The organism is Blastococcus sp. TF02-09 (assembly GCF_003319105.1).
Taxonomy (GTDB): domain Bacteria; phylum Actinomycetota; class Actinomycetes; order Mycobacteriales; family Geodermatophilaceae; genus Blastococcus.
Map to the genome: position 1 here is coordinate 1 of NZ_QOHH01000016.1, position 56,625 is coordinate 56,625.

The 56,625-nt window shown below is 71.5% G+C and carries 54 protein-coding genes and 1 tRNA gene (1 of these 55 only partly in view); 20 read left to right on the top strand and 35 right to left on the bottom strand.

Features of this window, described 5'->3' with window-relative positions; translation table 11 throughout:
* Window positions 1-131: 131 nt before the first annotated feature.
* From DQ239_RS18885 to DQ239_RS18905, 5 genes are all read right to left on the bottom strand, one after another.
* A complete protein-coding gene (locus DQ239_RS18885; protein WP_113835968.1) occupies window positions 132-1,604 on the bottom strand; it encodes an SLC13 family permease in 1,473 nt (490 codons plus the stop codon).
* On the bottom strand, window positions 1,601-2,167 hold the full coding sequence (locus DQ239_RS18890; RefSeq protein ID WP_113835969.1) for a gluconokinase: 567 nt from the start codon (window positions 2,165-2,167) through the stop codon (window positions 1,601-1,603). Before DQ239_RS18890 ends, DQ239_RS18885 begins: the two co-directional genes overlap by 4 nt.
* 39 nt (window positions 2,168-2,206) lie before the next feature.
* Complete coding sequence (locus tag DQ239_RS18895) at window positions 2,207-2,953, bottom strand: alpha/beta hydrolase (RefSeq protein WP_113835970.1); 747 nt, start codon at window positions 2,951-2,953, stop codon at window positions 2,207-2,209.
* Complete coding sequence (locus tag DQ239_RS18900) at window positions 2,950-3,621, bottom strand: enoyl-CoA hydratase-related protein (protein WP_113835971.1); 672 nt, start codon at window positions 3,619-3,621, stop codon at window positions 2,950-2,952. Before DQ239_RS18900 ends, DQ239_RS18895 begins: the two co-directional genes overlap by 4 nt.
* A 139-nt stretch (window positions 3,622-3,760) precedes the next feature.
* Window positions 3,761-4,492 (bottom strand): class I SAM-dependent methyltransferase, encoded by a 732-nt coding sequence (locus DQ239_RS18905; RefSeq protein WP_113835972.1) that lies wholly within the window; start codon window positions 4,490-4,492, stop codon window positions 3,761-3,763.
* 199 nt (window positions 4,493-4,691) lie between these two features.
* Here DQ239_RS18905 and DQ239_RS18910 point away from each other — a divergent pair, with 199 nt between their 5' ends.
* Complete coding sequence (locus DQ239_RS18910) at window positions 4,692-6,371, top strand: ABC transporter substrate-binding protein (RefSeq protein ID WP_113835973.1); 1,680 nt, start codon at window positions 4,692-4,694, stop codon at window positions 6,369-6,371.
* Window positions 6,372-6,462: 91 nt separating this feature from the next.
* On the opposite strand, the gene DQ239_RS18915 is transcribed toward DQ239_RS18910, so the two are convergent.
* The 7 genes from DQ239_RS18915 to DQ239_RS18940 all read right to left on the bottom strand — a co-directional run bounded on the left by DQ239_RS18915 (window position 6,463) and on the right by DQ239_RS18940 (window position 12,314).
* Window positions 6,463-7,011, bottom strand: coding sequence for a hypothetical protein (locus tag DQ239_RS18915; protein WP_113835974.1), 549 nt, complete (start codon window positions 7,009-7,011; stop codon window positions 6,463-6,465).
* 432 nt (window positions 7,012-7,443) lie between these two features.
* Window positions 7,444-8,349: a DNA adenine methylase gene (locus DQ239_RS18920; RefSeq protein ID WP_199583176.1), complete on the bottom strand. Its 906-nt coding sequence runs from the start codon at window positions 8,347-8,349 to the stop codon at window positions 7,444-7,446.
* The gene (locus DQ239_RS20185) at window positions 8,346-9,821 is read right to left on the bottom strand and encodes a hypothetical protein (protein ID WP_147252176.1); all 1,476 of its coding nucleotides are present in this window, start codon (window positions 9,819-9,821) and stop codon (window positions 8,346-8,348) included. The genes DQ239_RS18920 and DQ239_RS20185 overlap by 4 nt, the downstream gene beginning before the upstream one ends.
* A 640-nt stretch (window positions 9,822-10,461) precedes the next feature.
* Window positions 10,462-10,534, bottom strand: a tRNA-Ala gene (locus DQ239_RS18925).
* 115 nt (window positions 10,535-10,649) lie between these two features.
* Window positions 10,650-11,063, bottom strand: coding sequence for a VOC family protein (locus DQ239_RS18930; RefSeq protein WP_113835976.1), 414 nt, complete (start codon window positions 11,061-11,063; stop codon window positions 10,650-10,652).
* 20 nt (window positions 11,064-11,083) lie between these two features.
* Window positions 11,084-11,497, bottom strand: a complete 414-nt coding sequence (locus tag DQ239_RS18935; protein WP_113835977.1) for an AraC family transcriptional regulator — start codon at window positions 11,495-11,497, stop codon at window positions 11,084-11,086.
* A 22-nt stretch (window positions 11,498-11,519) separates the two neighbouring features.
* Window positions 11,520-12,314: a M23 family metallopeptidase gene (locus DQ239_RS18940; protein ID WP_113835978.1), complete on the bottom strand. Its 795-nt coding sequence runs from the start codon at window positions 12,312-12,314 to the stop codon at window positions 11,520-11,522.
* A gap of 425 nt (window positions 12,315-12,739) precedes the next feature.
* Between DQ239_RS18940 and DQ239_RS18945 the strand changes: the two genes are divergently transcribed.
* The 4 genes from DQ239_RS18945 (at window position 12,740) to DQ239_RS18960 (ending at window position 17,029) form a co-directional block, all read left to right on the top strand.
* Window positions 12,740-14,278: a mannitol dehydrogenase family protein gene (locus tag DQ239_RS18945; protein ID WP_113835979.1), complete on the top strand. Its 1,539-nt coding sequence runs from the start codon at window positions 12,740-12,742 to the stop codon at window positions 14,276-14,278.
* A gap of 63 nt (window positions 14,279-14,341) precedes the next feature.
* On the top strand, window positions 14,342-15,106 hold the full coding sequence (locus DQ239_RS18950; RefSeq protein WP_113835980.1) for an HAD family phosphatase: 765 nt from the start codon (window positions 14,342-14,344) through the stop codon (window positions 15,104-15,106).
* On the top strand, window positions 15,103-16,230 hold the full coding sequence (locus tag DQ239_RS18955) for a CDP-glycerol glycerophosphotransferase family protein (RefSeq protein ID WP_113835981.1): 1,128 nt from the start codon (window positions 15,103-15,105) through the stop codon (window positions 16,228-16,230). Before DQ239_RS18950 ends, DQ239_RS18955 begins: the two co-directional genes overlap by 4 nt.
* Before the next feature lie 67 nt (window positions 16,231-16,297).
* Entirely contained in the window at window positions 16,298-17,029 is a 732-nt protein-coding gene (locus DQ239_RS18960) for a phosphocholine cytidylyltransferase family protein (protein WP_233489492.1), read from the top strand.
* A 45-nt stretch (window positions 17,030-17,074) separates the two neighbouring features.
* Here the strand turns inward: DQ239_RS18960 and DQ239_RS18965 are convergent, their stop codons facing one another.
* Genes DQ239_RS18965 through DQ239_RS18980 form a run of 4 tightly spaced genes read right to left on the bottom strand, consistent with a single transcriptional unit; the run spans window position 17,075 to window position 20,965 of the window.
* The gene (locus DQ239_RS18965; RefSeq protein WP_113835983.1) at window positions 17,075-17,761 is read right to left on the bottom strand and encodes an SCO family protein; all 687 of its coding nucleotides are present in this window, start codon (window positions 17,759-17,761) and stop codon (window positions 17,075-17,077) included.
* On the bottom strand, window positions 17,758-18,489 hold the full coding sequence (locus DQ239_RS18970; RefSeq protein WP_113835984.1) for a YcnI family protein: 732 nt from the start codon (window positions 18,487-18,489) through the stop codon (window positions 17,758-17,760). Before DQ239_RS18970 ends, DQ239_RS18965 begins: the two co-directional genes overlap by 4 nt.
* Window positions 18,490-18,524: 35 nt before the next feature.
* Window positions 18,525-20,309: a copper resistance protein CopC gene (locus tag DQ239_RS18975; RefSeq protein WP_113835985.1), complete on the bottom strand. Its 1,785-nt coding sequence runs from the start codon at window positions 20,307-20,309 to the stop codon at window positions 18,525-18,527.
* Window positions 20,306-20,965, bottom strand: a complete 660-nt coding sequence (locus tag DQ239_RS18980; RefSeq protein ID WP_113835986.1) for a zf-HC2 domain-containing protein — start codon at window positions 20,963-20,965, stop codon at window positions 20,306-20,308. Before DQ239_RS18980 ends, DQ239_RS18975 begins: the two co-directional genes overlap by 4 nt.
* A 107-nt stretch (window positions 20,966-21,072) precedes the next feature.
* Between DQ239_RS18980 and DQ239_RS18985 the strand changes: the two genes are divergently transcribed.
* The 5 genes from DQ239_RS18985 (at window position 21,073) to DQ239_RS19005 (ending at window position 25,967) form a co-directional block, all read left to right on the top strand.
* On the top strand, window positions 21,073-21,633 hold the full coding sequence (locus DQ239_RS18985; RefSeq protein WP_113835987.1) for a sigma-70 family RNA polymerase sigma factor: 561 nt from the start codon (window positions 21,073-21,075) through the stop codon (window positions 21,631-21,633).
* Window positions 21,634-21,682: 49 nt separating this feature from the next.
* Window positions 21,683-22,300 (top strand): DUF47 family protein, encoded by a 618-nt coding sequence (locus DQ239_RS18990; RefSeq protein ID WP_113836011.1) that lies wholly within the window; start codon window positions 21,683-21,685, stop codon window positions 22,298-22,300.
* 5 nt (window positions 22,301-22,305) lie between these two features.
* On the top strand, window positions 22,306-23,307 hold the full coding sequence (locus DQ239_RS18995) for an inorganic phosphate transporter (RefSeq protein ID WP_113835988.1): 1,002 nt from the start codon (window positions 22,306-22,308) through the stop codon (window positions 23,305-23,307).
* Between the two features lie 10 nt (window positions 23,308-23,317).
* A complete protein-coding gene (locus DQ239_RS19000; protein ID WP_233489493.1) occupies window positions 23,318-24,742 on the top strand; it encodes an MFS transporter in 1,425 nt (474 codons plus the stop codon).
* 223 nt (window positions 24,743-24,965) lie between these two features.
* Entirely contained in the window at window positions 24,966-25,967 is a 1,002-nt protein-coding gene (locus DQ239_RS19005) for a sulfite exporter TauE/SafE family protein (RefSeq protein WP_113835989.1), read from the top strand.
* 81 nt (window positions 25,968-26,048) lie between these two features.
* On the opposite strand, the gene DQ239_RS19010 is transcribed toward DQ239_RS19005, so the two are convergent.
* The 6 genes from DQ239_RS19010 to DQ239_RS19035 form a co-directional block, all read right to left on the bottom strand.
* Complete coding sequence (locus DQ239_RS19010) at window positions 26,049-27,044, bottom strand: NAD-dependent epimerase/dehydratase family protein (protein WP_113835990.1); 996 nt, start codon at window positions 27,042-27,044, stop codon at window positions 26,049-26,051.
* 62 nt (window positions 27,045-27,106) lie between these two features.
* The gene (locus DQ239_RS19015; RefSeq protein WP_233489494.1) at window positions 27,107-27,604 is read right to left on the bottom strand and encodes a DUF5994 family protein; all 498 of its coding nucleotides are present in this window, start codon (window positions 27,602-27,604) and stop codon (window positions 27,107-27,109) included.
* 262 nt (window positions 27,605-27,866) lie between these two features.
* Window positions 27,867-29,759 (bottom strand): translational GTPase TypA, encoded by a 1,893-nt coding sequence (typA, locus tag DQ239_RS19020; RefSeq protein ID WP_113835992.1) that lies wholly within the window; start codon window positions 29,757-29,759, stop codon window positions 27,867-27,869.
* 98 nt (window positions 29,760-29,857) lie between these two features.
* Entirely contained in the window at window positions 29,858-30,205 is a 348-nt protein-coding gene (locus DQ239_RS19025) for a hypothetical protein (protein WP_113835993.1), read from the bottom strand.
* A 19-nt stretch (window positions 30,206-30,224) separates the two neighbouring features.
* Window positions 30,225-31,514, bottom strand: a complete 1,290-nt coding sequence (locus DQ239_RS19030; protein WP_158544903.1) for a DUF4232 domain-containing protein — start codon at window positions 31,512-31,514, stop codon at window positions 30,225-30,227.
* Window positions 31,515-31,634: 120 nt separating this feature from the next.
* Complete coding sequence (locus tag DQ239_RS19035) at window positions 31,635-32,192, bottom strand: YceI family protein (RefSeq protein ID WP_113835995.1); 558 nt, start codon at window positions 32,190-32,192, stop codon at window positions 31,635-31,637.
* Window positions 32,193-32,276: 84 nt separating this feature from the next.
* Here DQ239_RS19035 and DQ239_RS19040 point away from each other — a divergent pair, with 84 nt between their 5' ends.
* Window positions 32,277-32,795: a MarR family transcriptional regulator gene (locus tag DQ239_RS19040; protein WP_113835996.1), complete on the top strand. Its 519-nt coding sequence runs from the start codon at window positions 32,277-32,279 to the stop codon at window positions 32,793-32,795.
* A gap of 3 nt (window positions 32,796-32,798) precedes the next feature.
* Here DQ239_RS19040 and DQ239_RS19045 read toward each other — a convergent pair whose 3' ends face one another.
* Window positions 32,799-33,692: an enoyl-CoA hydratase-related protein gene (locus tag DQ239_RS19045; RefSeq protein WP_113835997.1), complete on the bottom strand. Its 894-nt coding sequence runs from the start codon at window positions 33,690-33,692 to the stop codon at window positions 32,799-32,801.
* A 77-nt stretch (window positions 33,693-33,769) separates the two neighbouring features.
* Between DQ239_RS19045 and DQ239_RS19050 the strand changes: the two genes are divergently transcribed.
* Complete coding sequence (locus DQ239_RS19050; RefSeq protein WP_233489495.1) at window positions 33,770-34,423, top strand: TetR/AcrR family transcriptional regulator; 654 nt, start codon at window positions 33,770-33,772, stop codon at window positions 34,421-34,423.
* 61 nt (window positions 34,424-34,484) lie between these two features.
* Complete coding sequence (locus tag DQ239_RS19055; RefSeq protein ID WP_199583178.1) at window positions 34,485-36,056, top strand: long-chain-fatty-acid--CoA ligase; 1,572 nt, start codon at window positions 34,485-34,487, stop codon at window positions 36,054-36,056.
* On the opposite strand, the gene DQ239_RS19060 is transcribed toward DQ239_RS19055, so the two are convergent.
* On the bottom strand, window positions 36,053-36,907 hold the full coding sequence (locus DQ239_RS19060; protein ID WP_113836015.1) for a patatin-like phospholipase family protein: 855 nt from the start codon (window positions 36,905-36,907) through the stop codon (window positions 36,053-36,055). The genes DQ239_RS19055 and DQ239_RS19060 overlap by 4 nt on opposite strands.
* 95 nt (window positions 36,908-37,002) lie before the next feature.
* On the opposite strand from DQ239_RS19060, the gene DQ239_RS19065 reads away from it, so the two are divergent.
* On the top strand, window positions 37,003-38,742 hold the full coding sequence (locus tag DQ239_RS19065; protein WP_113835998.1) for an AMP-binding protein: 1,740 nt from the start codon (window positions 37,003-37,005) through the stop codon (window positions 38,740-38,742).
* Between the two features lie 89 nt (window positions 38,743-38,831).
* Window positions 38,832-39,857 (top strand): potassium channel family protein, encoded by a 1,026-nt coding sequence (locus tag DQ239_RS19070; protein WP_113835999.1) that lies wholly within the window; start codon window positions 38,832-38,834, stop codon window positions 39,855-39,857.
* 161 nt (window positions 39,858-40,018) lie between these two features.
* On the opposite strand, the gene DQ239_RS19075 is transcribed toward DQ239_RS19070, so the two are convergent.
* On the bottom strand, window positions 40,019-41,539 hold the full coding sequence (locus DQ239_RS19075) for an adenylate/guanylate cyclase domain-containing protein (RefSeq protein ID WP_113836000.1): 1,521 nt from the start codon (window positions 41,537-41,539) through the stop codon (window positions 40,019-40,021).
* 107 nt (window positions 41,540-41,646) lie between these two features.
* Between DQ239_RS19075 and DQ239_RS19080 the strand changes: the two genes are divergently transcribed.
* Entirely contained in the window at window positions 41,647-43,140 is a 1,494-nt protein-coding gene (locus DQ239_RS19080; RefSeq protein ID WP_113836001.1) for an amidase, read from the top strand.
* A gap of 25 nt (window positions 43,141-43,165) precedes the next feature.
* Here DQ239_RS19080 and DQ239_RS19085 read toward each other — a convergent pair whose 3' ends face one another.
* On the bottom strand, window positions 43,166-44,050 hold the full coding sequence (locus DQ239_RS19085) for an alpha/beta hydrolase (protein ID WP_113836002.1): 885 nt from the start codon (window positions 44,048-44,050) through the stop codon (window positions 43,166-43,168).
* Between the two features lie 89 nt (window positions 44,051-44,139).
* On the opposite strand from DQ239_RS19085, the gene DQ239_RS19090 reads away from it, so the two are divergent.
* Window positions 44,140-44,622: a GNAT family N-acetyltransferase gene (locus DQ239_RS19090; RefSeq protein ID WP_113836016.1), complete on the top strand. Its 483-nt coding sequence runs from the start codon at window positions 44,140-44,142 to the stop codon at window positions 44,620-44,622.
* A gap of 4 nt (window positions 44,623-44,626) precedes the next feature.
* On the opposite strand, the gene DQ239_RS19095 is transcribed toward DQ239_RS19090, so the two are convergent.
* From DQ239_RS19095 to DQ239_RS19130, 9 genes are all read right to left on the bottom strand, one after another.
* On the bottom strand, window positions 44,627-45,292 hold the full coding sequence (locus DQ239_RS19095; RefSeq protein ID WP_113836003.1) for an NAD(P)-binding domain-containing protein: 666 nt from the start codon (window positions 45,290-45,292) through the stop codon (window positions 44,627-44,629).
* A gap of 76 nt (window positions 45,293-45,368) precedes the next feature.
* Window positions 45,369-46,721, bottom strand: a complete 1,353-nt coding sequence (locus DQ239_RS19100) for a ferric reductase-like transmembrane domain-containing protein (protein ID WP_199583180.1) — start codon at window positions 46,719-46,721, stop codon at window positions 45,369-45,371.
* Window positions 46,718-46,900: a hypothetical protein gene (locus DQ239_RS19105; protein ID WP_113836004.1), complete on the bottom strand. Its 183-nt coding sequence runs from the start codon at window positions 46,898-46,900 to the stop codon at window positions 46,718-46,720. Before DQ239_RS19105 ends, DQ239_RS19100 begins: the two co-directional genes overlap by 4 nt.
* 386 nt (window positions 46,901-47,286) lie before the next feature.
* Window positions 47,287-47,724, bottom strand: a complete 438-nt coding sequence (locus DQ239_RS19110) for a VanZ family protein (RefSeq protein WP_113836005.1) — start codon at window positions 47,722-47,724, stop codon at window positions 47,287-47,289.
* 179 nt (window positions 47,725-47,903) lie between these two features.
* On the bottom strand, window positions 47,904-48,587 hold the full coding sequence (locus DQ239_RS19115; protein WP_113836006.1) for a response regulator transcription factor: 684 nt from the start codon (window positions 48,585-48,587) through the stop codon (window positions 47,904-47,906).
* Window positions 48,584-49,786 carry a histidine kinase gene (locus DQ239_RS19120; RefSeq protein WP_199583182.1) on the bottom strand — a complete coding sequence of 401 codons (1,203 nt, stop codon included), beginning with the start codon at window positions 49,784-49,786 and terminating at the stop codon, window positions 48,584-48,586. The genes DQ239_RS19115 and DQ239_RS19120 overlap by 4 nt, the downstream gene beginning before the upstream one ends.
* Window positions 49,787-49,859: 73 nt before the next feature.
* Window positions 49,860-50,474: a hypothetical protein gene (locus DQ239_RS20730; protein WP_199583184.1), complete on the bottom strand. Its 615-nt coding sequence runs from the start codon at window positions 50,472-50,474 to the stop codon at window positions 49,860-49,862.
* A 629-nt stretch (window positions 50,475-51,103) separates the two neighbouring features.
* On the bottom strand, window positions 51,104-51,559 hold the full coding sequence (locus tag DQ239_RS20190) for a DUF6578 domain-containing protein (RefSeq protein ID WP_147252177.1): 456 nt from the start codon (window positions 51,557-51,559) through the stop codon (window positions 51,104-51,106).
* Between the two features lie 535 nt (window positions 51,560-52,094).
* On the bottom strand, window positions 52,095-53,705 hold the full coding sequence (locus DQ239_RS19130; protein WP_158544904.1) for an AAA family ATPase: 1,611 nt from the start codon (window positions 53,703-53,705) through the stop codon (window positions 52,095-52,097).
* Between the two features lie 555 nt (window positions 53,706-54,260).
* Here DQ239_RS19130 and DQ239_RS19135 point away from each other — a divergent pair.
* The 3 genes from DQ239_RS19135 to DQ239_RS19140 all read left to right on the top strand — a co-directional run.
* Window positions 54,261-54,869, top strand: a complete 609-nt coding sequence (locus DQ239_RS19135) for a putative immunity protein (protein WP_233489496.1) — start codon at window positions 54,261-54,263, stop codon at window positions 54,867-54,869.
* A gap of 198 nt (window positions 54,870-55,067) precedes the next feature.
* Entirely contained in the window at window positions 55,068-55,340 is a 273-nt protein-coding gene (locus DQ239_RS20195) for a hypothetical protein (RefSeq protein ID WP_147252178.1), read from the top strand.
* A gap of 331 nt (window positions 55,341-55,671) precedes the next feature.
* Window positions 55,672-56,625, top strand: the 5' portion of a protein-coding gene (locus tag DQ239_RS19140) for a hypothetical protein (RefSeq protein WP_113836010.1). The gene runs 771 nt beyond the window's last position; only the first 954 of its 1,725 coding nucleotides appear in the window; it begins with the start codon at window positions 55,672-55,674; its stop codon lies off the right edge, out of view.

Sequence of the window (56,625 nt, forward strand, 5' to 3'; positions counted from 1 at the left end):
ATCAACCGCCAGAACCTGCGCTCGATCTCCCTCGGCATCCGCGGACGCCCCATCGACACCACCCCGATCTGCTGGGGTGTTGCATCGACCCCTTGAACCCGAGGCCCGCTTTTCCGCGGAAAAGCGGTTCGTCAGACGACGGCGGAGACCGCGAGCACGCCCAGCAGGCCGACGACGGAGATGATCGTCTCCATCACCGACCAGCTCTTGATGGTCTGGCCCACCGTCATCCCGAAGTACTCCTTGACCAGCCAGAAGCCGGCGTCGTTGACGTGGGAGAAGAACAGCGAACCCGCACCGATCGCCAGCGCGAGCAGGGCGACGGTCGAGGAGTCCAGGTCCGCGGCCAGCGGGGCGACGATGCCCGCGGCGGTGATCGTGGCGACGGTGGCCGACCCGGTGGCCAGCCGGATGCCGACCGCGACCAGCCAGCCCAGGACCAGCGCGTTGAGGTTCAGGTCCTCGGCCGCGCGCCCCACGAGGTCTCCCACACCCGCGTCGACGAGCACCTGCTTGAAGCCACCGCCCGCGGCGACGATCAGCAGGATGCCCGCGATCGCCGGCAGCGAGCCGCCGACGATGGAGGAGATCCGCTCGCGGTCGTAGCCGACCGCGACGCCGAGGGTGAACATCGCCAGGATCACGCCCGCCAGCAGGGCGACGACCGGGGTACCGGCGACGTCGAGGATCGAGCGCAGCCGCGTGCCCTCGTCGAGGGTGAGCTCGGCGATCGCGCGCAGCAGCATGAGCACCACCGGCAGCAGCACCGTGACGACGGTGGCGGCGAGCCCGGGCCGCCGACGGACCGGCGTCCCCGTGGACGTCGCGGTGGAGGTGGCCACCGCGGCGCGCTGCTCGTCCTCGTCCGGGGTGCCCAGGTCGGCCCGCGCGGGGCTCGGTGAGGAGCCGTCGTCGGCCGGTCCGCCGCCCACCGTCGCCGGCAGCGGCAGGTCGATCCGCTGGCTGATCCAGCTGCCGAAGACCGGCCCCGCGAGGATCACGCACGGGACGGCCACGATCAGGCCGAACAGCAGCGTGCGCCCCAGGTCCGCGCCGAGGGCGTCGATGGCCACCAGCGGTCCCGGGTGCGGCGGCACCAGCCCGTGCAGCACGGACAGGCCGGCCAGCGCGGGGATGCCGACGAGGAGCACCGGGAGCGAGCTGCGGCGGGCGACCAGCAGCACGATGGGCACCAGCAGGACGACGCCGACCTCGAAGAACAGCGGGATGCCGATGAGCGCGGCCACCCCGCCCATCGCCCAGGGCAGCCGGTGCGCCGAGACGTTGTCGATGAACGCCGAGACGACGCGGTCGGCACCCCCGGACTCGGCGAGCAGACCCCCGATCATGGCGCCCAGCGCGATCAGCAGGCCGACGCTGCCGACGGTCGCGCCGACCCCGCCGGTGAAGCTGGTAATGGTGTCCTCGGCGGCCAGCCCGCCCACCGTGCCCAGCACCGCCGCCCCGAGGATCAGGGCGAGGAACGGGTGCACCTTCAGCCACGTGATGAGCAGGACGACGGCGGCGATGCCGAGGATCGCGGCGGTGATGAGCCGGGCGTCGCTGCCCGACGCCTCGACCGCCTCGGCGGCGAGCAGGTTCATGGCGATGCCTCCGGGCGGTCGGTCGAGGACCGGGGTGCGCGGTCCCGGCCGAGGGTGGCGATCAGGTCGTCGACCACCCCGTCCGGTGATCCGGCACCGGAGATCTCCGCCCCCGCCTCGTCCGGCTGGAGCGGTTCGAGGGTGGCGAGCTGGCTGTCGAGCAGGGACGCGGGCATGTAGTGCCCCGTCCGTCCCTCGATCCGGAAGCGCAGCAGCTCCGGGTCGACGGTCACGTGGGCGAACCAGACCGACGGCCGCCCCTCGCGGAGCAGGTCGCGGTAGCTGCGCTTGAGCGCCGAGCAGGTGACGACGACGGAGCGGCCGGTCGCCTCGCGCTGGTCGATCCAGCCGCCGATGGTGCGCAGCCACGGCCAGCGGTCGTCGTCGTCGAGCGGGCGCCCGGCGGCCATCTTCTCCACGTTGGCCCGCGGGTGAAAGTCGTCGCCCTCGGCAAACTCCCAGCCCAGCCGCTCGGCGAGCCGCTCGGCCACCGTCGTCTTCCCGGCGCCGGACACCCCCATGACGACCACCGTGGTGGGCGGGACCGTGCCGTCGGCCTGCATGGACCGACGGTAGGCCTGCCCGCCCGGCGGGGCGACCCCTCAGGCGGAGGCGAGCGCGGCCAGCAGCTCGGGCCAGGCGGTGCTGCGCGGGTCGATGACGGCGAAGTGCCCGCCCTCGACCTCGACGAGGCCCGCCGAGGGATGGGCCGCGACGTACGACCGGCCCAGGGCGAGCGGGACGATGGCGTCGTCGGTGCCGTGCACGACCGTGACCGGGGCCGCGGGCACGGGCTGCCGCACCGGGTCGAGGTCCGGCCGGTCGGCCGCGGCCCCTCCTAGGAAGGCGCGCACGGCGCCGTCGCCCAGGGCGAGCTCCTCGCCGAGCCGGAGGTCCGCGACCGGCGCCAGCGCGACCACGCCGGCCAGCGGGGGTGTCCGCGGATCGGCGGCGGCCTGCAGCACGAGGTGCCCTCCGGCGGAGTGCCCGGCCAGCACCAGGCGCCCGTCGCAGGCCCCGGCGAGCTCGGGCACCCCGGCCAGGTACCGGAGGGCCGCGGCGACGTCGTCCACCGTGTCGTCGGGCCGGCCAGGCACCCGCCGGTACTCGATCGCCGCGGTCGTCCAGCCGGCCTCGGCCAGCGCCGCCGTCAGCGGCCGCAGGTGCACGCGGTCGTAGGCGGGCCGCCAGAAGCCGCCGTGCACGAGCACCACGAGCGCCCGCCCCTCCGCGCCGGGCCCGCCGAGGCGAACGTCGACGACGGCGTCGGGGTGGTCGCCGTACCGGAGCTCGCGGTCGGGCCGGGGAGCGGGCAGCTGCAGGACCGAGCGGTCCTCGGCGGCGCTCATCCCAGCTGCGGGGAGTCGGCCCGCAGGCTGTCCAGGGCCGGGCCGTACATGCGCGTCTTGATGGTGCCGAGCGTCGCGCCGGCCTTCCCGGCCAGCGCGCCCGCGAGCTCCACCGCGGCCGACCGGACGGCGTCCTCGGCGACGGCCTGGTCGACGATCCCGGCGTCGGCGGCCTCGGCGCCGCCGTAGCGGCGGCCGGTGGTCATCGCGACGTGCGCGGTCTGCGGCGCCAGGCGGGACTGGATGAGCGCCGACATCCCGGGGGTGAAGGGGATCTGGATGTCGACCTCGGGCAGGCACCAGAAGCCGCGGTCGCCGCGCATGACCCGGACGTCGTGGCTCAGCGTGAGCATCGCGCCGGCGGCGAAGGCGTGGCCCTGGATCGCGGCCACCGTGGGCAGCGGGAGGGTGAGCACGCGGGCGAGCAGGTGCTGGACCGCGGACACGTACCCGCTGCGCTCCGCCTCGTGGCCGGCGAGCCACTCGAGGTCCAGTCCGTTGGAGAAGAACTTGCCGGTGGCGGTGGTGACGAGCGCCCGCGGGCCGTCGGCCTGCTCCACCTCGTCGAGGGCGGCGTCCACCGCAGCCAGCCAGTCGGGGTGGAAGCGGTTCTCGGTGTCCCCGAGGTCGAGCAAGAACACGTCGCCGGAGCGGTCCAGGGTGGGCATGGCGGGTCCTTCCGGAGGGGTCGATCGGCTCGGGCCCGCCTACCGCGCCGGCGGCGGGGGCCCGTCTCGACGCCGATCATGCCGTCCGGCCGTGCGCGTCCCGCTCGGGGCGTCGGGACGGGGCCGGGCGGAGCGGACCTCAGCCGGGCCGGCGCCACACAGAGACGGCGCTCTCGCTGTCGGCGGTGAACGGCCGCCCGTGCCAGTCGGCCACCCGGCGGACCGGCTCGAGCCCGGCCAGCTGCGCCATGAGGTCGAGCTCGGCGGGCCAGACGTAGCGGTGGTTGCTCGCGGCGTACCGGACGGTGCCGTCGTCCTCCCGCCAGTAGTGGTGGGAGGTGCCCTGCTGGGTCACGAGGTCGAGGGTGTCGAAGCCGACGTGGCGCCCGCCGACGTGGAAGGGGACCGCCGTCTGCCCCGGCGCGAGACGCCGCAGCTGCGGAACGCCCAGCTCGACGACGAAGTGCCCACCCGGGGCCAGGTGCCGCGCGGCGTTGCGGAAGCACTCGACCTGCCCGCGCTGGGTGCGCACGTTCCCGAGGCTGTTCCACACCACGTAGACCAGGGAGAACGGGCCCGGCGCGGTGGCGGTGGCCATGTCGCCGACGACGACCGGGAGGTCGGGGCGCTTGCGGTGGAGCTGGTCGGCCATGGGCTGCGACAGCTCGATGCCGGTGACCGGCACGCCCCGGGTCGCCAGCGGGATGGCCACCCGGCCGGTGCCGACGGCGAACTCCAGGGCCGGCCCCTCCCCCGCCAGCGCGGCCAGGAAGTCCACCGCGGGGTCGAGGACCTCGGGCCGGAACATGTGCGCCGACGTGCGGTCGTAGCCGGCCGCCGTCTCCTTGTCCCACACGTCGCTGCTCGTCACGGCTGCGGAGCCTGACCGGTGACGCCCGGCAGCGCCATCGAGTTACTTGCATCACAGCTGGGCAACATTCATGGGTCGAACTAGTGACTCACATCACGGCGCACGGTAGAGATCGCGCTTAGCGCCACGGGCGCCCGCCGCCGCGGCACCCTGCCCGCGTACCGGTGGCTCTGCACGCGAACGGCTGAGGAGACAACACATGCGAGGACATCGACGTCCGACCGAGGTCCCGTGGAAGCGGGCTCTCGCTTCCCTGGGGCTCGTAGGAGTACTGCTCGGCACCGCCGCCTGCGGGGGGGACGACGGTGGCGGGAGCGGGTCCGGCGAGGAGGGCGTCCAGGCCGACGAGTTCTCCGAGCAGGGTGACCCCGTCGAGGGCGGCGAGATCACGGTGGGTCTGGAGGCCGAGACCAACAGCTGGCTGCCCGGTGAGGGCAGCTTCAGCAACTCGGGCACGACGGTCGCCTATGCCATCTACGACCCGCTGATCAAGCGGACGGCGGAGGGCGAGTTCCAGCCCTACCTCGCGGAGTCGATGGAGCCGAACGCGGATCTGACCGTGTGGACGCTCAAGCTCCGGCCGAACGTGCAGTTCCACGACGGCACGCCGCTGAACGCCGAGGCGCTCAAGACGATCTTCGACGAGTACCTCACCGCGCCGACGTCCAACGTGCGGAACACGCTGGCCGACGTCACCGCGCTCAACGTGGTGGACGACCTCACGGTGGAGTACGTCCTCTCCGAGACCAACGCCGCGTTCCCGTCGGTCCTCACCGGTTCCCCGGGCTGGCCGTTCTCGCCGACGGCGGCCGCGGCCGCCGGTCCCGACGCCGGCTCCGAGCCCGTCGGCACCGGCCCCTTCTCGTTCGTCTCCTGGCAGCGCGACAACGCCTTCGTCGTGGAGAAGAACGAGAACTACTGGCGGGAGGGCCTGCCCTACCTCGACGGCATCACGTTCCGGCCGATCCCCGACGAGGACACCCGCGTCTCCAGCCTGCAGAGCGGTGACATCGACGTGATGCAGACGCTGCGGCAGAGCACGGTCCAGCGCGCCCGCGACCTCGACGGCGTGGACAACTACGAGTACCTGGGCAACAACGCCGGTGGGTCGATCATCAACTCGTCCATCGCGCCGTTCGACGACCTGCGGGTGCGGCAGGCCCTGGCCTACGCCATCGACCAGCCGGCGCTCATCGACGTCATCGGCGGTACCGGGCTGACCCCCGCCGCCACCCAGTACTTCAGCCCGGACAGCCCCTTCTACTCCGAGGAGGTGGCCGAGGCCTTCCCGACCTACGACGTGGAGCAGGCCCAGGAGTTCTACGACGACTACATCAACGACCCGCAGCGCTCGGACGGTCAGCCGGTCGGGACCGACATCGCCTTCACCTACCGCTGCCCGCCGGACCCGACCCTCAACGAGCTGTCGCAGCTGTACCAGAACTTCTGGAGCCAGCTGGGCATGGACGTCTCGCTGGAGACCGTCGAGCAGGCGGCGCACGTGCAGAACGGCATCTCGAAGGAGTACGAGGTGCAGTGCTGGCGCGTCGGGGACGAGCAGGACCCCTACGTGACGCTGCGGAACGCGTTCACCGAGGGCCCGCTCAACTTCACCGGGTACACCAGCTCGGCGATCGACGAGGGGCTGGAGACGCTGCGCACCACGACGGACGTCGCGGAGCGTCAGGCCGCGGTCGAGGCCATCGGCATGGACATCGCCGAGAACGTGCCGAACCTCTTCACCGGCTACACCCTCACCGACGTCGCGGTGCGGGACGTGGTGAAGAACGTGGACGGCTGGACCTTCCCCGACGAGGCCGAGGGTGACGGCGTCCCGGGTGCCACCACGATGTGGGGCGAGGTCTGGACGACCGAGTAGCAAGCACCACCGAGGACACGACGGCCCGGGCGGACCACCGCCCGGGCCGTCGTGCATCTGCGGCACCGGGGCGTTCGTGCGCGAGCGTCGATCAGTCGCGCTGCGGCTCCGGCCTGGACTGCCAGTCGATCTCGTCCTGCTCGCGATCGGCGGAGGCCGCGGCCCGGTCGCGCGCAGCCGCCTCGCGGTCGAGTCGGGCGTGCTCCCGGTCCTGGCCGGACGCGAGTCTGTCCTGTCGCGCGGCCTGGCGATCGGCGTCGTCGGCGTCGCGGTCAGCCGCTGCCCTCGCTCGTTCCTCCCGGGCCTGCGACTGCCGGCTCACCTCCATCTCCCGGTCGATGGCGGCTTGCTGCTCCTCCGCGTCGGAGCGCTCCTCCCCCGAGGTGCGCGGAGCGGACGCCGACGGCTCGTGCGCGGCACTGCGCTCCGCTGCGGCGGTGGCCCGGCGGCCGGCGGCAACCGCTCGGTCGATGGCTCGCTCGTCCCGCTCGCGGGCCCGGTCGTCGCGGTGGCGGGCGGCGTCCTCGCGCGCGTCCGCGGCGTCGTCCCGCTGCCGGGCGGCGTCGTCGCGATCGTGACGTCGCTGATCCCGCCGCGCGTCCCCGCCGGCGCTCTCCGCACGCACGTCGATCTCCGCCATGCGACCACGATCCCACCCCGACGATCCGCTGGGACATCGGCAGCCTGACCGAAAGGTCCCGTCCGCCGGGACGGACGAGAGCGGTGCCGACGCCGACGCTCGACGAGCCGGCCTGCATGCCACCAGAATCGACTCAGGGCGTCCCTCCGGCGGAGGAACGCCCCGATCATCGAGGTTGAGGCGAAGGGACTCGAACCCCTGGACACAAACTGCCGGGCCGTCATGATCGCCCCTCTGGCGGCCAATTAGTACTCCGCACACCAACCGACGTGCGCGTTCCGACAACGGCCAACGTCAACAGACTCTGGGCGAGCGTCGCCGACTAAGACAAGACCGCAAACCGAACATCTCTGACGCAGCGCGATTGCGGTGAGGGCGCACGTATACCAGAGGGGGCCGGGGAACCAGCGGCGGAGCGAGTGCGGTCGCCTATTAGGTACCGCTCGTTTCGACGAGTGGACCAGACGACGTTACCCACTCCCCCTCGTCGCGCATGATGAAACGGTCAGGAACGCGTAAGCCGCGGCTAAAGAACATGTACTCTCGGCCTACTTTCTGCACCTGGGCCGTATGCGAGATGCCGAAGCGCAGACAGCGGAACTGATGATATAGAGCTCGCGTCCGATCATCAGCGTCATAGGTCAGAATCCATGGGTGTGGCGACTTGGCCAATACCTCGTGAAGACGCGCGTGCTCAAGCCAGGAGTGGTCGGTCATATACAACTCTTCACCGGGTACAACATATGGCGGGTCAACGTAGAGGAGTATTGGCCTCGTGCGCCGGTTGAGAAGTCGAATCAGGTCGATAGCGCGCTGCTGCCTGACATCAATTTGCGGAGCAAGGGCAGAAAGCCTTTTCAGGCGCTGAATCAGGTCCGTTTTATTGAAACGAGCATCGATTAGCCACTGCCCCTTTTGCTCAAGGCCTCCGATGGGACGAGCACTCAGAATTCCGGACCGGTTTGTCCTGTTGAGGAAGAATGTGGCAAAGCCGAGAGTTAAGTCGTCGCGACCACTAGGCGTCAAGTAGATCTCCCGCTGCCTGTGCCAGCTCGCCAAGTCCACGGAGCAGTCAGCTATACGTTGAACGAACGCATCAGTCTCGTGCAACGCCGCACGCCAAAAGGCGGCAATTCCCGGATTTAAGTCATTGATGATTAGCCGCGAGACGCGGCCGTCGTAGAGTAACTGCAAGCCAGCTCCGGCCCCGCCTGCATAGGGTTCACAGTAAGTCGCGACGGGACTCGACTGGCTAGCCATTACGCGTGCAAGGTACGGAGCTAGACGCGCCTTACCACCGGGATAGCGGAGCGGAGAGAGGTATTGTGGACCGCTCACTGCACAGACTCGTTGATGCTGTTGAGCAGTGGCGTGAAGGCCGCACTAAAGCGTCTTGCCAGATGGGGGTCAGCCTTGGCTGAGGGATTGTGCATAAACTGATGCATGTATACGACGCCGATGCCACTGGTCTCCAAGTGTGCCTGCACGAGGTCTTGCCTTGTCCGCTTGGGTCTGTCGATTTGCGGGTCTAAACTTTCGAGACAGCCCCGGATCTTGTCCCTCAGTGAATCGCTTTCCTTCTTACCCGACCACGCCAATACTTTGGGTTCAGATACCGCTAGCTCAAGAATTACGCGAGCGAGGACGCATGCAGCGGCGTAATTCTCCTCGATTGGCAACTGTCGGGCTTCTCGAAGCAGGCGCTGTAGGTTGGCCGACAGGTTCGGCAATCGAACGTTGGAGTAGAGCGTGCGCTCAGGTCTCTGGTCTCTTTGCCGCCCCCCGCCGAGCGTATCCGTCTCACCGGAGGACTCAGGTTCATTCTTGCCCTTGTCGTTGCTAACCGGCGGGGTAGCGGGTGCGGAGGAATTGGAGCTGGACCCGCCGTGCGCCGCGTCTGATTCTCTAGTTGGGTCGCTACCCCTGCGCGGAGGCGAGTACGGGTAGTCGGCCAGCCGTTGAGCCTCGGGAAGCGATTGCGCCGCGGCGGGAAGGACAGCTCCAGCCTCATTAAGCAGATCGCTGCGCACGCTGTCGTTCTTGAAAGCGTCAACCGATCGCTCCTCGAGCACCTGAAACGCCCAGCGGAAGTATCCGTGAAGTTCGCTTGCCGTGTGTCGCGCCCAGAGGGTTTGCGGCCCGTTCTCGTTGACTTGTCGCATCGTGAATTGCATGCGGGCAAGCATCACGCCGCTAAAAAGGCGGCCGATGTTGGTCAACTTCTCAACACGGACTCGTTTGATGCGGTCAACCAGGTCTAGGTCCGCCTGATAGGCCTCGGTCAACTCATCGGCGATCGCTATCGACCGCGCAGTCCCGCTGTCGATCGGAGCCCGCATTCGTTGTCTATGACGAGCATTCTGCTCGGCGCTCCAAACACGGACGCCAACACCATCGTTCGCACCGGTGTGACGCAGGGTGATCCAATGGTCGGCCTCGTCGCGATCAGCAGCTACCGCACAATACACCGAGCTGGGCGGCGCACCCCCGGTCCTTTTCAACCGCTCAAAAGCGTTTCGGTGGGCGGGGTCGTCCGCAAGCCTCGGATCGTCGATGAGTTTCAAAGCCGCAAAACGCCGGTTGCCCTCAAGCACGACAAACTTTGTGCCGTCCTTCATGACGATAGGCAGCTCGGTGGGGTTCACCTCCCCCCGCTCCATTAGGTCACGGGCCAGCGCCAGCAGTTGGCTGTACCCCTCACCTAAGAGGCGGTTGATCGCCTCTCGGTCGTTGGAGGTGCCATCGGGAAGCCGGGGGTTCTGCGGATCGAGCAGGATCTGAGCAGGCCGAAGTTGCTTGTAGTCCACCATACCCCCGTCGTCCTGGTCAGCTCTATGTACGCGAGCCTAGACGGCCCCCTCGAGCTGACGAACCGTCGACGCCTTGGAGGTTGCCGCTCGAGTGAGAGCTGATACTTATGCGCCAACTGATGCGACGGCACTGCGTCCAGATCCTTGCTCACGGGCCACCGGTTTCATGCGGAGTTCGTTGATCCGCACCTTTCGGCTCTTCCTCTTGGTCATCGGGGCTCGGCGCCCTGCGTTGTCGTGATGCTGGCATGGACGCGTAAGGTTCGCCTGATTCGTGCGTGTGGATGGCGCTTCGAGGGCCTATCGGGTCTCTCGGGCATCGGAGCGTGGGCGGGCGGACAGCCGCTTGACCGGCGGTGGTGTCGGAATTAGGCGACCGCGCTGAGCGCCTGTAGGACGGCTACACGATGGCTGACACCATGCTGCTGAGCGAGAGCGCACACCCGCGGGTCGTCATGGAGCTGCTCGGACACAGCCGGCTGCGCACGACGTTGGCCGTCTACAGGCACGTGTTGTCAGAACTGGATCGGGAACCCGCCGACCGGATGAGCGCCCTGCTGCCGCCAGGTAAGGGTGGGCGAACTGGAACCAGAGACGACTCAGGCCGCTCCCCAGAAGGGGAACGGCCTGGTCATCGGGGTGGAGCTGAGGGGACTCGAACCCCTGACCCCCACACTGCCAGTGTGGTGCGCTACCAGCTGCGCCACAGCCCCGAACCGACCCGGTCTGGTGCGTCCGGGCCGGGAGTAACTGTACAGGGGTGGACGCGCAGCACCGCGCAGGGGTGGTGGCGCCGCACCGCGCGCCGCCACCACCGGCCTACGAGTGTCAGGCCTGCTTCATCTGCGCGATCCGGATGTGGTTGCCGAACGGGTCGCGCAGCCCGAAGTCGATGCCGTAGGGCTGGTCGACCGGTTCCTCGGTGATCTCCACGCCCTTGGCTGTGAGCTCGGCGTGGGTCTTGTAGGCGTCGTCGCACGCGAAGAAGAGGTGCCCGCCGGCCGCGCCCTTGGAGATCAACTCGCGCACCTGCGCGGCGGTCTCCTCGCTCAGCGACGGCGCGCCCGGCTTCTCGAGCAGCACGGCCCGGTCGGGCTGCCCGGGCAGGTTGACGGTCAGCCAGCGCATGGGGCCGAAGTTCATGTCGGCCTGGACCTCGAAGCCGAGCTTGCCGACGTAGAAGTCGAGCGCGGCGTCCTGGTCGGGGACGTAGATCTGGGTGATGGTGATCGAGGTCAGCATGAGCCGAACGCTAGGAGCGCTCACTCCCCCGGCGCTTCTCCGAAACTGCTCGGTCGCGCCCACGCCATCGCGAAGCAGGTCGGCACCGGAGGGAGGGGGCCGCGACGGCGGTACGCGCTCGGCGGCTCACCCACGACGTCGCGGAACACCCGGCTGAACGTGCCGAGGCTGGCGAAGCCGACGTCCATGCAGATGTCGGTGACGCTGCGGTCGGTGGAGCGCAGCAGGAACATGGCCCGCTCGACGCGGCGCCGCTGCAGGTAGCGGCTGGGCGTCTCGCCGAAGGTCGCCCGGAAGCTCCGGATGAAGTGCGCCTCCGACACGTAGGCGATGCGGGCCAGCGTCGCGACGTCGAGCGGCTCGGCGTAGCGCCGGTCCATGGCGTCGCGCGCCCGCAGCAACCGGCGGTTGCTCTCCTCCGTCGACCGGCTCACGGGCGGAACCCTAGGTCCCGCCTCAGATGTCGACGCCGCGCTCGCGCAGCCAGGGCAGCGGGTTGATCCGCGTGCCGTCGATCCCGCCCTCGTGCACCTCGAAGTGCAGGTGCGGCCCGGTGGACTGCCCACGGTTGCCGAGCAGGGCGATCGTGTCGCCGGCGTCCACGTAGTCACCGGGCTCCACGAGGATCTCGTCCATGTGGCCGTAGACGGTCACGTCGCCGTTCTCGTGGAGGATGTACACCGCCAGGCCGAAGCCCGAGGCGGAGCCCGCGCGCAGCACGACGCCGTCGGCCGCCGCGTACTCGGGGGTGTGCATCGGGGCGGCCAGGTCGATGCCGTAGTGGAAGGTGCCCCATCGGCTGCCATAGCCGCTGGTCAGCCGGGCACCGTCGACCGGCAGCACCGTCTTGGGCCGGGCGGCCTCGGCGGCGGCTGCCGCAGCGGCCTCCGCCGCCACGGCCGCCTCGGCGCGGGCCGCCCGGGACGCGGCCACCTCCCGGAGCCGGGCCTCGGCCTCGGCCACGGTGACCGACGCCTGCGGCAGCACCTCGAGCTGCTCCTCGGCGCCGAGCATCTCCTGCTGGGCGGCGAGCACCGACGTGCTCTCCGACGCCGCGCCGGCCGGACCGCCGAGGCCCACGACCGCGGCTGCCAGACCGCCGGTCAGCAGCGCCCCGAGCAGGACGGCGGGACGACGGGACGGACGGGGGCGGGCCGCACGCCGGGAGTGCCTGCTGGGCGCCCGGTGGCGGGACGGTTCCGCCGCGACCAGGAGGTCGGTCGGGGTGTCGGAGCCCAAGCCTGCGTGCATGCACCTGCCCGTTTCAGCGTGACGTCGGCCGGGGGAAGCGGCCGGCACTCATCGAAACATTCCGTGACTTCTTCGTGACCAGGTGTACGGCGTGTCATCGGAGACACGCCGAGTGAGACGTCGCTCACGTCCCACCCGTCACAGGCGGGACGGACATCGATGTCAGACGCCCGGTCGATGAGCGGGGTCACACCCGTCCGGGCGACCGCCGGTTTAGGAGCGTCCGCGCATGGCAATGTCGGGTCTCCCGGCGTGGAGCAAACGCGCCTCTCCGTACGCCCTGCCTCCGGTTGCGACCTGATGACATGTGCGCCGGAACCATTGCGCGGCCGAGGGCCGCACCCGTGTACTGCTGATCCGCACCGGTCCGGAATCCGGCCGGCCGCCGCAGTCGGCAGCACGGACGAGGACGAAGGAGGGGTGTGATGACGCAGGCCGAGATCCTGCCGTTCTCCTCCGCGCCCGCCTCCCGCTCGGCCGGGCCGGAGATCCTCCCGCTGACCGAGCAGTCCCTGGGTTCCTTCACCGACCAGCTCCTGGTGCCGACCTACGACCGCGCGGCCCTCACGCCCGCCGTCGTCCACTTCAGCGTCGGCGGCTTCCACCGCGCGCACCAGCTGCTCTACTTCGACGAGGTCGCCGAGCGCCGGATCAGCAGCGACTGGGGCGTGGTCGGCGTCGGCCTCAACAGCCGCACCATGAAAGAGGCGCTGGCCCCCCAGGACCACCTCTACACGGTCGTGGAGCGCAGCCCCGACGGCGAGCGCGCCCGCGTCGTCGGCGTGATGATCGACTACCACTTCGCCCCCGAGGACCCGGCCCGCGTGCTGGACCTGCTCACCGATGAGCGCACCCGGATGGTCTCGCTGACCATCACCGGCAGCGGTTACCGGCTGAGCCCCTCGACCGGCGCCTTCGACGCCGACGACGACGACATCCGGGCCGACCTGCGCAACCCGGCGCGCCCGCGGACCGTCTTCGGCTACCTCGTCGAGGCGCTGGACCGTCGCCGTCGCGCCGGCCTGCCGCCGTTCACCGTCGTGTCCTGCGACAACATGCACCGCAACGGCGACGCCGCCCGGGCGGCCGTGGTCGGCTTCGCCCGGCTGCGCGACGAGGTGCTGGCCCGCTGGATCACCGACCGGGTCGCCTTTCCCAGCAGCATGGTCGACCGCATCACCCCGCACACGCCCCCGGGCGAGCGCGAGGCCGTCGCGCGTCGCTACGGCGTCGACGACCGCTGGCCGGTCATCACCGAGCCGTTCTCGCAGTGGATCATCGAGGACTCGTTCAGCAACGGCCGCCCGCCGCTGGACCAGGTCGGCGTCCGCTTCGTGCCCGACGTCGGCGCCTACGAGCTGATGAAGACGCGGCTGCTCAACGCCAGCCACTGCGCGCTGGGCTATCTCGGCTCACTGGCCGGGCTGGGCACCCTCGACCAGGTCATGGCCGAGCCGGTGTTCGCCCACTACGTCGAGCGGCTGATGGACGACGAGGTCACGCCGCTGCTGCCCCCGCCCGAGGGCATCGACCTGGCCGACTACAAGCGCACGCTGCTGCAGCGCTTCGCCAACCCGGCGATCTCCGACGGGCTCCCCCGCCTGTGCCGCCGCGGCTCCACCAAGATGCCGCACCACCTGCTGCCGTCGCTGGAGGAGGCGCTGGCCGCCGGGCGCCCGCACCGGCTGCTCACCCTCGCCGTCGCCGGGTGGTTCCGGTACCTGCGCGGCACCGACGAGACCGGCACACCGCTGGTGATCGACGATCCGCACGCCGAGCGGCTGCGGGCGCTGGCGCGCGTCGGCGGCACCGACCCGCGGCCGCTGCTCGGCCTCCGGGCGCTCTTCGGCCGGCTCGTGGACGACGCCGTGTTCGTCGACGAGCTCCAGCAGGCCCTGGAACAGCTCGACCGCGACGGCGTCCGCGCCACGCTGGCCGCCGGCACCGCCGTGCCGCTCCGCTAGCCGGCCCGCCGCCACCCCCGATCCACCACTCCCCCGCCCTACCGATCGACAGGAGACCACCCGGTGCCGACCGTTCCGCCGTCGCTCCCCGAGCAGGTGACCCACCTGCTCTGCGACGCCGACGGCAACCTCTTCCCCTCCGAGGAGCCGGCGTTCGAGGCCTCCGCCGAGGTCACCAACGCCTTCCTCGCCTCGCTCGGGATCGACCGGAGCTACACCCCCACCGAGCTCCGGACGGCGGCCACCGGCATGAACTTCCGGTCCACGGCGGCCACCCTCGCCGCACAGGCCGGTCACCCCGACGTCGACGTCGAGCCGTGGGTCGCCGAGGAGCGCCGGGCGGTCACCGAGCACCTGGGCCGCACCCTGCGGCCGCACCCGCCGACGCAGGAGGCGCTGCGCCGCCTGGCGGAACGCTTCACGCTCGCCGTCGTCAGCTCCAGCGCACTCGCCCGGCTGGCGGTCTGCTTCACCGCGACCGGCCTCGACGACCTCCTCCCGGCCGGCCGCCGGTTCAGCGCCGAGGACTCCCTCCCCACGCCGACCAGCAAGCCCGACCCGGCCGTCTACCGGCACGCGTGCGCGCAGCTGGGCATCGCACCGGAGCAGGGCCTGGCCGTCGAGGACGCCGTCGCGGGGGTCCGGTCCGCCGTCGCCGCCGGCTGCCCCGTCGTCGGCAACCTGCTGTTCGTGCTGCCCGAGGAGCGCGCGGAGCGGTCGGCCGCGCTGCTGGACGCGGGCGCGCTCGCCGTCGTCTCCTCGTGGTCGGAGCTGGCCGACCTGCTGCTTCCGGCGCTCGCCGGCCGGCCCGTGGAGATGGCCCGATGAACATCGTCTACGTCGCCTTCCGCGGCCACTTCTCCGACAGCCCCCGTGCGCTGTACACCGAGATCCGGGCCCGCGGGATCGAGGCCACCCACACGTGGCTGTCCGCACCGCACACCGAGTCGACCTTCCCCGACGACGTCACGACCGTCCCCTTCGGCAGCCCGGAGTCCATCGCCGCGCTCGAGGCCGCGGACCTGGTCATCTCCAACGACCACATCCCGCTGGACTGGGAGAAGCGGCCGGGCACGACCTACCTCCAGACCTGGCACGGCACCATGCTCAAGCGGGTGCACAACGACGTGCTGTGGGCACCCGAGGGCCGGCTGGCCTACCTGGACCAGGACATCGCCCGCTGGGACCTGCTGCTGTCCCCCAACGCGGTCACCACCGAGCGGCTCCGCAAGGCGTTCGGCTTCACCGGGCCCATCCACGAGACCGGTCTGCCGCGCAACGACCTGCTGCACAGCCCGCAGCGCGACGAGGTGCGCGCCCGGGTCCGCGCCGGCCTCGGCATCGGCGAGGACCAGCGGGTGGTGCTCTACACCCCGACCTGGCGCGATGACCTCGTCTTCGAGGGCGCCGAGGGCCGCAGCTTCGAGTTCCCGGTCGACCTCGGGGCGTTCGCCGAGCGGCTGGGCGCCGACCACGTGCTGCTACTCCGGCTGCACAACATGGTGCTGGACCGGCTGGACCCCGTGGAGGGCTCGGTCGTCCGCGACGTCAGCAACTACGCCGACATCCAGGACCTGTACCTGGCCGCCGACGTGATGGTGACCGACTACTCCTCGACGATGTTCGACTTCGCCAACACCGGCCGGCCGATGGTGTTCTTCACCTACGATCTGGACCGGTACCGGGACGAGCTGCGAGGCTTCTACTTCGACCTGGAAGAGGTCGCCCCGGGCCCGCTCGTGCACACCAGCGCGGAGCTGGTCGAGGCGATCGCCGACATCGACCGGGTCGCCGAGCAGCACGCCGCGCGCTACGCGCGCTTCCAGGAACTCTTCACCCATCTCGAGGACGGCGCCGCGACCCGGCGGGTCCTCGATCTCATCCTCCCGGACGCGACCGCGACCGGGCAGACCAGTTCGACCGAGGGAGATGATGCTGGTGCGCACCGGTGATCGAGTGCTCAACCCCGTACGGCGGGGCACGGCACCCCTCCCGCAGCGGACGACCGGCCCCCGGGGCGTGACGCAGTCCGTGCAGGTGATCATCCTGGCCGCCGGCATGGGCACCCGTCTGGGCCGCCAGGACCCGAAGCCGCTGACCCAGCTCCGCGACGGCCGCAGCATCCTGCAGCGCCAGCTCGACGGCCTGCGCGCCGTCCTGGGCGAGGACGTCTGCGTCACCGTCGTCGTCGGCTACCGCAGCAAGCGGATCATGAAGGCCGCGCCGGACCTGCTGTTCGCCTACAACCCTGACTTCGCCGACACGAACACCTCCAAGAGCCTGCTGCGCGGCCTGCGCACCACCCGCGAGGGCGGCGTGCTGTGGCTCAACGGCGACGTCGTGTTCGACCCGGCGGTCCTCGAGCTGGCGCTCCCGACCATCGCCGCCGACGAGAGCTTCGTCTGCGTGGACACCAACACCGTCGCCGACGAAGAGGTCAAGTACACCCTCGACGCCGACGGCTACGTGCAGGAGCTGTCCAAGACCGTCGTCGGCGGGCTGGGCGAGGCCGTGGGCATCAACTACGTGTCCTCGGCCGACAAGGCCACCCTGATCGACCACCTGGCCGCGTGCGGCGACCAGGACTACTTCGAGCGCGGCATCGAGACCGCGATCGCGACCGAGGGCCTCAAGGTCCGCGCGGTCGACATCTCGCAGTACAGCGCGGTCGAGGTGGACTTCGAGACCGACCTGGCGCGCGCCAACTCGCTGTTCTCCGTCAAGAAGAACACCGTCGCCGACGTCGGCTGAGCGCCGGCCGGCCGGGGGTGCTCCCCGGCCGGCCGCAGCCGCCCGTCAGCCGACGACGACGTCGAGGTCGGTGGCGATGTCGCGGCTGGTGTTCTCCGAGTCGAACGCGACGTGCGCCGCGTCGTCAGTGCCGTACAGCAGCAGGAGCGCGGAGTGCGCCCGGCCGTCGTCCTCGGCCAGCGGCACACCCGCCGCCAGCTGGGCCTGCTCGACCGCCTCCTGGTTCCCGGTCAGCCCGACGAACCCGACCGGCAGGTCGGCGTCGAAGCGGCCCAGGTACTCCCCCAGCACCTCGGGGCTGTCGGTGTCCGGGTCGGTGGTCACGAACACCACCTGGACCTGCTCGGCGACCGCCGGGTCCACCGAACGCAGCGCCACCGCGACGTCGGCCATCGTCGTCGGGCAGATGTCCGGGCAGTTCGTGTAGCCGAAGAACAGCAGCGTGGGCCGGCCGGCCGTCTCCGCCTGGAAGTCGTAGGCCGCGCCGGTGGCGTCGGTCAGCGTGAACGACGGCCGCCGGTAGGGCTCGGCCAGGTCGAACCCGGCGTAGACGTCCTCCGGGCCCTCGACGGTCGCCGGGGCGTCACCGGTGTGCCCGTCGTGCCCGCTCTCCGAGGCCGGGGCCGCCTCCTCGTCCGACGAGGTGCCCCCGCAGCCGGACAGGCCCAGTCCGGCGGCGAGGAGGAGCACCGGCAGGGCTCCCCGGGTACGGCTGCGCAGTGCTCGGCTCACGGAGCCACGGTACGTCGGCGCGCAGCCAGCCCGAGCGCCAGACCGCCGAGCCCGGCAAGCAGGCCAAGCACCGCCAGGACCAGTGCGGTGACGGCGACGCCGGAGGGACCGTCGTCCTCGACCTCGGCCGCGGTGGCGGTCCCGGCGCTCGCGGCGGAGTCGCCGTCCGAGGCCGATCCGGTCAGCGACAGCACCGGGGCCGGCCGCTCGGGCTCGGGCTGGCCGTCGACGGTCGGCTCGATCCAGGCCGACTCGGTGCCGTCGCTGTACGTCTGCACGGTCGGGAAGGTGAGCTGGTCGGCGTCGTCGGGGAACGCGCCGCCGGACAGGGCGAACTCCTGGAACTCCCCCGGCGCGATGCCGGCACCCGCGTCGGCCCGGTACTCGACGACCGACACGTAGCTGGTGATCTCCTCGCCGAAGGACTCGACCGGCTCGCTGAGCTCGGAGTTGGTCACGCTGACCGTCCACCCTGGCACCTTCTGCACCTGCAGGAACGCCAGCGCGGACTCCTCCGGCACCTGGATGCGCAGCGCGACGGTGCTGGCCGTGTCGCTCTCGTTCGGGACGCGGAAGGTGATCTTGCCGAAGCCGCCCGGGGCGGCGTCGGTGCTCGAGACCGTCACGTGTGCGGACGCGGTCGAGGCGACGACCACCGACGCGGCCAGCGCCGCGGTGGTGGTGGCCAGGACGACGGCGGCCCGGGAGCGGGCACGGGACGTGGACATGGAACTCCTCGTGGGTGGTGGTGCGGATGGGTGGGTCAGCGCACCGCGAACGTGGTGGACGCCGTGGTGGCGGTGAACTCGTCGAGGCGGACGGTGACGGTGAGCTGCCACGTGCCGGCCGAGGGGACGGTCATGTCCTCGGCGACGTACCGGCCGGGCCCCGCGGCCGCGATCTCGACGTCGAGCGGGCCGATCTCCTGCTGCTCCTCGGTGATCGCGACGCGGATCTGCTCGGGCTGGGTGGCGCGCCCCTCGTCGTCGTAGAGGTAGAGCTGCAGGACGTTGCTGCCCGCCCGCGCGGGGGCCACGGTCACCTGGACGCTGCCGGAGGCCCCGGCGGAGCCCTCCAGCTGCATCGTCACGTCGACCGGGTCGGCCGCGACCGCCTGCGCCGGCGGGGTGCCCACCAGGACCGCGGAGACCAGGACGATCGCGGCGCCGACCACGGCCTCGACGAGCATCGAGCGGCGCAGCGAGGGCAGCTGGTCGCGGGCGCCGTCGGACTGCACCCGGTCGCGGGCCGCCACCGAGTCGTCGTCGGGGTCCGGCCGGCCCTCCGCCGCCGTGGCGGCGAAGGCGTGCGCGGTCACGCGGCTGCGCCGTCCCGCGGGCGGGCGGCGGACCCCCAGCCGCTGCTGCACCCACACCCGGGACACCCCGGCCGCCCCGAGGACGACCAGGAAGAAGGTCAGCTTGGCCATGAGCAGCCGCCCGTAGACGGTGTCGACCAGGGCCGTCGGCGAGCCGAGCTCCCGCACCGACTGCAGGATGCCGGTGACGACCAGCGCCGTCACGGCGACGAACGCCACCCGGGAGAACCGGCGCATCGCCTCGGCGAAGTCCGCGTCCTCGTCGCCGGGCCGCAGCACCACCAGCAGCATCGCCACGAGCCCGCCCAGCCACACCGACATCGCGAGGACGTGCACGGCGGTGACCGCGATCGCCAGGACCGGCCACTGGCCCGCGACCGCGTGACCGGTCCCCGCCGTCGCCAGGGCGACCCCCGCCGCGAACACACCGGCCGCCGCCAGCTCGGGCACCTCGGGCGGGCCCTCGCGGCGCCACGCCGCTCGCAGCGCGAACAGCAGCGCCAGGGCCAGGACGGCGCGGGCCAGGAGCGCCCACCCGGCGGTGGTGGTGGCCGTGGCCGAGAGCAGCGAGGGGTCCAGCAGCGAGCCGAGGCCGGAGCCGGCCGCGTAGGGCCCCTGGAGGAGGAACAGCAGCAGCGCCGTCCCGGCCGCGGTGAGCGCGCCCCAGGCGCTCAGCAGGCGCAGCCGTCGCGACGACCACCCGCCGGGCACGCAGAGCAGCACCAGCACGGGGACGCCGATGGCGAACGCGATGCCGGCGAACCCGGCCGCGCGCACCACCTGCTGCGCGCCCTCCACCAGCCGGTCGGCGATCGGGCCCTCCGCCGTGGCCGTGACGAGCTCGCCCTCGCCGACGACGAAGGAGAAGGCCCCCCGGATGGGGTGCGAGTCGGCGGAGACGATCCGGTAGGTGACCAGGTAGCCGCCGTCGGCGAGATCGGGCTGCAGCGGGACGGTGATGACCTCGCCGTCGACGGAGGCGTCGTCGGTGTCCACGCGCTCGCCGTCGCCGGTGAGAACCCGGGCGTACCCGGCGCCCAGCGACACCCCCTCGCTGAAGGTCAGCGTCACCTCCGTCGGAGCGGTCTCGAGGCGGGCGCTCTCGCCCGGCTCGGTGGACACCAGCACGGCGTGCGCAGCGGCGGGGCCGGCGAGGACGACCCCGCCCAGCAGCCAGCCGGCGACGAGCAGCAGCAGGGCCAGGGGCCGGCGGCTCCGGCGCGCGCTCACGCGGCCAGCCCCCGCTCGCGGATCCGGGAGAGCAGGACCCGCGGGCTCCGCTTCCGGGCGCGGTTCCGCCAGGCGCCGGCCGACACCAGGACGACGCCGACTACCAGCAGCAGGTGGGTCAGCGCCCGGTCGGCGTGCACGTGCCCCGAGCCCAGGTCGGCCAGGGTCACCGGCAGCAGCAGCACCGTGAAGGAGAGCAGGAAGGGCAGCGCGCCGGCCGCGAGCCGGGGCGCCGCCGCGACCGCGAGGAACGCCGCGGCGACGGCCAGGTTCCAGGCGCCGGTCTCGTGCGTCATGTGCGCCGGTGCGCTCATCGCACCGGCGCCGGACACCAGCACCGGCCAGGCGATGCCCGCCTGCGCGACGCCGACCGCGAGCAGCGCGAGCCGCAGGCCGGTGTCCAGCAGCTGCCGGCGGGCCGCCGCGGCCGCGCCCGGCAGCTCCCGGGGCAGCGCCGCCAGGACCGCTCCGGTCAGGTCGGGCACCGCGGGCGCCGACGCCAGCCGGGCCCGGCGGGTGACCCGGGCGGCCTCGTCGGACCAGCCGGCGCAGCCGGCACAGGTGTCGAGGTGGCGCTCCAGCTCGCGAGCGGGCATCCCGAGCGACTCGCCGTCGAGCCGCGCGGAGATCGCCTCGCGAAAGGTGAGGCAGGACATGTGGAGGTAGTCGCCCGGGCGCCTCGCGGGGTTCCCGAGACCCCGATCACACCCTGACGAGGAGCCGCTGCGGGCCTGGAGGCGGCGTCGTGCGGGAGGATGGGCGCGTGGACGACGTGGGCGCGCTCGCGGCCGACGCCGCCGGTGGCGACCCGCTCGCCGCCGCGGCGCTCGTCCGGGCGACCCAGTCCGACGTCTGGCGGCTGTGCGCCGCGCTCGGCGACGCCGGCACGGCCGAGGACCTGACGCAGGAGACCTACCTGCGCGCGTTCGGCTCGCTGCACCGCTTCGAGGGCCGGTCGTCGCTGCGCACCTGGCTGCTGTCCATCGCCCGCCGCGTCTGCGCCGACGCCGTCCGCACCCGGCGCCGCCGGCGGCTGACGGTGGTCCGGGACGACGCCGGGCTGGCCGAGGTGCCCGCTCCGGGCGGGGCGGACCCGGTCGGCGAGTCGGCCGGCGTGGCCGACCTGCTGGCCCGGATGGACCCCGACCGCCGCGAGGCGTTTGTGCTCACCCAGCTGCTGGGCCTGTCCTACGCCGAGGCCGCCGAGGTCGCCGGCTGCGCCGTCGGCACCATCCGCTCCCGCGTGGCGCGCGGCCGGGCCGACCTCATCGACTCGCTCCCCGAGGTGGCCGGGGACGGCGAGGACGGCATCGCCCGCAGGTGACGGGGAGGTGGCCGGGGGGTGACATCCCGGCGAACCTATGCTGCCGGGCGTGCCCTTCAGCCTGACTCCCAAGGACTCGAGCTTCTACCCCCTGTTCACCGCGTCCGCGGAGAACCTGGTGGCGGCCACCGAGGTCCTCGGCGAGTTCGTCCACGACCACGCCCGGCGTGAGGAGCTCGCCGTCCGGCTGCGGGACCTGGAGCACGTCGGCGACCAGGCGACCCACGCCATCTTCCGCGCGCTGAACACCAGCTTCGTCACCCCGTTCGACCGCGAGGACATCTACTCCCTGGCGAGCAACCTCGACGACGTCATGGACTACGTCGAGGCCGCGGCCGATCTGGTCATCCTGACCGGCCTGGGCACGCTCCCGGCCGAGATGAGCCAGCAGGTCGCCCTCCTGCAGCGCTGCGCGCAGGTCACCGCCGAGGCCATGCCCCGGCTGAAGACGCTCAAGGACCTCTCCGACTACTGGATCGAGGTCAACCGGATCGAGAACGAGGCGGACAAGCTGTACCGCCGGCTGCTGTCGCGCCTCTACAGCGGCGAGTTCGACGCCCTGGAGATCCTCAAGCTCAAGGAGGTGGCCGACCAGCTGGAGGAGGCCGCCGACGCGTTCGAGCACCTCGCCAACGTGGTCGAGACGATCGCGGTCAAGGAGTCCTGACCCCGATGGACGCGGCCTTCATCGGGCTGGTCGTCATCGTCCTGGTGGCGCTGGCGTTCGACTACACCAACGGCTTCCACGACGCCGCCAACGCGATCGCGGTCGCGGTCTCCACCAAGGCGCTCACCCCGCGCGTCGCGCTCGCCCTCGCGGCGATCATGAACCTGGTCGGGGCCCTGCTGTCGACCGAGGTCGCCAAGACGGTCGGCGAGGGGATCATCGACCCACCCGAGGGCAACAACGGGCTGGAGATCGTCTTCGCCGCCCTCATCGGCGCCATCACCTGGAACCTGATCACCTGGTGGTTCGGGCTGCCGTCCTCGTCGTCCCACGCGCTGATCGGTGGCCTCGTCGGCGCCGCGCTGGCCGCCTCCCACTCCGTGCAGTGGATGGGCGTGCTCGACAAGGTGATCATCCCGATGATCCTGTCGCCGCTGGTCGGCTTCGGGCTGGGCTACCTGTTCATGCTGGCGATCCTGTGGACCTTCCGGCGGGCCACGGTCTCCAAGGCCAACCGCAACTTCCGCTACGCGCAGATCGTCAGCTCCGCGACCATGGCCCTGGGCCACGGCATGCAGGACGCCCAGAAGACGATGGGCATCATCACGCTGGCGCTGTTCACCGCCGGTGAGATCGACAGCTTCGAGGTGCCGTTCTGGGTCGTCCTCGCCGCCGCCGGCGCGATCAGCGCCGGCACCTACGCCGGCGGGTTCCGGATCATGCGGACCCTCGGCCGGCGGATCATCCAGCTCACGCCCGCGGGCGGCTTCGCCGCGCAGACGGTGGCCTCGAGCATCATGGTGACGACGGCGACGGTGTTCGCCGTCCCGGTGTCGACGACGCACATCACGACCACCTCGATCATGGGCGTGGGCGCGACCCGGCGGCTCTCGGCGGTCCGCTGGGGCGTGGCGGGCAACATCGTGCTCGCCTGGGTCGTGACGCTCCCCGCCGCCGCATCCGTGGCCGCGGTCGCGTACTTCCTCACCGATCTCGCGGTGGGCTGATACTTCTCGGGTGACCGGTGACGGGTCCTCCGCTCCGTCCGGCCTTGCGCTGGGCACAGCGCCGGGTCGGTGGCTGGTCACGGCGACCGTGCTCGCCTCGGGCATGGCGTTCCTCGACGCCACCGCGGTGCAGGTGGCGCTGCCGACGATCGGCCGCGACCTCGGCGCCTCGCTGTCGGACCTGCAGTGGATCATCAACGGCTACACGCTGCCGCTGGCCGCGCTCATCCTGCTCGGTGGCTCGCTGGGCGACCGCTACGGCCGGCGGCGGGTGTTCCTCGTGGGCGTCGCCTGGTTCGCCGCGGCGTCGCTGCTGTGCGGGCTGGCGCAGACCCCCGGCCAGCTGATCGCCGCCCGGGCGCTCCAGGGCGTCGGCGGGGCGCTGCTCACCCCGGGCAGCCTGGCGCTCATCCAGGCCTCGTTCCGCCCCGACGACCGGGCACCCGCGATCGGGGTGTGGTCCTCCCTGTCGGGGGTCGCCGGGCTCGTCGGGCCGTTCCTCGGCGGTGCGCTCATCGACCTGGCCAGCTGGCGGCTGGTCTTCCTCCTCAACGTGCCGCTGGCCGCGGTGGTCGTCGTCGTGGCCGGGCGGCACGTGCCGGAGAGCCGCGACCCCGGCCCGCACGGCCGCTTCGACGTCGCCGGTGCCGTGCTGGGCGCGGTGGCCCTCGGCGCGCTCACCTACGCCCTGATCACCGCCGGGGCGCGGGGCGGCACCGACGTCGTCGCGGCCGCGGTCGTCGCGGTGGTCACCGGGGTGCTCTTCGTCGCCCGCGAACGGTGGACGGCGGAGCCCATGCTGCCGCCGCGGCTGTTCGCCGACCGGCAGTTCACCGGCGCCAACCTCGCCACCCTCGCCGTCTACGGGGCGCTCGGGGGCAGCTCGCTGTTCATCGTCCTCCAGCTGCAGGAGGTGCTCGGCTACGGCGCCACCGCCGCGGGCGCCGCGACGTTGCCGACCATCCTGCTGATCACGCTGCTCTCCCCGCGCGCGGGAGCGCTGGCCACGCGGATCGGGCCGCGGCTGCCCATGACCCTCGGCCCGCTCGTCACGGCCGCCGGGACCCTGCTGCTGGTCGGGCTGGACGGCAGCAGCCCGTACTGGCTGGAGGTGCTGCCCGGCGCCGTCCTGCAGGGCCTGGGCATGGCGCTGACGGTGGCCCCGCTGACCGCCAGCGTCCTGGGCGCCGCGCCGGACGCGCTCGCCGGGGTGGCCAGCGGCGTGAACAACGCCGTGGCCCGTGCGGCCTCCCTGCTGACCATCGCCGCCCTGCCCGTGGCGGTCGGGCTCTCCGGGGCGGACTACGCCGATCCGGAGGCCCTCACCGACGGGTACCGCGCGGCGATGGTCCTCTGCGCTGGGCTCTTCGCCGTCGGCGGGGCGGTGGCGTGGGCCACCATCCGGAACGACGTGCTGCGCGCCTCGTCCCACTGAGTGGGCCCGACCCACCACCTATCCCTATCGAACTGGTAGACATGGGGTCATGACGCGGTCGACGGAGCTGCTCCTCGTGAGCCGCCTGCACGTCGATCTGCTGCGCGTGTGCACGGCCGCCTGTCCGGCCGGCTGAGCCCAGCGCCCTCCAGGGCGCCCCCCACCCGCCACGCCCGCGGGCCGTCGTACGGCCGCGCCCTCCCCGATCCGGAGTCGTCTCCCCGTGAAAACCCTCGTGCTGCTCGCCCTCGTGGGCCTGGGCGCCCAGCTCGTCGACGGCAGCCTCGGCATGGCCTACGGCGCCACCTCGACGACGCTGCTGCTGGCCATCGGCACCAACCCGGCCGCCGCCTCGGCCACCATCCACCTCGCCGAGATCGGGACGACGCTGACCTCCGGTGTCGCGCACTGGCGGTTCGGCAACGTGGACTGGAGGGTCGTCGCGAAGATCGGCATCCCCGGCGCGGTCGGCGCCTTCGTCGGCGCGACCGTGCTGGCGAGCCTCTCCACCGAGGTCGCCGCCCCGGTGATGTCGCTGATTCTGCTGACCCTCGGCCTCTACCTGCTGATCCGGTTCACCCTGCGCGGGATCAACCGGCGCAACCTCGGCAAGCCGGTCCGGAAGCGCTTCCTCGGCCCGCTCGGGCTGGTCGCGGGATTCGTGGACGCGACCGGCGGTGGCGGCTGGGGCCCGGTCGGCACCCCGGCGCTGCTGGCCAGCGGCCGGATGGAGCCGCGCAAGGTCATAGGCTCGGTGAGCACCGCGGAGTTCCTCGTCGCGCTGTCCGCCAGCCTCGGCTTCCTGGCGTCGCTGGGCTCGCAAGGCATCAACCTCACCTGGGTGGCCGCCCTGCTCATCGGCGGCTCGATCGCCGCGCCGCTCGCCGCCTGGCTCGTGCGGCACATCCCGCCGCGGATGCTCGGCTCCCTGGTCGGCGGTCTGATCCTGCTGACCAACACCCGGACGCTGCTGAAGAGCGACTGGATCGACGCCGGCGACGCGACCCGCTACGCCGTCTACGCGGTGCTCTACGTCGTCTGGGCCGCCGCCGTGGCGTGGTCCTACCGCGCGTACCGCACGGAGGCCGCGCTCGAGGCCGCCGAGGCCCTCGCCACGGAGGCCGAGCTCAACGCCCTCGCGGCGGACGCCGAGCGCAACGTCGTCGCCGACGCCCCGGTCGTCGACCGGGCCACGGCCGGCCGGCCCAGCGCCCCGCGCGACTGAAGGCACGCCGAGCTGGGATCAGCTCACCTGATCCCCGAGCGTCCTCCCTCACCGCGCACCGTGAGGGAGGACGCTTCATGATCAGGGAGCCTGATCGTGGCGGGCCAGCAGCGAGGCTTCCAGTTCCGCAGGCAGGCCGGGTTCGGCGAGCTGGGCCATCCGGGCCAGGGGCGGCCGCCCGGAGACCTGCAGCCACGACCAGGTGTCGGCGACGGTCTCCACCAGCGGGCGCGTGGTCAACCCCAGCTCGCGGGCCCGGGTGGTGTCGACGTCCCACGCCGTCCGGGCGACGCCGCGCGGGAGCCACAGCGGCAGGTGCACCCACGGCTGGACGTCCGCGGCGAGCAGGTCCGCCTCGGGCACCGGCACCCACTCCGCGTCGCTGCCGGTGACCTCGCGGCAGACGTCGAGCAGACCGCCCAGCGTGGTCATCCCGGTCGGGCCGGTGGCGTTGACGGCGCCGGAGACTCCCTGCTCGACGGCGGTCACCAGCCAGGAGGCGAGGTCGCGGGCGTCCACCACCGCGATCGGCTGCTCGAGCGCGTCCGGGACGACGACGCGGTCGCCCCGGGCGATGCGCTCCAGCCACCAGCCCAGCCTGTGGACGTCGTCCCACGGGCCGACGATCAGGCCGGCGCGGGCGGTGAGGAACCCCTCGCCCACCGCCGCGCCGATCACCCGCTCGGCGTAGGCCTTGTTCGGGCCGTAGTCGTCCTCGTCGGTGTCCCAGGTCGGCTCGTCGTCCTCTCGGCCGACCGGTCCGGGCGGCCAGCCGCGGTAGGCGTTGAGGCTGCTGACGAAGGCGTAGCCGGAGACACCGGCCAGCGCCGCAGCGGCGTTGCGGGCGGCGGCGCGCGTTTGGCAGGAGGTGTCGACGACGAGCTCGGGCGCCCAGTCCGCGAGCGCCCTCGGCAGTGCGTCCGGGTCGTCCCGGTCGCCGTGCAGCGCCCGCACGCCCTCCGGGGGCGCTCCGGACACGCCGCGGGTGAACGTGGCGACGTCGTGGCCGCGAGCCAGCGCCGCCGCCACCACGTGCCGGCCGAGGAAGTGGGTGCCACCGAGGACCAGGAGCCGCATGGCCCCACCCCAGCGGACCGCTCCTTCGGCCGTCCAGCCGGTTCGCGGTCGGCGTAGCCGGATCAGACGGCGCGGCGGTGCACCTGGGGGACCTGCGGCAGCGGCGTCGACCGGGCGGCGGCCAGCACCATCTGGGGCGAGCGGGGCAGCCCGCGGCGGGTGCACAGCCGCAGCGCGCGGGCGCCGGTGAGCACGTCGGTCTCCGGCGGGACGACGAGCAGGTCCGCGCGCTGGGTGCCGCCGTTCCAGGTCAGGCAGACCACGAGCGGGTCCATGCTGCGGAAGCCGCCGGTGCGCACCAGCCGGTCACGGAGGACCAGCTTGCGCGGCGCCGGCTCCCACGCCTCCAGTGAGTAGGTGAAGCGCTCGATGCGGACGCCGCGGCGCTCCAGCTCCGCGATCAGCTCGGGCAGCTCGACGCCGAGGTCGCGGCTGCGCGGGAACCAGGCCCCGTCGAAGGCGGAGTTCCCGTCACCCGCGCCGTCCCGCAGGCTCACCCGGACATCGATGCCGCCCCGGAAGTGGTTCTCCACCGGAGCCATACGGGTGATCGTCGTCATGCGGTCGGCCGCCTCTCGTGCACTCGTCCCCCGGCGACCATGACCCATGGCCCCGAGGAGAACGTAGGCGCGGTGGCGCGCGCGTCCCGGTGCACGAGTGACGGGCGTGGCGACCGTCCGCGGCTCGTCGTCACCCCTCGTGCACGGCCCGCCACGACCCAAACCACTGCGCCGCTTCTCCGCGGAAAAGCGGGCTGCTTTTCCGCGGAAAAGCAGAAGGGCCCCCGGCGCGGGTGCGCGCGGGGGCCCTTCTCGCGGTGGCTCAGGCGGGCTTGGGCTTCTTGTTCTTGGCCTTGCCCCGCTCGGTCTGGTCGAGGACCACCTTGCGGATGCGGATGGTGGCCGGGGTGACCTCGACGCACTCGTCCTCGGCGCAGAACTCCAGCGCCTGCTCCAGGTTCAGGATCTTCGGCGGCACCAGGCGCTCGAGCTCCTCGGAGGTGCTCTTGCGCATGTTGGTGAGCTTCTTCTCCTTGGTGATGTTCACGTCCATGTCGTCCGGACGGGAGTTCTCCCCGACGATCATGCCCTCGTAGACATCGGTGCCGGGCTGGACCATGAGCTGGCCGCGCTCCTGCAGCGAGAACATCGAGTACGTCGTCGCCACGCCCTGGCGGTCGGCGACCAGCGAGCCGGTCGGGCGGGCGCGCATGTCGCCCAGCCACGGCTCGTAGCCCTCGAGGTTGTGGTTGAGGACGCCGGTGCCGCGGGTCTCGGTGAGGAACTCGGTGCGGAACCCAATGAGACCGCGGGACGGGACCATGTACTCCATCCGCGCCCAGCCGGTGTCGTGGTGCACCAGGTTCTCCAGCCGACCGCGACGGGTGGCCAGCGCCTGGGTCAGCGTGCCGACGTACTCGCCGGGAGTGTCGATCGTGACCCGCTCGACCGGCTCATGCAGCGTGCCGTCGATCATCTTGGTCACCACCGTGGGGCGGCCGACCGTCAGCTCGAACTCCTCGCGGCGCAGCTGCTCGACGAGGATGGCCAGCGCCAGCTCGCCGCGGCCCTGCATCTCCCAGGTGTCGGGACGGTCGGTCTGCAGCATGCGGACCGACACGTTGCCGACGAGCTCCTGGTCGAGGCGGTTCTTGATCAGGCGGGCGGTCAGCTTCTTGCCCGACTTGCCCGACAGCGGCGAGGTGTTGATGCCGATGGTGATCGAGATCGACGGCTCGTCGACGGTCAGCGGCGGCAGCGGGCGCGGGTCGTTCGGGTCGGCGAGGGTGTCGCCGATCATGACGTCCTCGATGCCGGCGATGGCCACGAGCTCACCGGGGCCGGCGCTCTCGGCCGGGGTGCGGGTGAGCCCCTCGGTGACCAGCAGCTCGGTGATCCTGACGTTCTTGATCGTGCCGTCGGTGCGACACCAGGCGACCTGCTGGCCGCTCTTCATCGTCCCGGAGTGGATGCGCAGCAGCGCGAGACGGCCGAGGTAGGGCGAGGCGTCGAGGTTGGTGACCTGCGCGCGCAGCGGCTCCTCGGCGTCGTACTCCGGCGCCGGGATGGTGTCCAGCAGCGTCTTGACCAGCGGGGCGAGGTCGTCGTTGTCCGGCTCGCTGCCGTTCTCCGGGCGGGTGAGCGAGGCCTTCCCGCTGCGACCGCTGCAGTACACGATCGGGAACTCGAGGGCGTCGGCGTCCAGGCCGGCGTCCTCCATGAGCTCCATGAACAGCTCGTAGCACTCGTCGACGACCTCGGCGATGCGAGCGTCGGCGCGGTCGGTCTTGTTGACCGCGAGGATGACCGGCATCCCCTTGCCCAGCGCCTTGCGGAGCACGAAGCGGGTCTGCGGGAGCGGGCCCTCGGAGGCGTCGACGAGCAGGCAGACGCCGTCGACCATCGACAGGCCGCGCTCGACCTCGCCACCGAAGTCGGCGTGGCCGGGGGTGTCGACGATGTTGACGACGACGGGGTTGCCGTTCTCGTCGGCCAGGTGGATCGCGGTGTTCTTGGCCAGGATGGTGATCCCGCGCTCGCGCTCGAGGTCCATCGAGTCCATCACGCGGTCCTGCGTGGAGTCGTTGTCCGTCCCCTCGCCCTTGGCGCGCCCGAGGGCACCTGCCTGGCGGAGGAGGGCGTCGACCAGGGTCGTCTTCCCGTGGTCGACGTGAGCGATGATCGCCACGTTGCGCAGGTCGTCGCGAGTGGGCATGCGGAAGGGCACCTCAGGGGGTTCGGGGAGGCCGCAGCGTCAGCGCGCGGCATCTCGTGCAACAGCCGCTCGTGCGGCGACCTTCCCAGAGTAGTCGCTCAGCCGACCCGTTCCGGCTCCCGAGCGCCGTCGGCCACCCCGAAGGTGACCCCGGCTGCGGTCAGAGTGACCAGACTCACCGCCAGCCAGGCCGGCAGCCCCACCCCGATGGCCAGCACGTGCGCCAGGACGAACGCCCCGACGTACAGGGCGGCCAGCGCGACAGCGGTCCCCGGACCCTTGCGGTGGAGCCACAGGTAGCCGGCCGCCAGCCCCGCCGCGGCGAAGACGGCGCCGCCGAGCGCCCGGATGCCGGTGCCCTGCGCGATGCCGAAGCCGGCGGCCAGGCCGACGACGACCAGTGCGGCCGAGGGGAAGCGGGTGCGGACGAGGCTGCTGGTCGACATGCCCCCAGTGTCCCGCGGCTCAGTTCCAGGGCGACGACCACGGGGCGACGCCCCACGCGCCGCCGTCAGCGATGTCGAACGGCGCCGGGCCGACGTCCTCCGGGACGGTCGCCGCGGTCAGGGTGGACGACGCGTCGAGCGCCACGGTGAGCACCTGCGCCGTCTCCGCATCGGCCCAGCCGCCGTAGCTGCGCCAGGTCAGCAGCGCGAACGCCGACATGCCCGGCGCGACCCCCACCCGCTCCACCGACGCCGGGTCCCCCTGAGGCGTCTCCCCCGGCAGCACCTGCAGCGCCAACGGTCGGCCACCCTGCAGGAGGACGACGACCGGCACACCTTCCAGCCAGCAGGGCGCCGTCCCGGTGTTGGTGGCCTGCACCGCCGCCGCACGGGCGCCCATCGCGGCGTCGAAGCCGCCCACCGCGAAGGTGAGGTCCGACGAGGCGCAGGGGACGTCGGCGACCACCGGTGTCGGGCTGGACGGAGGACTGGGCGCGGGAGGGGGCGCCGGGACGGGCTCGGGAACGGGCGCCGGGACGGACGGCGTGACGCCCGTCGACGGGGCGGTCGACGCCGGGGGGACCGTCGGGGCCGGGACGAGCAGCGCCGCGAGCAGGAGCACCCCGACGGTGAGGACGGCGACACCCCCGGCCACCGCCCGCCATGCCGGTGGCTCTCGCAAGGCCTGCAGCGACCGCTGGACCAGCACGGCGGCTGCCACGGCCACGGCGTCCACCACCGGCAGCTCGGTCAGGGACTCGGAACTGTCGACGACCCAGGTCAGCACGACCGCACCCACACCGACGGCGCTGACCAGCAGTGCCGTGAGCCACTCGTGCCGCGGGGTGGGCAGCTGCGAGCGGACCACGCGCGCGGCCAGCAGCACCCCGCCGGCCTGGGCGAACCACGCGCCGACGAGCGCGACGGCCAGGAAGTGCGGGCCGCTGAACGCCGCGATCAGCAGCGGAAGACCGGCGCAGAGAGCCACCCCGCAGGTGATCAGACCCGCGACCAGCGCGTGCACCGGCGCCGCGCGCGCCGGAGCGGCCGGGCGCCGGGGGGTCAGCGAGAGCGTCCACGCGAGCAGGACGGCAGCCAGGACGAGGACCCCGAGCCCGCCACCGACGACGAACCACAGCCGCCGCAGGCCCGCCTCGATGTCGGCCGGCGAACACTGCCCGGCCAGCTGGCACGGTGCGGAGTCGTCGAGCCAGACGCGGGTGTACCAGCCCGTCCGCAGTGCGCCGGCGAGCGCGACGAGCCCACCGAGCAGCCCGATGGCTCCGACGACGAAGCGCGCGCGGGTCACGCGGGCAGCCTGCCCCATGATCCCGCCGGCGACGGGGAGGCCGGCGACGGAACGCCCCCGACGCGCGAGGGCCCCTGACGCAGCTCGCGTCAGGGGCCCTCGACGGGTCGTGCGGGGGGATCAGGCGGCGCGGAGCACGGCCTCGATCTCGAGCTCGACGTTGATCTTGTCGCCGACGACGACGCCGCCGCCGTCCATCGGCATGTCGATGTCGACGCCGAACTCGGAGCGGGAGATGACGGTCTTGGCGCTGAAGCCGGCGCGCGTGCCGCCGTAGGCGTCCGGGCCGAAGCCGTTGAGCTCGAGCTCCAGGGTGACCGGCTTGGTGATGCCCTTGAGGGTCAGCTCACCGTCGACGTGCCAGTCCTCGCCCTCGGCGCGCACGCCGGTGGAGCGGAAGGTCATCACGGTGTGGTTGCCCACGTCGAAGAAGTCGGCGGACTTGATGTGGGCGTCGCGCTGCTCCTGACGGGTGTCGATCGAGTCCATGTTGATCGTCGCGGTGACCGACGACTGCGCCGGGTCGGCGGCGGTGACGAGCTCGCCGGAGAACTCACGGAAGTAGCCGCGCACCTTGCTGACCATCATGTGGCGGACGGAGAAGCCGACGGTCGAGTGGCTGGCGTCGATGTCCCAGGTGCCGACGACGTAACCGGGGATCTGGACGGTGCTGGTCATGGTGTCTCCAAGTGGTTGAGCGTGTGACCTTCGCGAGCTGCAGCATAGTTGAGCGCTGAACTATTCCGCCAGTAGGATGTCGGCATGACCGCGCACGTGTCACCCGCCCCCTCCGGCGCCCCCGACCTGACCGCACCGCGGTGGCTCGACGCCGAGGAGCAGCGGGCGTGGCGCGCATGGCTGTTCAGCGCCCAGCTGCTCATGGACCGCCTCGACCGCGAGCTCACCCGCAGCACGGGCATCTCGCACGCCTACTACGAGATCCTGGTCGCCCTCTCCGAGGCTCCCGAGCAGATGATGCGGATGAGCGAGCTGGCCGACCGGTGCCTCTCCTCGCGCAGCCGCCTCTCCCACGCCGTCTCCCGGCTGGAGGAGCGCGGATGGGTGCGCCGGCAGGTCTGCGCCGAGGACGGCCGCGGGCAGCTCGCCGTCCTCACCGAGGAGGGGTTCGCCGCACTGGACGCCGCCGCCCCGGTGCACGTGGAGAGCGTGCGCGCGCACCTGTTCGACCAGCTCACCCCCGAGCAGGTCGGGCACATGCGCGACCTGGGCGAGACGCTCCTGGAGCACCTCGACCCGGCCGCGGCCCGCGCCCTCCCCTAGGACTCAGTCCCGGACCACGACGTCCGGTGGTGCGGCTGGCCACCGGGGCACACCGGCGATCGGGCCGTCGCCCAGCCGCGTCGTGAAGCGCGGCGGCCGCTTCTCGAGGAACGAGGCCACGCCCTCGGCGCTGTCGGGGCCCGCGCCGAGCTCCACCACCGCCCGTGACTCCGCGCGGTGCGCGTCCCACGGCGATGCGGCGCCGAGCATCGACCACAGCAGCTGACGGGCGGCGCCGACGGCCACTCCGCTGGTGTTCGCGACGATCTCGCGGGCCAGCGCGGCGGCGGCGGGCAGCAGCTGGTCGTCGGGCACCACCCGGGAGACCAGGCCGCCGCGCAGCGCCTCCGCGGCGTCGAAGACCCGCCCCGTGGCGACCCACTCCATCGCCTGGCTGATCCCGACCACCCGCGGCAGGAACCACGTCGAGGCCGCCTCCGGCACGATGCCGACCCGGCCGGACACGAAGCCGAAGCGCGCCGACTCCGCGGCGATCCGGACGTCCATCGGCAGCGTGAGCGTCGCGCCGACACCCACCGCCGGCCCGTTGACCGCGGCGATGACCGGCTTGCGCAGCGCGGCGAACGCCAGGATCACCACTCCCCCGGCGTCCCGGGGATAGCCGGCGATGTCCTCGCGCAGCCCCGGCGGCCGGTGCCGGGTCAGCCGGTCGGCGAAGGTGTCCGCGCCGCCGCCCAGGTCCGCGCCGGCGCAGAAGCCCCGGCCCGATCCGGTGACGACGACGACGCGCACCTCGTCGTCCGCGTCCGCGGCGGCCGTCACCCGGACCAGCTCGTCGGCCATCGTCGGGGTGAAGGCGTTCAGCCGCTCCGGGCGGTGCAGCCGGATCGTGGCGACCCGGTCGGCGACCTCGTAGCGGAGCTCGGTGAGATCCATGCCGCACCGTGCCAGCCCGCAGCCCGAGCGGTCAACGGTGACTGTTGGCCGGGGCCCTGCGGCCCTAGGCTCGCCCGGTGACGTCCGATCCCGTGCCGCTGGGCACCGCGCGGCCTGCCCGGTCACGGTCCGCGCGCACCGCCGACAGCCGCATGCTGATCCTCGACGCCGCCGTCGACTGCCTGGTCGAGGAGGGCTACGCCGGCGCCTCCACCCTCGCCGTCCAGGCGCGGGCCGGCATCTCCCGCGGCCGGTTGCTGCACCACTTCCCCTCCCGCGCCGAGCTGCTGGTGGCCGCCTGCGACCACCTGGTGACGACGCAGCTCGAGGAGGTGCGGCGGCGGTCGGTGGCGCTCATGGCCGACGGGCCCACCGGTCGCGAGCGGGTCGACCGCGCCATCGACCTCATGTGGGCGACGTTCCAGGAACCGCCGTTCTGGGCCGCGACCGAGCTGTGGACCGCCGCCCGCACCGACCCGGCCCTGCGCGCGGCGCTCGGCAGCGGCGAGGGACGGCTGCGCGCGGCGATGGCCGCGGTCGGGGACGGGATCTGGGGCCCGGAGTTCGCCGCCTCCCCCGTCTACGCCGACCTCACCGAGCTGCTGTTCACCAGCATGCGCGGGGTGGCGCTGGTCTACGCCTTCGAGCCCCGGCCGGCCGCCACCGATCCCCACCTCCCGCTGTGGAAGCGGCTGGCCGCCCGGCTGCTGGGGCTCGACGGCGACGCTTGACCCCCTGACCGGGCCCGGCCAGCATGACGCACGTCACAGCCCCCACCGTCGAGGAGCTCCCGTGACCGTCGAGATCCCCGCCCTGCGGGGCCGGGGCATGACCCTGGCCGACCAGCTCGCCCGGCACGCCCGGAAGACACCCGACGAGACCGCGCTCCGCTTCGAGGGGGCCGGACGCAGCTACGGCGAGCTCGACGAGCGGGTGACCCGGCTGGCCCGCGCCCTGCAGCAGCGGGGCGTCGGCACCGGCGACCGGGTCGCCGTCCTGGCGCTCAACGGCATGGAGACCTGGGAGACCTACCTCGCCGGCGCACGGCTGGGCGCGATCGTCGTCCCGGTCAACTTCCGGCTCGTGGCCGACGAGGTCGCCTACGTGCTCACCGACTCCAGCTCCGTCGCCCTCGTCGTCGACACCGCGCTCGCCGAGGTCGCCGCCAAGGCGCGCGCGCAGGCACCGGCGGTGACGACGACGCTGGTGATCGGGGACGACTACGAGGAGGCGCTGGCCGCGGCAGGCGCGGAGCCCCTCGAGGTGGACGTAGACGAGGACGAGCCGGCGTTCCTCATGTACACCTCCGGGACCACCGGCCGCCCCAAGGGCGCGGTGCTCACCCACCGCAACCTGCTCATGCACGCGTTCAGCCAGATCACCACCCTCGGCTGGGATCCCGCCGACCGGGTGGCGGTCCCCGGCGCACCCCTCTTCCACATCGCCGGCCTGGCCGGGGGCATGCCGCCGCTGCTGCTGGGCGGCACCCACGTGATCATCCGGTCCGGCGCCTTCGACCCGGTCGAGACGCTGGACCTGATGGAGCGCGAGCAGGTCTCGAGCATCTTCCTGGTGCCGGCCATGTGGGCGGCCGTCCTCGCCGTCCCGGGGATCGCCGACCGCGACCTCTCGCACCTGCGCCGCGTCTCCTGGGGAGCCGCCCCGGCGTCCACCACCCTGCTCCGCGCGCTCATCGACGCCTTCCCGCAGGCCGAGGTGGTCACCGCCTTCGGGCAGACCGAGTGCAGCCCGGTCACCTGCCTGCTGCGCGGCGAGGACTCGCTGCGCAAGATCGGCTCGGTCGGCACGCCGATCCTCAACGTCGAGGTGCGGGTGGTGGACGACGCGATGGACGACGTGCCGCAGGGCGAGGTGGGCGAGATCGTCTACCGCAGCCCGATGGTCATGAAGGAGTACTGGAACAAACCGGAGGCCACCGCGGAGGCGTTCGCCGGCGGCTGGTTCCACTCCGGGGACCTGGTGCGCCAGGACGAGGACGGCTACTTCTACGTCGTCGACCGCAAGAAGGACATGATCATCTCGGGCGGGGAGAACATCTACTGCGCCGAGGTCGAGGACGTGCTCGCGGCGTACCCCAAGGTCGGCGAGGTGGCGCTGATCGGGGTGCCCGACACGCGGTACGGCGAGGCGCCGCTGGCGGTGATCGCCCCGCGCGACCCCGACGACCCGCCCACGTCCGAGGAGCTCGCCGGGTGGTGCCGGGACAAGCTTGCCCGCTACAAGAACCCGCGGGAGTACTCCGTCGTCGCCGCCCTGCCCCGCAACCCCAGCGGCAAGGTGCTCAAGACGGCGCTGCGCCAGGAGCACTCGGCCGGCTCGCTGGTGGCCGACCCGGTGGTCTAACCCGTCCAGGCGTCGGCGACCTGCGCAGCCACCTCGGCCGCCTGCGCACGCCCGGCCCGCGCCGCGGGCGCCCGGGCCGCGGGGTCGAGCACGTTCTTGCCGATGGCCCTGCGCGCCCCCTCGTCGGGAGTGACGACGGCGACGCGCGCCGAGACCATGCCGGTCACCTGCGCGTCGACGCTGGCGATCGGGCCGACCCCGCGCGGGATCGGGGCGAGCACGACCAGCCGGTCGTAGCCCTGGGCCAGGTCGGCGTTGGCCGCCGAGCGCATCCCGCCGTCGACGTAGCGCCGGTCGCCGATCGTGACCGGCGGGTAGACGCCGGGGACGGCGCAGCTGGCGGCGACCGCCTGCAGCAGCGGGACGCCGGAGGTGCGGTCGAAGGCGCGGAACTCGCCGGTCTCCGCGTCGACGGCGGTGATGACCAGCTCCCGGTCGGGCCAGTCGCTGCCGACCAGCCGGGAGCCGATCACGTCCAGCCGCTCCTGCTCGGTCGGGGTCAGCCCGGCCTTCTCGGCGGCGAGCGCGACCGAGCCGACCCGGCGGCGGAACTCCTCGTCGCGGCCGCGGCTGACCAGCATCGCCCAGGCGTAGCGCGCCAGGTTCGACCGCGACATCCGCGCCACCTTCTCCTGCGCGGGCGGCTCCAGCTGCCGGGCGAACATCGCCTCCAGGTCCGCTCCGGCGGTCACCTGGGCGCCGACGACCGACCCCGCGGACGTGCCCACGACCAGGTCGGCCGAGGTCAGGTCGACGCCCGCGTCGGCGAGGCCGGCCAGCACGCCGATCTCCCAGGCGATGCCGGTGATGCCGCCGCCGCCGAGGACGAGGGCCGTGCGCTGGTCGCTCATGCCCCCCATGGTCACAGACCCTCGACACCCGATGTGGTCTGGGCCACGCTGGCGTGGATGATCCGACGGACGGACTCCTCGACGAAGGGACGCGCATGACCGCCACGCAGCCGGCTCCGGACACCACGACGAGGAGTTGGCCCCCGGGTCTGCCGCGGTCGCTGGAGTACCCCGAGGTGCCGGTCGGGTCGATCCTGCGTGCCGCCGTCCGGCGCTGGGGCGACCGGGCCGCGTTCGTCCAGCACGACCTCCCGCTGACCTACGCCGAGCTGGGAGCCCGCGCGCACGCCGTCGCCGGCTGGCTGGCCGACCAGGGCATCGGGCGCGGCGACGTCGTCGCGCTGCACATCCCCAACTGCCGCCAGTACCCCGCGCTCTACTTCGGGATCATGCTGTCGGGCGCGACCTTCTCCCCCACCAACCCGCTGCTCCCGGCCGCCGACCTCGCCGCGCAGCTGACCGACGCCGGTGCCACCGCGCTGATCACCTGGGACCAGGTGCTGCCGATGGTGCGCCCGGCGCTAGCCGCCACCCCCGTGCGGACGGTGATCGTCACCGGTGAGGCGCACTCGCACGACGTCGCCGCCCGCCTGGACCTGGCCGACGGCGACGTCGACGCCGCCGACCTGCTGACCGGTGACCCGACCGACCGGCGGCTCGACGCCGGCGTCGACGTGGACGCGGACCTGGCCCACCTCGCCTACACCGGCGGCACGACCGGGGTGAGCAAGGGCGTGGAGCTCCCGCACAGCAACGTGATCACCAACGTGCTGCAGTCGGTGTGCTGGAGCAACGGCGCGGTGCCCGAGCTGGACGAGCACGGCGACGTCACCGCCCGGCAGGTGGCCGGCACCGACGAGTACCCGACGCCCATGGGCACCGCCCGGATCATCAACCTCACGCCCTGGTTCCACGCGATGGGCGCCGTCGGCTTCCTCAACGGCATGGTCATGAGCGGGACGACGGTGATCATCCACCCCCGCTTCGACCCGGCGGCGTACGTCGAGGACATGGCCCGCTACGACGTGACCTCCATCGGGGGCGCGCCGCCGATCTTCGTGGCGCTCCTCCAGGTGCCGGCGTTCGTCCAGGGCGACTGGTCGGGCGTGCGCGGGGTGTCCAGCGGCGCCGCGCCGCTCCCGGTACCGCTCATCCAGCGGCTCCAGGCGCTCCTGCCCAACGCCACGATCGGCGAGGGCTACGGCCTGACCGAGGTCACGATGATGGCGACGGGCAACCCCTCGTTCCGGTCAGGCACCCGCAAGCCCGGCACGGTCGGCGTCCCCGTCTTCGACACCGAGGTCAGCATCCGGTCGCTGGAGGACGGCGCCGAGATGCCGCAGGGCGAGCGGGGCGAGGTCTGCATCCGCGGCCCGCAGGTGATGCGCGGGTACGCGCACCGCCCCGAGGCCACCGCGGAGTCGATCGACGCCGACGGCTGGTTCCACACCGGGGACGTCGGGATCCTCGACGAGGACGGCTACCTGTCCATCGTCGACCGGACCAAGGACATGCTGCTCTACAAGGGCTACAACGTCTTCCCGCGCGAGCTCGAGGAGATCCTCTTCGGCACGCCCGGCGTCGCGGGCGCCGCGGTCGTCGGCCGCCCCGACGAGGAGGCCGGCGAGCTGCCGGTCGCCTACGTCGTCCGCAAGGCCGACGACGCCGGCGCCGCGCTCACCCGGGAGTCGGTACTGAAGGCCGTCAACGACAAGGTGACGCACTACAAGCGGCTCCGCGACGTGGTGTTCATCGACGCCATCCCGGTCTCGGCCGCCGGCAAGGTGCTCAAGCGCGAGCTCGCCGCGCTGGAGCGGGAGAAGGTCGGCGGCTGACGCCTGCGCTGCCCGGCCCTCCTGCAGGGACCCGCCGCGAGCCTGCGAGTGGTGGGGGGCAGGAGGGTCCTTCATCTACTGTCCGCGGCGTGGACACCGAGTGGGAAGGCGCCGACACCGAGCACGCCGGCGTCCGGATCGCGCACGAGGAGGTCTCCCCCGTCCGGCAGGTGCTGCGCCGGGTGTGGATCGCCGCCATCGTCCTGGTGGTCGTGGTCCTGATCGTCTGGCTGGACCGGGACGCCTACCGGGACGGCGACGAGGTGGGCATCTCGCTGCTCGACGCGACGTACTACGCGACCGTCACCCTCTCCACCACGGGCTACGGGGACATCACCCCGATCACGCCCGAGGCCCGGCTCATCAACATCGTGCTGATCACGCCCCTGCGGATCATGTTCCTGATCGTCCTCATCGGGACGACCCTCGAGGCGCTGACCGCGCGCTCGCGGGAGGAGTTCCGCATCCGACGCTGGAGGTCCCGCGTGCGCCAGCACGTCATCGTCTGCGGCTACGGCACCAAGGGCCGCAGCGCCATCCGCTCGCTCATCGCCAACGGCACGCCGGCGGACAAGATCGTCGTCGTCGACCCGGAGCCGCGGGCCATCGACGAGGCCAACTCCCTCGGCCTGACCGGCATCATCGGCGACGCCGGCCGCACCGAGGTGCTCCGCCGGGCATCGGTGGAGCGGGCCCGGGCGGTGATCGTGGCGGCCAACCGGGACGACGCCGCCGTCCTCATCACCCTGACCGTCCGGCAGCTCAACCACAGCGTGCCGATCACCACCAGCGTCCGGGAGGAGGAGAACGCCAACCTCCTCCGCCAGTCCGGCGCCGACACCGTGATCACCACCTCGGCCACCTCCGGGCGGCTGCTCGGCCTGTCCACCGACTCGCCCCGGGTCGTGGCCGTGGTCGAGGACCTGGTCACCGGCGGGCAGGGCCTGGACCTGCACCAGCGCACGGCCAGCGCCAGCGAGGTGGGGCTGGGCCCGCGCGACCTGCGCGACATCGTCCTGTCGGTGACCCGCGGCGGGCGCACGCTCCGCTTCGACGACCCGCTGATCGGCACCCTGCAGCCCGAGGACGTCCTCGTCGTCGTGCGATCACATTGACGTCCTCCGGACGTCGACCGCGGCCACGTGCCATTCCCCGGCTGCGCTGAGCACCACCGCCACCTTCTCGCGGACCCTCCGGGCCCACTCGTCGGCGGCCCTCGCAGGGCGGCTCCGAGCGTTCGATCGTGGACCCTCCGGGCCCACTCCTCGCGCTCAGCTCACGCTCTCACGCAGGTGCGGGTCTCCTCGTCGCGGCCGCGGAGGGTGACCGTCCGGTCGGGACGCCAGTGCGCGCGCTCGTCCGGGGCGGCACCCCGCACCGTCACCTCGCTCGCCACGGCCCGGCCGGCGTGGTTCTTCGCGAGCTCGGTGAGCCGCGCCGCCTCGTTGACCGGGTCGCCGATCACCGTGTACTCCAGCCGGCTGGCCGCGCCCACCTGGCCGGCCCACACCGGACCGCAGGCCACGCCGACGCCGACGTCGACCTCGCCCGCCTCGGCGACGGCGGCGCAGATGCGGCGGGCCGCCCGCAGCGCCGCGCCCGCCGGGTCCGGGTGGTCGGTGGGGGCGCCGAAGACGCACAGCGCGGCGTCGCCCTCGAACTTGTTCACCAGCCCGCCCTCGGCCTCCACCGTGTCGACGACGACCGCGAAGAACCGGTTGAGCAGCCCGACCATCTCCTCGGGCCCGGTGCGGCGGACCAGCGAGGTGGACCCGGCGATGTCGACGAACAGCGCGGCGACCGTGCGCTGCTCGCCGCCCAGGCTCACCCCGGTGCGCAGCGCCTGCTGGGCCACCGTCGTCCCGACGTGCCGGCCGAACAGGTCGCGCAGCCGCTCCCGCTCGGCGAGGCCCGCCGCCATGGTGTTGACGCCCTCCTGCAGCAGCCCGATCTCGCCGGCGTCGTCCACCAGCACGTCGACGTCGTAGTCGCCCCGGCCCACCCGCTGCACTGCGCGGCGCAGTTGGCGGAGCGGCTGACCGACCGCGCGGGCGGTGAGCAGGGTGGCCAGCCCACCCACGAGCAGCGCGACGACGACGAGGAAGACCACGGCGGTCTCGCCCGGGCCACCGGGGTTGCTGGGGTCGAGGAACAGCAGCACGACGCCGAGCAGCGGGACCCCGCTGGTCAGCGCCCAGGTGAGCAGCAGGCGCGGGCGCACACCGAGGACCAGCGCACCGACCGGCGGGTGCGCCGCCAGGGCGCGCGCGGTGACCGCCCGCGCGGCGCGGGCGGTGAGCAGGTAGGTGACACCCGCGGTGACGACGCCGCCGAGCGTCACCGCGACGCCCACCCGGAGCCCCACCAGCGGTTCGGGGAAGACGACCGCGGACACCGCGGCGGTGAGCACCGCACCGACGAACCAGATCGAGGCCGCGATGAGGGCGCTGTCCAGCGGCAACCGGAGCGCCTGGGCGGCCTCGGTGCCGGTGGGCTCACGGCGGTCGGTCAGCCAGCGGGTGGTCGCCCGCTGGCGGCGCAGGCCGGCCACGGTCCCGATCGGGAAGGCGAGCACGAGGTAGGCGGCGGCGGTCCAGAGCACCTCGGTGCGGCCGCTGCGACCGCTGCCGTCGTCGACACCCACGAGCAGCAGGACGACGGTCCCGACGCCGACCGCGTTGGCGACGATCACCAGCAGGACGATGAAGGGGACGGCGGACCGGCCGCTGGGCGCCCACTCCGCCCACGCTCCGTCGCGGGCGACCGTCGCCGGCCGGCTGACGTCCTCCGTGGTCATGACCGGCGCAACGCGACCCGGCGGGCGCCGGTTCCTGGGATTCCCCCGATCGTGATCACCCGGCCATGATGTCCCACGGCACGCGGGCGACGACGAGGAGACCTCCGGTGGACCAGCACGAGTACCTGCGGCACGACGGCCTGGCGCTGGGCGGGCTCGTCGCACGCGGTGAGGTGACGCCCGCGGAGCTGCTCGCCGCCGCGCGGACGTGGGCCCGGGAGGTGAACCCGGCGATCAACGCCGTCTGCACCTGGCTGGACGACCTGGCCGACGAGCGGGCCGCCCAGCCGCTGTCCGGCCCCTTCGCGGGGGTGCCGTTCCTGCTCAAGGACCTGCACCAGCACCTGGCCGGCGCGCCGACGTCGGACGGCTGCCGCGCCCTGGCCGGGCGGAGGGCCGAGCGCACCAGCACGGTCGTGCAGCGGTGGCTGGACGCCGGGGTGGTCGTGTTCGGCAAGACCAGCACCCCGGAGTTCGGGTCCAAGGGCATCACCGAGCCCACGCTCTTCGGGCCGACGCGCAACCCGTGGGACCTGGAGCGGACCCCGGGCGGCTCCTCCGGCGGCTCGGCGGCCGCGGTGGCCGCCGGGATCCTGCCGGTCGCCGCGGCCAGCGACGGCGGCGGCTCGATCCGCATCCCCGCGGCCTGCACCGGGCTGGTGGGGCTCAAGGCCGGGCGCGGGCTGGTCCCGTTCGGCCCGGACGAGAGCGAGCCGCTCAACGGGCTGGCGACCAACGGGGTGGTCTCCCGGACGGTCCGGGACACCGCCGCGATGCTGGACGTGCTCGCCGGACCCGACGCCATGAGCCCGTTCGCCCCCGCCCTGCCCGGGCGGCCGCTGCTGGACCGGCTGGACGAGGCGCCGGGCCGGCTGCGGATCGGCGTCACCACCGAGTGCGCGCTGCGCGACCGGCCACACCCGGAGGCCGTGTGCGCCGTCGAGCACGCGGCCGCGCTGCTCACCGAGCTGGGGCACGAGGTGGAGGAGGTCGCCCCGCCGCACGACGACCGGCAGCTGGGCCGGGACTTCCTCACCATCTGGTTCGTCCACCAGGCCAACGAGGTCGCCCGGATCAAGCGGGAGACCGGCGCCGGGGACGACGGCTTCGAGGTCGACACCCGGATCATGGCGGCGCTCGGCCGGTCCTACAGCGCCGTGGAGCTGCAGGCGGCCGACGAGCGGCGGCGGCTCTACATCGCCGCGCTGGCCGACTTCCACTCCCGGTACGACCTGCTGCTGACGCCGACGCTGGGCGAGCCGCCGATCCGGGTCGGCTCGCTGGACACCCCCGCGCACCTGCAGCGGATCAGCGAGGTGCTGCTGCGCACCCGCACCACCGCGGTGCTGCGGCGGATCGGCATCGTCGACCAGCTGGTGGAGGCCAACCTCGGCTGGGTGCCCTACACCCAGCTGGCCAACATCACCGGACGGCCGGCGATCAGCCTGCCGCTGTACCGCACACCCGACGACCTGCCGCTGGGCGTCCAGTTCGTCGGCCGGCTGGGCAGCGAGGAGCTGCTGCTGCGCCTGGCCCGCCAGCTGGAGGTCGCCGCCCCCTGGGCCGAGCACCTGCCGCGGATGGTGGGCGCGGTGGTCTGAGGGCCGGACGGGTCGCGCCGCGCCCTCACCCGCGGGCGATCTCCTCGACGATCCGCCGCGCCTCGGCGCGGCCTTCCGGAGCCGGGACGAGCGGGTAGACGTGCACCGCGCCGGGGCAGACGGTCAGCCGCAGCTCGGCGCCCGCGGCCTGAGCCCGCTCCTGGAGCAGCAGGGCGTCGGGGAGGCACAGCTCGTGCGTGCCCACGGTGACGTCCATCGGCGCCAGTCCCGCCAGCTCGCCGTTGATCGGGCTCAGCTTCGGCTGGGTGGGGTCGTCACCGCCGGCCCACACCTTCCCCGCCTCCACGGTGCCGTCGATGTTCAGCCAGGGGTCGCGGGGCTCGAGCGCGGGCAGGTCGGGGTGGCTCAGCGTCAGGTCCAGCCAGGGCGAGAGCAGCACCAGCCGGCGCGGCTGGGGCAGCCCCTCGGCGGCCAGCGTCTGGGCGAACCCGAGCGCCAGTCCCCCACCGGCGGAGTCGCCGGCGATGGTGACCGCCGACGCGTCCGCCTCGGCGAGCAGCTCGCGGTAGACCTCGGTGACGAAGGGATAGGCCTCGCGGTAGGTGTGCTGCGGGGCCAGGCCGTAGAGCGGCACCTCCACCCGCACGCCGGCGTCGGCCAGCGACGAGATCAGCGCCCAGTGCTGCTTCGCGATCTCCCCGGTGTAGGAGCCGCCGTGCAGGTAGACGGCGGCCCGCCCGGTGCCGCCGTTCCGCGGGGCGACCGTCGTGCACGGGAAGCCCTGCACCTGGCGGGTCCGCACCCCGTGCCGGGCACGCAGCTGGGCCGGCGGCTCGGAGGACCCCTTCGGGGCCGCGATGCGCCGGCGGGCGCGTTCCACCGTCGCCGTCCGCGGCTTGCGGGTCAGGCGCAGGACGCCCGAGATCACTCGCATCTGCAGGCTGGCCATGAGCGGCGTCCTCTCCGGTGCTCGACGTGCGGGCGCGCGCACCCTATGCGCTGCCGCCGGCCCGGTGCGTCACCGCCTACGGTGCGGGAGTGCGCAGCGGACCCCGCCTCGAGGCGATCACGCCCGCCACCGTCGACGCCGCTATCGCCGTCCGGGTGCGGCCGGACCAGGAGCGCTTCGTCACCCCGGTCGTCACCTCGCTGGCCGAGGCCTACGCGCACGGCCCCGTCGCGTGGCCGAGGCTGATCGTCGACGCCGGCCGGCCGGTCGGCTTCGTGATGGCGTTCCTCGACATCGACTGGCTCGGCGACGGCGCCCGTTCCGACGTCCGCTCCGGGCTCTGGCGGCTCAACGTCACCGCCGACGAGCAGGGCCGCGGGTACGGGCGCTTCGCGGTGGCGGAGGTGGCCGCGGAGATCCGGCGCCGTGGCGGCACCCGGATGTACACGAGCTACGAGCCCGACGAGTCCGGGCCCGGCCCGTTCTACGCCCGGCTCGGGTTCCGTCCGACCGGGGAGAGCAGCGGCGGGCAGACGGTGGCGGTTCTCGGGCTCGACTCCCCCGCCGGGTAGCCGGTCACATGTCGCGGTAGCGGACCGCCGCCTCCAGGCCGCTGCGCAGCCAGTCCTCCTTGACCGGGCGGCCCGGCTGGGAGAAGACGGCGTAGGCCTTGGTGTCGCGCTGGTAGCGCCACCCCTCGGCCAGCAGGCCGACGTCGTAGGCGTCGAAGCCGATCGCGTCGAGGAACTCGGTGACCGTCGCCTTGGCGCCGGCGTCGTCCCCGGCGATGGCGAGCACGGACCGGTCAGGGTCACCGGCCGGCTTGGCCAACCGGCGCATCTCGGCCGCGGGCACGTTGTTGAAGGCTTTCACGACGCGTGATTCGGGCAGGTGCGCCTGCAGCAGCTCGCTGACCGTCGTCGACTCGTCGTCGAGCTCCGGGATCTGGCCGTCGCGCTGCGGGTAGTAGTTGTTCGTGTCGATGACGACCTTGCCGCGCAGCGGCTCCACGGGGACGTCGCGGTAGGCCTTGAGCGGCACCGAGACGACGACGAGGTCGCCGGCCTCCCCCGCCTCGGCCGGCGTCGCCGCCCGCGCCTTCGGACCGAGCTCGGCCACCAGGTCGGCGAGGGTCTCCGGGCCCCGGCTGTTGCTGAGCACCACGTCGTAGCCGGCGGCGACCGCCAGCCGGGCGATCCCCCCGCCGATGTTGCCGCTGCCGATCAGTCCGAGAGTCGTCATGCTTTCGCCAAGGAGGACGTGACGCGCGTCATTCCTGTGCTGGACGAGCCCTCGGGAGAGAGCGAGCACGCGGGACTCACAGGTCGAACCGCTCCTCGTGCAGCTGAGCGGGTGGCAGGCCGGCGTCCAGGAGCGTTCCGCGGACGGCGGTCATCAGCCCCGGGGGCCCGCACATGTAGACGTCGCGCTCGACGAGGTCGGGGATGTTGTGCAGGAGTGCTGCCCGCGAGAGTGCGGCGCGGTCCGGCCCGAGCACGTAGGCGACCCGTGCGCCGCGGGCGCGGGCGATCGCGTCGAGCTCCGCGCGGAAGACGAGCTCGTCCTCGTTCCGGGCCCGGTAGACGAGGAGCAGATCCCCGTCCGGCGCGATGGGGATGCTCTCGAAGAGCGCCCGCATCGGGGTGATGCCCACTCCCCCGGCGATGAGCACGACGTCCCGGCGGGTCCGGCGGGCGGGCGTGACGGCGCCGTACGGACCCTCGGCGACCACCCAGGTGCCCACCGGCAGGGCCTGCAGGTCCCGGGACCCGTCGCCGAGCTCCTTGACGGTGAGCCGCAGGGCGGTGTCCGTGGGCGCGGCGGACAGGGAGAAGGGGTGTGCGGTCGACCAGTGGTCGGGCGTCAGGAACCGCCAGCGGAAGAACTGGCCGGGCTCGGCGGCGAGGTCGCGCAGGTGCTCCCCGGTTACCGTGATCGAGACGACCCCGGGGGCCTCCCTCTGCACGCCGGCGACCCGGAGCCGGTGCCGGACGGCCTGCTGGAGTGGGGCGATGACCCGGTAGCGCAGGACGAGCGCGACGACGTACGTGTACGCCAGCGCCCAGCCGATCTGCAGCGCCGGTCGTCCGGCCAGGTCGGGGCCGGCCAGCATGTGCGCGAAGGACAGCGCCACCGCCACGTACATCAGCAGGTGCACGCCGTGCCAGGTCTCGTGACGCAGCCGACGTCGGGCGGCGCGAGCGGACATCACGCCCGCGGTCACCATCAGGACGGTGCCCACCGTCGCCGCCGGGAGCCACGGCATGCCGAGCACCTGCCAGGCCGCGCCCACGAACCCCGCGCCGGTGAGCTGCGCCCAGCCGGTGAGGGCCGCGGCGGCGTGCACGAGGACCAGAGCCACCACGGCCCGTCCGAGCCGGCCGTGCCACCTGGCCAGCACGTCGGCACCCACGCCTCGTTCGAGGGCCGGCGTGCGCGCCATCAGCAGCATCAGCACCAGGACGCCGTAGCCCGCCAGCATGCCGCTCACGTGGGCGACCAGTGCGGTGAGGTGCCCTCCTGGCTCGAGTCCCGCCACGACGACCGGCCAGGTCGCGACCGTCAGCGCACCGAGCGCGCCGATCGACAGGGCCGTCGCCGGGTGCACACCCGGCCACGCGGACGGACGGTGCGTCCGCGGCGGGGAGGTCCACGCGTCCGTGGTGGTCACGGCAGGTCTCCCGTCCCTGCCACCGGGGCCGGTCCGGCGCCGGGACTGCCCGGCGGCGCGACCGGTGAGACGTCGGGCGCGGTGATGCCGAACCACAGGCCGCAGGCGGTGGCCAGCGCGAACAGCACCGTCCCGACCCGGGACGGCGTCGGGGTGTCGCCGCGGTGTCGGGTGCTCATCGGGGCATGTCCACTTCTCCGCGCGCGACTAGTCGGGCCGACCGGGCCGAGCGCCGTGACCGTGCCCGTCGGCTCCGCCGTCCCCGGCGCGCACGATGCCGACCGCGGCTCCTGGATCGACACCCGCGGCGGCCACGGCGGCTCCGGCCACGCCACCCCCGAGGAGGAGCCCGAGTCCTACGCCGACGGCCACCAGGCTCCGGGGCGCTCCGCGACGCCGCCGACCACCGGGACCGCCCTGCGTGCGTGTCGCGGCAGGCGGCACGCCCGGCGGCTCGGCGGACGGGTGTGCGGCCGCTGCGGCGGGTGGGATCTCCCAGCGCGGATGGCTGCGGTCGTCCTCGGGCATCGGGGTTCCTCTCTCGGGGGTGGGCGGCTGGGCGTCGTCAGACCCGGGCGAGGCCGCGGATCGGCGCATCGAGCGACCTCGTCAGCAGTCCTGCGGCGACGGCCCCGGCGGCGTTGAGCGCCGCGTCCAGCGGGGAGACCACCCGACCCAGGGGCAGGGCCCACTGCAGCAGCTCGATGGCTGTGCCGGCGGCGAGCGCCCCCGCGAGCAGAGCGGTGGGCCGCCGCAGCGACGGCCAGAGCAGGACCGCGAGCGCGGCAGGCACCACGAGCAGGCCGAGGTTGCCGAGGAGCTGCAGCAGGGTGGCGGACGAGTCCAGGCCGGTCAGGTACCAGCGCGTCTCCGTCGCCGGTGAGCCCCAGGCCCATCCCGACCCCTCGGGCGTCAGCGTGGCCGCTGCCACGCCGACGAGGGAGGCGATCAGGAGCGCGTACCCACCGGGACGCGCCGGCGTCGTGCGTCCGCGGTCGGGCATCGATGCTCCTCAGGTCGGGATGGCCGGCTGGACCGCGGGGATCCCGCTGTCCTGGCATCCAGCCTCCATCGCGTCCCGGGGCTCCCGCGTCGTCCGCGCGCAGGCTCCGCCGCCTACTCCGGCCGCCGTACTCGCGGCCGATCCGGTGGTCCGGGCGCCGCCGCAGCCACCGGAGAACGTCAGCGCGGGTCGGTCTCGCCCGCCCGCACCAGACCGGTCTGGTAGGCGATCACCACGAGCTGGGCCCGGTCGCGGACGCCGAGCTTGGACATGGCCCGGTTGACGTGCGTCTTCACGGTGAGCGGCGACAGGAACAGCCGGCCGGCGATGTCGCTGTTGCTCAGCCCGAGCGCCACCAGCGCGACGATCTCCCGCTCCCGGTCGGTGAGCACGTCGAGCGCGCCGGGCACGACATCGGGCGCGCCGTCCTGCGGCTGGGCCAGGAAACGCGCGATCAGGCTGCGGGTCGCGCGCGGCGACAGCAGCGCCTCGCCGCGGGCGACGACCCGGATCGCCTCGAGCAGCTCCTCGGGCTCCACGCTCTTGCCCAGGAACCCGCTGGCCCCCGAGCGCAGGGCCTCGAGCACGTAGTCGTCGGCCTCGAACGTGGTCAGCACGATGACCTTGACGTCGGACAGCTCCGGCGCCCCGGTGATCGCCCGCGCCGCGGCCAGGCCGTCGGTGCCCGGCATGCGGATGTCCATGAGGACGACGTCCGGCCGCAGCTCGCGGGTCCGCCGGACCGCCTCGTCGCCGTTCCCGGCCTCACCAACCACCTCGAGGTCGTCGGCGCTGCCGATGAGCGCGGCGAACCCGGACCGGATGAGCACCTGGTCGTCGGCGAGCAGCACGCGCAGCGTCATGGGGTGTTCCTCGGGATCTCGGCACGGACGATGAAGGAGCCACCGGGTCCGGGACCGGCGTCCAGCCGGCCGCCTACGGAGGCGATCCGCTCGCGCATGCCGACCAGCCCGTGGCCGGTGCCCGGAGTGGGTTCGCCGTCGGTGCGCAGCGGGTTGCGCACCTCCAGGACGACGGCGTCCGGCCGGTGGTCGACGAGCAGGTCGGCGGTGCCGTCGCCGTGCTTGAGCGCGTTGGTCAGGGACTCCTGCACGATCCGGTAGGCGGCGAGGTCGGCCAGCTGCGCGAGCGGCCGGGGGTCACCGGTCGTCCGCCGCGTGATGTCCAGGCCCGCGCGGCTCGTCGACTCCACCAGGGCGTCGAGCTGGTCGAGCCCCGGGGCGGGCGCCGTCGGCACCTGCTCGTCCTCCCCGGTGCGCAGCAGCCCGAGCACGGTGGACATCTCGGCGAGCACGGTCCGGCTGGCCTCGCGCACCAGCCCGAGGGCCTCCTTGGCCTGATCGGGACGGGTGTCGAGCAGATGGCGGGCGACGCCGGCCTGGACGTTGACCACGGAGATGTGGTGCGCCACGACGTCGTGCAGCTCGCGGGCGATCCGCAGCCGCTCGTCGGTGACCCGCCGCTCCGCCTCCTCCTCCCTGGTGGCCTCGGCCTGCCGGGCCCGCGCCTCGGCCGCGGCGACCGCCGACCGCTGGGCGCGGACCGCGACACCGACGGCCGCCGCGGCCCCGGTCGTCGCCACCAGGGTGAGGTTGCGGTCGCTCAGGAAGCCCTCGGCCGCGGCCACCGACACGGTGTAGACCGCCGCGGTGGTCAGCGTGGCCAGCACCGTGGTGCCGAGCGAGGTGTGCGCGCCGATCGTGTAGAGCGTCAGCAGCGACAGGACGACGGGAGACGCCGGGTCACCGGTGTGCGCGATGAGCGCGACGGCCACCGCCAGGCCCACGGCCCAGACCAGCAGCGGGCGGGTGCGCCGGAACACCAGCGCGCCGGCCCCGACGACCAGCAGCAGCACGGTGGGGACGTCCAACGTGGCGATCGTCTGGTACGCCGGACCCCCGCGCCCGCGGTCGGGCCCGCGGTGGCCGCCGTCGAACAACGGGTCCCAGATCGCGGCGACGAACACGACGACGGCGAGCGCCGCGTCCACCAGCAGCGGGTGGCGGGTCAGCCAGCGCCACAGCGAGGCGAACCGGACCACGGGCTCGAGCCTAGCCAGCCGGTCCGCCCCGCCCGGAGGGCTGGCACGAGCCGCGGGGGCGTGTGCCGGACGGTCAGTCGTCGCTGGAGTCGCGGTCGCCGTGGTGTCCGCCGCCGTGGCCGCCGGTCTCGGTGCCGGTGACGGTGAAGTCCTCGCCGACCTCGACGGTGAGCTCCTCGCCGTCGGCGGTCGTGATGTGGGCCTCGTAGACCCCGCCGTTGTCGGTCTCGCTGCGCTCGATGGTGGCGCCCGGGTAGGCCTCCAGCACGGCGTCCTCGACCTGGGTCTTGGTGTCCCCGGTCAGCGCTTGCTCACCCTGGCCGCCCCCGTCGCGGTGTCCTCGACCGTGGCCGCCGGTCTCGGTGCCGGTGACGGTGAAGTCCTCGCCGACCTCGACGGTGAGCTCCTCGCCGTCGGCGGTGGTGATGTGGGCCTCGTAGACCCCGCCGTCGTCGGTCTCGCTGCGCTCGATGGTGGCGCCGGGGTAGGCCTCCAGCACGGCCTCCTCGACCTGCGTCTTCGTGTCCCCGGTCAGCGGCTGCTCGTCGGACGACGCGCTGGTCCCGGTCGTACCGTCCTCCTCGGCGCTCGCGGTGACCGTTCCGGCGAGGACACCGCCGGCGATCAGGCCGGCGGCCACGAGGCCGGCTCCGCTGCCCCACCGCTTCCACGTCTTCGTGCTCGCCATCTCGGCACCTCTTCCGTCGTCATCGATTCGCCGCGCCTGTCGGCTTCGGGCGACTCGGCGACCAGCCTGCCCGGGGCGCAGGGCTCACCGCGTCGTCCCGACGCAGGCTCCTCGACTACTGCGGATGCAGCAGGCCCGCGCCCGGTCGACCGGACGGAGCGGCTCGTGCCCGCCTGGGGCCTCGAACACGGCGAAAGCCGGGGCCACCGCTGTCCGCGGTGACCCCGGCTTCCCGAGGGTTACGGGCCTGGCATGTCGCCAGGACCACGTGGTGGAGGTACTCCGACGAACCTCGAACAACTACGGCGTCACGCAGCGGGTGTCGCGGCTGACCCGGCACTTGGCCGAAATCCCATCTGTCGAAGTGTCAGTGACGGTGCGACCCACGCATCGGCCAAGCAAGCTGAGCCAGCGGCTGTCCGCGGAGACGGTGGCGGAGATTCTGGCTGCCTACCAGGCCGGCGCGACGACGCGGGAGGTCGGTGAGTGCTTCGGCCTAGCTCACAGTTCAATCAATAAGCTGCTTAAGCAGCAGGGTGTTGCACTGCGAAGACGAGCGCCAAAGCCGCTGAGTTGAGTCAGATTACAGCATCTTCTCACAGAGATTCATTTAGTGACGCGACCCAGCTCTACGTCAACTGCTCGACGTGCACCCCAACGATCCAACCATCGAACGTATGGCTGGGGTCGTATGTCTCTTCTGTGAGGCCAGCAGTCTCTACTTTACGAAGCTGGCCGCTCCCAGGAATCGGAACCCATACTTTTTGACTCCCGAGCCTTGGCGATTGTTTCTCTAATTGTCGATCGCAGGTTACGGCTTGGATTGACTGAACCATGCCATTGAGCTCAGCATCGGCGCTATTATCATGGTGTTCTTCGGCAAAGCAAACTTTATCGCCCCACTCCTTCCCTAACAAGGTAGCGACCCAGTCGGCGCTTGGCTCCGTCCGCCGTACTTGCCATTTCACATGCGAGCCGACACGGAAATCGTCGCCGCAGCATTGCTGCTGCCACGAGTCCACCCACACGAACGTCTGAGTGGACTTGCCTATAGTTTTATCGGATTTTGAGGATTGTGCTGCCATGATGTAAATTGTTTATAGAATGTAGGTTCCACTGTAGCATTTATTGAATCAGCCGCCCAGGCGATCGCTATGTTACTGCTAATTAAGACTTCATGTTGTCGCGCATGGCCCGTAACAACGCTCGAACGAACTTGTCATAGTCGGGCTGCGGCCGCAGCTCCACGCCGCTCACGATTGCATGTCGCGGCCTTCGCTTGCTGCCAACAATCGGTACGGCGGCCAAATCACGTAGGCGCTGCAACTTTGCCCAAGCCCGACCAGCCCGCTGTGGCAGAGAGGGGTGCCGCTGTGTGATCTTGCGACGATGCATGCGTAAATTTATATCGGCGACCGCCGGCGCGAAGTAGACATGAAGATCGCTAATCTCAACGGGGCGTAGCCTACTGAGCGCTCGATTGCGATCTGCCGCCAGGATGCCGAGCAAGGTGTGGCGTTCGTAGTACTGTTGGTAATCGAGGCGGGGCATCTGCAATTAGATTACCCCCCCCCCCCCGCTCGTCAATGACGGAGCGTCACCGTCAAACTGAGTAAGAGTCTAGAAGGGCATATAAGGCTTCAGAGCAACCCTCAGTTCTGCTCCAAGCTCAACTAGTTTCGGGTCTTCGCCGCCAATCGCATTTATTAAGAGGTTGTCATACGTCTTAGGCGAGATACCGAGTGCGCCCGCCGGCAGCCCCCGCAATTGTTTGCCCGGCATCACCTTAAGGAGTTCGTCCAGGTCTAAGGGTTTCGACTGAAACAGGCTCTCGACCTTGGTCTTTTCGTCAGCCATCAACGCTTGGGGCGAAAAGCTCCACTTGCTCTGGTCGAAGATTGCAGGAATGGAACCGGCGATTGCTTGTAGGGATGCTGTCTTAGTGCTTACAGATGAAACCACCCCAGTAAGGGCCGCATCGATCAACACTTTCCATCGTTCAAGTACTACTTTATGCCTGTCACCATCCGTGAAAGTGCTAATGACCTTCTGTTCGTAAGCTGGTCTATCGAACTTGACACCAAGGTGCTTAGCGACCGCGGCCACTACTCCAGGTAAGCAGTATAACGTCTCGACCTCATGAACCTTGAGTGGGAGGACGCCAGCAACTAGGCTATTCAAGTGCGCCTCGGAATGGAAGTCACGGTCAGTGATTCCCTTGACGGTTAGGTTCTGGACAAGCTTCGATGACGACAAAGCTGACACGCTTCGAAGCACCATATCGCAGGAACCCACTGCGTGGACGACTGTCTCCTTCGTGTTGAACCACGCCTTGTATAAACGGGCATCAAGGGCGTCGCTATCACCTTCGCAAAAGATCACATGCGTGGCATAGAAGGACAACGTTGCCGTGCCCAGTAGAATAGCCGCCAAGTCACTTGAATCAGCAGCTAGCTCGATTGGCGTCAAGCCTTCCTTGGGGTTAGCAAGCAGGTAATTGACGGCTTGGCGTGATGCTGCAAATGTCATGTCATGGGTCACGTAGATGAGCCTCAAGTCCGGGCGTGCGTTTTCAATTGCATCCCAGAACTGGACCGCCAGCAATGAATGAAAGTGTGTCTCAGGTTCGTCAACTAGGATAACGGCACCTAGGTCCGCCCCTAGAGTGCGTCCGGCCAAATAAAGCGCCGCCTTTTCGCCGTCACTCATCTGCCACGCTGAGTACTCTGCCGGTTCGTCACCCACGGCAACCGTATTGATTACCATCGGCATATAGTCGCGGAATCTCAGTTCACGACCAGGAAAGAGGTCGTGCCATAGGGTCTGAATCTTCTCGAGGGATGTCAGGGGAGGGAGATGGGGCATTACGCCAGATCGGGCAATACGCAAGAACTCAAGGGAACTCTCGGCGGCCTCGCCTATTAGTGCCGTGAGCATGTAGTCGAAATCGTTCGTAAGCTCATATGGTTGCGTGCGTGCCGTCTCCCTCTGTGATTGAAAGTTGGCTTTCGCTTGTTGCAAGGCCATCGGTTGCAATTGTGGACTGATCTTTGTGTTGCGAAGGGCGCTTACTACCTCAATGTGAACCGTACTTGTGATCTCACGCGAACGGCGTGACTTGCCTGACCCATTGGGTCCGACAATAACCACCGGGCCATTCTCGGTGATTTCGATTCCGTTCGGTAAGCGAACTAGATGTTGTTGTACCACATCTTCACTACTCGACTGCATAGGACCTCCTTGCTCTGTATTATACGCTGCTAATCGCATGTAGGATGGATACGTCGGTACAAGCTTAACCTGTTATTCTGTTGTGCGTCTGATGACGAAATCATGTACCGATGAGAACGTACCTAACTGGACTCGAACTCAAATAACAGAGGTGGTTCGGCGCACAGGGTCCCGCCGGTTACGTACCGACCGGACACAAAATGACCCCTGTTACAGGGGGAGATAAAGCGAAAAAAGATGATCTTGGTGGAGGTGCTCCGACGAACCTCGAACAACTACGGCGTCACGCAGCGGGTGATGCAGCTGGCCCGGCACCTGGCCGAGGCCCCTGTTATCGAAGCGTCACTGACGGCGCGGCCTGCATACCGGCCGAGCAAGCTCAGCCGGCGCCTATCCGATGAGGCTGTGGCCGCCATCGTCGCCTTGTACAAGGCTGGCGCTACAACCCGCGAGGTTGGCGAGCGATTCGGCTTGGCACACAGTTCAGTGAATAAATTATTGAAACAAGAGGAAGTTGTCCTTAGGCGCCGTGGCACTCGGAGTTGACTCGATGACATGCGACTTGCGGGCGGTTGTCCACTCAATTATAGTTGGGGCAATATGCAGAAGACTAGAGACACGAGCGAACATGTGCCAAGCGAGTCAAATGAAATCGAGCTCAGCATGGATGAGCTTCGTGAAATTGCTGGCTTTGCAGTGGAATGCGCATGTAGGGCTTTGCTTATTTTCGAACGGCACATGCCTGGCGATAACCGCCCCAGGGAGGCCATCGAGGCGGCACTCGCCTTTTCGCAAGGTGAAAAGCGTTCAAACGCATTGCGAGCATGCGGCATAGCAGCCTTTAAAGCGGCTGGCTCAGCGGCTACACCTGCGGCAGCGGAGGCAGCTAAGGCGGCCACTCAAACAGTCGGAGCTGCGTTTCTTCACCCATTGGCGAAGGCGCATCAGGTGGCCCATATTCTGGGTGCGGCTGCGCACGCCGCACGAGCGGCCGAACTAGACGCCGACAATAATTCGCAGGTCGGTGCAGCAGAACGTGATTGGGCTATTCAACACGCTCCAGCTACGGTCTCGGATATTCTTGCTCGTTATCCCGCTGCGCCTTCGGGAGGCGGGCGTACAGGCGAGTTGCTCCGCGAGCTCGATGCCGCATTACGTCAATAGCGATATAGAGTTGGAGTAAGCTGTTCTAGGTATACCTTGGTGGAGGTACTCCGACGACACTCGAACAACTACGGAGCGGTCCAGCGGGTCGGCCGCCTGAGTAGGCACCTCGCTGAGCGCCCAGTGGCAGCTGCCTCCAGACCGCCTCGGCATGACTACCGCCCCACCAAGCTGAGCCAGCGGCTGAGCGACGAGACGGTGGCCGCAATCCTCGCCGCCTATGCCGAGGGCTCGACCACCCGGGCGATTGGCAAGCGCTTCGCCTTGGCACACAGCTCGGTCAATCAGCTGCTCAAACGCCATGGCATCATGGCTCGGCGGAGAAGTCCCAGCCCCGAGCAGGTTGCAGGAGCACGAGCGATGTACGAGGCAGGGCAGTCGACGTTGCAAATCGCCACGGCACTCGGCTTCGGCGCGAGCACCATCCAAAGGACCCTCCGCCAGGCCGGCGTGCAGCTGCGGTCTAGGTGACCAAGAAAGGGCTGGAGACTAACCCGAGCTATGCACCCGTCGGTCATATCCGTTCACAATTAAGGAACATCTCCGCCGCGGGATGACTTAGACTGCATCGGCAATTCGCGCTAAGATGGTGGTGATGCGAATTCTTGGCGCTCCCCGTGATTGGCCTCCGTCTGCGGAAGAGGAACTGGCCCTACTTATTAGCCGGCACAGCTCTGATCTCAGACTCGACCGCAATGCTGACGAGGCGCTCAGTCTGAGCGTCGCGCTCGACGAGCTTGATCGTTGGCTGGCCGACCCCCGACCGTATGACCCAGGCTTTCACCGCTGGCCATGGCAACACATGGCCGAGGACGTCCAGCAGGTCATCGCGACCCGGGGACCACGACTGCGCGCGTCAACGCCCGGGCTGTCGAAGCTCAAGGAGCTCCTCTCGACGCCGAAGTTGGGCGCCAAGCCGGACGTTCGACAACAGGCCGGCGATTTCCTGCGTAGCGGGCAGGTGGAGTGGGGGCAGGCCAGCGTCGCCGCCTTCGATGACCTACTGGCGGCCGTCCGCGATCCGGCGGCCACGACGGAGACTGTGGCCGCTCGTTTGCGCGTTCTGGAGTCAGCGCTGGCCATGACCGGTCGCAGCCTGCGGAGCGAAGGCAGCCTGCTGGCGGGCGTCCTAGATGACGCGGCCTTCGACATCGCCGTCGCACGCCGGAAGCTGGACGGCACGCCGCTGCCGGCGCCGAGCCGGCAAGCCAAGCTCGACAGTGCCGGCCTAACCCCGGATGAGCGGGTCGCGCTGTGTCATGCCCTCCTGCAGCAAGAACGCACCCCGGGTCGCCAGGCCATCTGGGTGGTCTACGGGCGGGCCCGACTGGCTGCCGCCGGCTGGCGTGTCGACTTCGGGCCGGTGACCTTCTACGACGGCCCGGCCATGCTTGGACTCATCGACCTGGTACGTGATGGGACCGGTGGTCGGCGCGAGGACCTCCCGGAGGAAATTTGGGCCGACCCGGAATTGGGCGACCCTGCCCGCCGCGATCTGACCTGGCCGAAAGATGTTGAACGGTGGGTCGCGGTGCGGGTAGACCTCGGAACGCGCCGCTACGCCGACCCAGTGCGGACTGCCTGGGAGCAGGTTGAGGCGCTTGTCCAGGTCGCTGGCTTCCATGCGCGGGGCACTGCCTGGGAACGCTTCAGTGGCTACCTGTTTGTCGAGGATGGGCAGCTGCGCGGCTCGTCCTTCCCCTTCGGTCCACCGTTCGATCGCCGTCGCCACCTGCACGACTACACCGACGAGGAA

Coding starts and splice junctions, on each gene's coding strand:
- DQ239_RS19065 (WP_113835998.1), top strand. CDS start 37,003: ATGACCGCCACGCAGCCGGCTCCGGACACCACGACGAGGAGTTGGCCC.
- DQ239_RS20185 (WP_147252176.1), bottom strand. CDS start 9,821: ATGGTGGACTACAAGCAACTTCGGCCTGCTCAGATCCTGCTCGATCCG.
- DQ239_RS18955 (WP_113835981.1), top strand. CDS start 15,103: ATGAACATCGTCTACGTCGCCTTCCGCGGCCACTTCTCCGACAGCCCC.
- DQ239_RS20730 (WP_199583184.1), bottom strand. CDS start 50,474: ATGGCGAGCACGAAGACGTGGAAGCGGTGGGGCAGCGGAGCCGGCCTC.
- DQ239_RS18895 (WP_113835970.1), bottom strand. CDS start 2,953: ATGAGCGCCGCCGAGGACCGCTCGGTCCTGCAGCTGCCCGCTCCCCGG.
- DQ239_RS19035 (WP_113835995.1), bottom strand. CDS start 32,192: ATGACCAGCACCGTCCAGATCCCCGGTTACGTCGTCGGCACCTGGGAC.
- DQ239_RS18995 (WP_113835988.1), top strand. CDS start 22,306: ATGGACGCGGCCTTCATCGGGCTGGTCGTCATCGTCCTGGTGGCGCTG.
- DQ239_RS19115 (WP_113836006.1), bottom strand. CDS start 48,587: ATGACGCTGCGCGTGCTGCTCGCCGACGACCAGGTGCTCATCCGGTCC.
- DQ239_RS19010 (WP_113835990.1), bottom strand. CDS start 27,044: ATGCGGCTCCTGGTCCTCGGTGGCACCCACTTCCTCGGCCGGCACGTG.
- DQ239_RS19110 (WP_113836005.1), bottom strand. CDS start 47,724: ATGCCCGACCGCGGACGCACGACGCCGGCGCGTCCCGGTGGGTACGCG.
- typA (WP_113835992.1), bottom strand. CDS start 29,759: ATGCCCACTCGCGACGACCTGCGCAACGTGGCGATCATCGCTCACGTC.
- DQ239_RS18900 (WP_113835971.1), bottom strand. CDS start 3,621: ATGCCCACCCTGGACCGCTCCGGCGACGTGTTCTTGCTCGACCTCGGG.
- DQ239_RS19135 (WP_233489496.1), top strand. CDS start 54,261: ATGCGACTTGCGGGCGGTTGTCCACTCAATTATAGTTGGGGCAATATG.
- DQ239_RS19075 (WP_113836000.1), bottom strand. CDS start 41,539: ATGACCACGGAGGACGTCAGCCGGCCGGCGACGGTCGCCCGCGACGGA.
- DQ239_RS18930 (WP_113835976.1), bottom strand. CDS start 11,063: ATGCTGACCTCGATCACCATCACCCAGATCTACGTCCCCGACCAGGAC.
- DQ239_RS18940 (WP_113835978.1), bottom strand. CDS start 12,314: ATGCACGCAGGCTTGGGCTCCGACACCCCGACCGACCTCCTGGTCGCG.
- DQ239_RS20190 (WP_147252177.1), bottom strand. CDS start 51,559: ATGGCAGCACAATCCTCAAAATCCGATAAAACTATAGGCAAGTCCACT.
- DQ239_RS19040 (WP_113835996.1), top strand. CDS start 32,277: ATGACCGCGCACGTGTCACCCGCCCCCTCCGGCGCCCCCGACCTGACC.
- DQ239_RS19130 (WP_158544904.1), bottom strand. CDS start 53,705: ATGCAGTCGAGTAGTGAAGATGTGGTACAACAACATCTAGTTCGCTTA.
- DQ239_RS18980 (WP_113835986.1), bottom strand. CDS start 20,965: ATGTCCTGCCTCACCTTTCGCGAGGCGATCTCCGCGCGGCTCGACGGC.
- DQ239_RS19105 (WP_113836004.1), bottom strand. CDS start 46,900: ATGAGCACCCGACACCGCGGCGACACCCCGACGCCGTCCCGGGTCGGG.
- DQ239_RS18945 (WP_113835979.1), top strand. CDS start 12,740: ATGACGCAGGCCGAGATCCTGCCGTTCTCCTCCGCGCCCGCCTCCCGC.
- DQ239_RS19015 (WP_233489494.1), bottom strand. CDS start 27,604: ATGACGACGATCACCCGTATGGCTCCGGTGGAGAACCACTTCCGGGGC.
- DQ239_RS19095 (WP_113836003.1), bottom strand. CDS start 45,292: ATGACGACTCTCGGACTGATCGGCAGCGGCAACATCGGCGGGGGGATC.
- DQ239_RS19025 (WP_113835993.1), bottom strand. CDS start 30,205: ATGTCGACCAGCAGCCTCGTCCGCACCCGCTTCCCCTCGGCCGCACTG.
- DQ239_RS19060 (WP_113836015.1), bottom strand. CDS start 36,907: ATGAGCGACCAGCGCACGGCCCTCGTCCTCGGCGGCGGCGGCATCACC.
- DQ239_RS19045 (WP_113835997.1), bottom strand. CDS start 33,692: ATGGATCTCACCGAGCTCCGCTACGAGGTCGCCGACCGGGTCGCCACG.
- DQ239_RS18970 (WP_113835984.1), bottom strand. CDS start 18,489: ATGTCCACGTCCCGTGCCCGCTCCCGGGCCGCCGTCGTCCTGGCCACC.
- DQ239_RS18910 (WP_113835973.1), top strand. CDS start 4,692: ATGCGAGGACATCGACGTCCGACCGAGGTCCCGTGGAAGCGGGCTCTC.
- DQ239_RS18890 (WP_113835969.1), bottom strand. CDS start 2,167: ATGCAGGCCGACGGCACGGTCCCGCCCACCACGGTGGTCGTCATGGGG.
- DQ239_RS18885 (WP_113835968.1), bottom strand. CDS start 1,604: ATGAACCTGCTCGCCGCCGAGGCGGTCGAGGCGTCGGGCAGCGACGCC.
- DQ239_RS19085 (WP_113836002.1), bottom strand. CDS start 44,050: ATGGCCAGCCTGCAGATGCGAGTGATCTCGGGCGTCCTGCGCCTGACC.
- DQ239_RS18915 (WP_113835974.1), bottom strand. CDS start 7,011: ATGGCGGAGATCGACGTGCGTGCGGAGAGCGCCGGCGGGGACGCGCGG.